Origin of the sequence: Frateuria sp. GZRR35, assembly GCF_051900415.1 — a bacterium.
In the GTDB taxonomy this organism is placed as follows: Bacteria; Pseudomonadota; Gammaproteobacteria; order Xanthomonadales; family Rhodanobacteraceae; genus Frateuria_A.
In genome coordinates, this window is the sequence record NZ_JBHZGL010000006.1 from 169,550 (window position 1) to 226,026 (window position 56,477).

Genomic DNA, 56,477 nt, shown 5'->3' on the forward strand with positions numbered 1-56,477 from the left:
CCGCTGCGCTGGCCGAAAGCGGCTGGCGCCCGCCCCTGCCCGCCCGCGCGATTCCGGTCGCCGGCGACACCGGCACGGCCACCTTCAAGGCCTCGCTGGTCAACCTGCAGGCTGGCTACTTCGCTTCCGAGCACGACGTGGCGATCGCCAGCCGCATTGCCGACACGCTTTGCGGCGGCGGCATCGAGCGCGGTTCGCTGGTCGACGAGGCATGGCTGCTCAAGCTCGAGCGCAAGCACTTCGTGGAACTGGCGAAGACTGAAAAGACCCTGGCCCGCATCGCCCACACCATGACCACCGGCAAGCCGCTGCGCAACTGATCCGCGCGACAAGCCCACGAACGCAAACCACAACGCGTCGCCGCTTGAGACAAGCGCGACGCGACGGAGCAAAACGATGACCAAGCAAATCCAGGACGCCTACATCGTCGCCGCCACCCGCACGCCGGTGGGCAAGGCGCCGCGCGGCGTATTCAGGAACACCCGCCCGGACGACATGCTCGCCCACGTGATCCGCGCCGTCATGGCGCAGGCGCCGGGCATCGACCCGCACCGCATTGGCGACGCAGTGATCGGCTGCGCCATGCCCGAGGCCGAGCAAGGCATGAACGTGGCCCGCATCGGCGTGCTGCTGGCCGGCCTGCCGCACACCGTGCCGGGCGTGACCATCAACCGCTTCTGCTCCTCGGGGCTGCAGGCCGTGGCCTACGCCGCCGATGCCATTCGCCTCGGCGAAGCCGACCTGATGCTCGCCGGTGGCACCGAGAGCATGAGCATGGTGCCGATGATGGGCCACAAGGTCGCCATGAACCCGGCAATCTTCGACAACGAGCACATCGGCATTGCCTACGGCATGGGCATCACCGCCGAAAACGTCGCCAAGCAGTGGAAGGTCAGCCGCGAGGAGCAGGACGCCTTCGCCGCGCGCAGCCACGAGCGCGCGCTGGCCGCCCAGGCCGCCGGCGAGTTCAAGGACGAGATCACCCCGTTCCAGCTCGACGACCACTACCCGGACCTGGCCAACGACACGATCAGGACCGACAACCGCGTGATCAGCCAGGACGAAGGCCCGCGCGCCGGCAGCACGCCCGACGTACTTGGCAAGCTGAAGCCCGTTTTCCGCAACGGCCAGTTCGGCGGCACCGTCACCGCGGGCAACTCCAGCCAGATGTCCGATGGCGCCGGCGCCGTGCTCATCGCCAGCGAAAAGGCGATCAAGGAATACAACCTGCAGCCGCTGGCCCGCTTCGTCGGCTTCGCGGTCGCCGGCGTTCCGCCGGAGGTGATGGGCATCGGCCCCAAGGAAGCCATTCCGCTGGCGCTCAAGCGCACCGGCATCAGCCGCGACCAACTGGACTGGATCGAACTCAACGAGGCCTTCGCCGCCCAAGCGCTGGCGGTGATGAAGGATCTCGAACTCGACCCGTCCAAGGTCAATCCGCTGGGCGGCGCCATCGCGCTGGGCCATCCGCTCGGCGCCACCGGCGCCGTCCGCGTAGCCACGCTGGTGCACGGCCTGCGTCGCCACAAGCAGAAGTACGGCATGGTGACCATGTGCATCGGCACCGGCATGGGCGCGGCGGGTATCTTCGAGGCGCTCTGACGGCATCGCTCCTCCCGTGAAACGGAGGAGTACGCATCGTTTGCAGGCACGCTCTCGGCGCGGCCGCCAGCGGGCGATCATCCGATCAGACGGCCAGGTCGCGCCCAAGGGCGCTCCTACAAAAAAGCCAGCGCCTTCCGGCGCTGGCTTTTTGTTTCGCCGGACGCTTCAGCGCCCGACTTGGGGCCTTACTGCTGGCCCGCGGCGGTCGCCTGGCCGTCGAAGTCCACCTTGATGCCGCGGCCCACGACCACCGGCACGTTCAGGTGCTTGGCGACCGGCTGGCCGTTCTCCGACAGCGTCACCGTGTAGACGCCCACCGGCAGCTCGCGGATCGCGTAACGGCCCTTTTCGTCGACTTTCACTTCGCGCTGGGTGCCGTTGGTGGTGCTCTTGGCCAGCACGCTGCTGCCGGCCGGCGCGTTGCCGAACACCTTGCCCGCAGTGGCCTGCGCGTAGACCGCAGCGGAACCTGCCATGCCGAAGGCCGCGACGGCTGCCGCCATCACGAAAGCCCGCACGGACTGGCCACGACGCGTCGAACCCGTTTTGATCGAGTGGAGGTTCTTCATGGTTTTTCCTTGTTTTCGTCTTCGATGTGGGGAAACCCGTGTGCCGCCAGGGGTTTGGCGTTGCGCCCACGGATCATGCCGATGGCTTAACGCCAACGGCCGTCGCGCACGGGACGTTCAGCCTTCGTGCGGACGCGCGCAGCGTACCTGATGCCGGGACGACGACGAAGGGTCAAAAGTCATTTGCGCTACCGATTCGACAAAGCGCCATCGGCCTGGCCGTGGCGCGCGCTACGGAAACCGCGAATGAAGAGATCTGTCGCCGCGACATCGCGTCAAAAACGAAGCGCCCGGCGCCTGCCGGCACCGGGCGCTTGCCGATGGAACTCACGATGGCGGGCCGTACCGCTCGCCCTCTATCGCACTAGTTGGCGGCCAGCTCCGAGCACCGTCCATAGGCACACTCCATATCCACCCGCGAACCGCGGTCCACGTACACCTGCACGCTGGGATGCTGGGCGCGCGGCTGGCCGTGATCGAGCACGGTGACGGTGTAGATGCCTATCGGCAGCCAGCCGACCTGGTAGCGGCCCTTGGCGTTGACGGGAATCGTGCGGCTGATGCCGAACTCGGCACTGGCCACCTGGACGGTCGAACCGACCGGCGCGTGACCGAAGACCCTGCCTGTGGTCACCGCGGCCTGCGCGGCACCGGCGCCCGCGGCGCAGATACCAACGACAGCGACCAGTGCCAACTTCCGTGCCAGCGAGTGGCGGGATGCGTCCGGATGAATCGAGAAGGATGCGTTCATGGGGATACCTGCTCTCATCGACGTGGAGGACCCACGAGCAGCCAGGGGTTTGGCAAGCTCATGAGGGTTCGGACGGACCGCCTGCCACACGCACGGCTGATCGCCTGCAGCAGGCACCGCCCATGGCCTTCCGATCGATGACGACGCCATCCATCAGACGGCGCGAGCAGCCTATTCCGACCATGGACCTCGTCGAGGGCCAAAGGTCATGTTTCAGCCGAAAATGGTGTCGAGGTTTCATCGACGCGTGCGCTATCGTCCGCCCCGTCCACGAAGAAAAAAAGGCCCCGCGTCGCGGGGCCTTTTTCACTTTGCAGGCTTCGAAGCGAATCAGCCGGCGTGCTTGTCCAGCCACGCATCGATTTCGGGCAGGCGGTCCTCGCGGATCATCATGCGGTACTTGATGTTCGCCACCACCTGTTCGGCCACGCGGCGGGAGGTCGGCGCGATGTACTTCTGCGCGTAGTCCTGGATCTTCTGGATCATCTCCGGCTTGGTCGAGCTCGCGCCCAGCACCGGGTAGTAGCGGCTGCTGGAGGTCGAATCGACCAGCTTGTTGACCTGTTCGCGATGCGCCACGGCAAAGTCGAACGCCATCTCCGGATGCTGGTAGCCAACGGCGCGGATCATGCCCGCGCTGTTGGTGGCGCCCGGCTCGTCGGTAAGCGCCAGGTTCAGCGCACGCTGCGCCAGCGCATCGTTCTCGGGAATCGAGAGCATACTGTAGAGCTGGTCCTTGATCAGCGGCGTGGTTTCAGCCTTGGCTTTCGCGTGCAGCTGATCCCAGGTCGCCGGATCGGCCTTCTGCGCAACGATCGCGGTGATGGTCTTGCGCAGCGCCACCGGCACCGCATCCGGATTGGTCTTCTGTGCGGCGAAGCGGCGACGGGCCTCGTTGATGACCTGCTCATCGCCCAGGTCCGCCATCACCGCGATCAGCGACTGGCGCAGATTGGCGGTCGGCGCGCTCTCGCCGGCCTTGGCCTCCCAGCCGATCTTTGCGAACACCGGCTGCAACTGGCCCAGCGCGAACGTGCGCAGGCGCTGCTGGCGAGCCTGGTCGCCGCGGTAGTAGTTGTCCAGCGCCGACAGGTAGCCGGCCACCTCCGACCACACCTGCGGATCGGCATCGGCCGGGGTCGCGGTAATCAGCGCCAGCACGTTGGAGACCGGCTCGTTGCCGGCCATGCCCAGCGCCCAGGTGTCGCCCAGCAGGCCAAGCTGGTCGATCGGCGCCAGCTTGGCGAACTGACCCTTCAGGGCATCGAAATTATTCTGCGCGTAGAGCGTGCGGTAGTAGCCGGTCTGGCCGGCGTTGACGAGCACCGGCCCGCAGCCGGGCACGGTCAGCGTGGCCTTGCCGTCGACCACGGTGCGCACCGTCTCGCCGCCGACCGTCTTGGCGATCACCGGCACGTGCCAGCGCAACGGCTGCTTGTTCGGCCGGTCGCGGGTGAACTCGCCCTGGCGCAGCGCGATGGTGGTCTTGCCGTTGGAGCACGCCGCCGCGCGCACCTCGATCATCGGAATGCCCGGCTGCAGCGTGAAGTCATGCGCGATCTGCGTGATCGGCTTGCCGGCCGCGGCCTGCACGGACTTCCACAGGTCATCGGACACCGTGTTGCCGTACGCGTGCGCCTTGATGTAGTTGCGCACGCCGGTGCGCCAGGCGTCCTCGCCCACGTAGCCTTCCAGCATGTGGATCACTGCCTCGCCCTTGGAGTAGGTGATCGCATCGAACGCCTGGCTGGCCTGCTCCACCGTCTCCACGTGTTGCACCACCGGGTGCGTGGTGACGACCGAGTCCTGCCCCATCGCGCCTTCGCGCACGCCGACCGCATCGAGGTCGGTGTGCCATTCCGGGTGCAACTTGTGCGTGGTGCGCGCGGCCATCCACGAGGCAAAACCCTCGTTGAGCCACAGGTCGTCCCACCAGTTCATCGTCACCAGGTCACCGAACCACTGGTGCGCCATCTCGTGGGCGGCCACATTGAACACACGCTCTTTGTCCCGCTGCGTGGAGATGTGCGGGTTCATCAGCAGCGAATATTCGAACGTGAAGATCGCGCCCCAGTTCTCCATCGCCGAGAAGAACTGGCTCTTGCCCGGCGCCGCGATGTTGTCCAGCTTCGGCAGCGGGTACGGCACGCCGAAGTAGTCGTTGTATTCCTTCAGCACGAGCTTGGACGAATCCAGCGCGAACTGCGCCTGGTCGATCATGCCTTTCTGCGTGATCACGCCAATCTCGGTGCCCTCGGCGTTCAGCGTGGCACGCTCGAAGTCGCCCAGGCCGAAGAACAGCAGGTAGGTCGACATCTTCGGCGACTGTCCGAAGTGCACCTCGGTCATCCCGTTGCCGAGATCCTTCTTCGAAGCGATCGGCATGTTGCTCACCGCCATCTCGCCGTTGGGCACGTTGGCGGTGAGGGTGAAGGTCGCCTTGTAGTTCGGCTCGTCCCACGAGGGGATGAAGCGGCGCGCGTCCGAGTTCTCGAACTGCGTGTACAGCGCGCGCTTCTTGCCGGCCTTGGTGTCGTAGTCCAGCGCGAAGATGCCGTTGGCCTGCGTGCCGATCTTGCCGGCGTAGGTCATCGCCAGGCGGTAGGTGCCGGCCGGGATCGGATGATCGAAGGTGAAGGTGGCGGTCTGCGCCTTCTCATCCACCGCAATCTTCGGCGCAGCGAACGCCATCTTGCCCTTCTCCGCCGTCAGCGACGCCTTGGAGAAGGTCAGGTCCGCGGCATTGAGCACGATCGAGCTGGTCGGCTTGTTCACCGTCAGCGTGATCGTCACCTGGCCATCGAAGGAAAGCTTGTCCGCATGCGGCGTCACCGCCACGTCATAGTGCGAAGGCACCACGCCACGCGGCAACTGCGTCGTCGCCTCCCGCACCTCGGCCGCCGAAGCGGCACCCAGCGGAGCCATGGTGAACCCGGCCAGGGCCAGGCAGATTGCGGTGGAGAGATGACGGCGCATAGGGGTCCTTGTGGGCAGAACTGACGCACGGGCGGCACGAAGGCGGCCCTGCAGACAGGGGTTGGATAGCCCCGCGAGTTTTGCCCGGGCGACCGCCGTTGGACACCGCCGGAAGTCATGGATCGCGACTGTTGCGCTGGCATGGGCACCAGGACCCGAACAAGCGCTGTCCGCGGGCGAAACTCGCCTAAAGGTCGCCCAGAAGTTGCGGCCGATGCTCGCGAAGCCATGCCTCGGTGTGCTGCAGCAGGTTCGTGGATTCGTCCATGCAGGAAGCAAGCGTCGCCTCCGTCACGGGGTCGCCTTCGTAGTCGTTGATGTTTCGGCGCTTTCGCAGCGCGTCGAGCACGATGACGGTCTGCCTGGGAGCCGCCATGGTCAGCGTGAGGCACTGGATCGAGGTCTGGTGATGCCCGGGCTGGCTGGTCGGCGTGCGGTATCCGTTGGCCCACAGACCCAGAATCGCGCACTGCATGATGCATTTGTACGCGGCATCGGAACGGTTGTCCGGGCTCACCGCCTCAACCCCGGCATCGGCAAGGTCGCGCCGCGCCGCAGCCAGCAGCTTACGCACGTCAATGGCGTCAGGCGTAAAGGTCTGCAGGCGACGGATCGCCAGCAAGTTTTGCAAGGTCATCCTTTCCCCCGATCAAAAAAACATGCGGCTGCGCCAGCACGCGGCCCAGGAAGGGATCGGCGCGCCGGCTGCGCTCGCGGAACTCCTCCGGCGAGTAGAGCACGGGACTTATCTCTCGCTGCAGGGTTTCGTGGATCGGGTACAGGCCGCGCACGAGTTCGGAAAAACCCACGGCGCCGACCACCAGCACGTCGATGTCGCTGCCTTCGTTCTGCGTGCCGCGCGCGACCGATCCAAACAGGATCGCAAGCTCGACACGATTGCCCAACGCCGCGAGCGCCCCCTGCAGGGCCGGCACCGTTCCATGCGTCTTGCGGAACAGCGACGCCAGATCCTCGAACACCGGGCAGCCTGGGTTCGCCTGGTAACGGACCTGGTTGCCCTGTTGGCTACGCGTCAACAGTCCCGCTTGGGAAAGCCGGTCCAATTCGCGCCCGAGCGTTCCGGCATGCGTATTCGTCAGGCGCGCCAGTTCGCGCAGATGGAACGTCTGCCCCGGCTTCAGCAGCAGCTGCGCCAGGGCCCGTTGCCTTGTGGCGGGGAATAGCAGGTCCATCAGACCAAAATTGTTGCTCATATGGCAACGATTGTTGCTTTTTTGGCAACAGACCGCAAACCCAACCTCCCGCCGTCGCAGCGTTCTGGTAGCCCGGGCGGGATTCGAACCTGCGTCACAGGTGCCCCAACCCGCCAGAACCAGGGACGCTCAGCGCCCCGCCGCCTGCTGCGCCCGGAATACCCGCCGCAACGCCGGATCCACCACATCCATCCGCCGCTTCGTTTGCATGAACGCCTGTTGGCCCTCAGGCAGCTGGCAGTTGCGTGAAAGGGTGTCTGCGCCTTCCGGCGTGGTTGCAGTGACGTCCTGCAGGTTCACCACCACGGCAAGAGTATCGCCGAGCGGTTCGAGGGCCAGGCAGATGCGGTCGATGGTCGCCATGCTGCGGTACCGGCTGCCGCCGATCAGCACCAGCAGGTTGGTCCGGTCGACCCAGGCACTGGAACGCACGCCCTCCAGATCACGGATCGCCGCGCGCGCCGCCTCATGGTCGATCGGCCGCGATGCGTCCGGCACGCGCATGGAGCGCAGCATGTCATGCTGCATCGCTTGCAGATGGGCCTGCACCGCCTGCTGGTCACCGGCAAGCGCGGCGGCATCCGCCGCGATGGCGTGACCCGCCGTCACCAGCGGATGGGTCGGTTGCCCGGCCTGCTGCGGTCGGCGCCCGTTTTCGATATTGCCGTCGCCCGATGCGGTGCAGCCAGCCATGGCTACACAGGCGACAACGGCGGCGATCAGCCAACGCTGCATGGTCATCCTTTCCCCCGAAAGTGTGGCGAAGGATAGCGCAAGGCCCGGGTGGTCCATCGCCTCATGCACGCGTGCGCGACTGCGACAGAGGACCGGATTACGCCCTGCAGCCACCAATCCGTTAGCCTTGCCGAAGGGGAAATCCAGGAACGAACATGACGTTGATCAACGTGGACGAGAGCGACGCCTTCATCGCCAAATGGAACGGCGTCAACGCATCGGAACTGTCCACCTCGCAAAGCTTCCTGCTCGACCTGTGCCGCCTGCTGGGCGTGGAAGCGCCGCATCCGGACGCCGAACAGCGGTACATGTTCGAGCGCCCGATCACCTTCAGCCACGGCGACGGCAGCAGCTCGGCCGGGCGCATCGACCTCTACAAGCGCGGTTGCTTCGTGCTGGAGGCCAAGAAGCTCAAGGCGCCCACGCACACCCGGGGTTTCGACGACGCCCTGCTGCGCGCCCGCAGCCAGGCCGAGCAGTACGCCCGCGCGCTGCCTGCCGCCGAAGGCCGACCGCCGTTCGTGATCGTGGTGGACGTAGGCAACCGCATCGAGCTTTATGCGGAATTCTCCCGCTCCGGTGGCACCTACACGCCCTTCCCCGACCCGCGCAGCCATCGCATCGCGCTCACCGACCTGGCCGACGCGAAGCTGCGCGAGCGCCTGCGCACGATCTGGACCGATCCGCTCGCGCTCGATCCGAGCCGCGAGGCCGCCCGCGTCACCCGCGACATCGCGCGCAAGCTCGCCGAACTGGCACGCAGCCTTGAAGCGGACGGCCACGCCGCCGACGCGGTGGCCCAGTTCCTGATGCGCTGCCTGTTCACCATGTTCGCCGAGGACGTGAAGCTGTTGCCGCCCGACAGCTTCCGCGACCTGCTGCAACAGCATGTCGATCGTCCCGACGTGGCCATGCGCATGCTCGCCCAGCTGTGGCGCGACATGGACGGCGGCGGTTTCTGCGCCGCCATCGCCAGCGACGTGCTGCGCTTCAACGGCAAGCTGTTCAAGCAGCCTGACACCCTGCCGCTCACCCGCGACCAGGTGGAACTGCTGATCGAGGCGGCCAAGGCCAAGTGGGAGCACGTGGAGCCGGCCATCTTCGGCACCCTGCTCGAACGCGCGCTCGACCCGGGCGAACGCCACAAGCTGGGCGCGCATTACACCCCGCGCGCCTACGTCGAACGGCTGGTGCTGCCGACCGTGATCGAGCCGCTGCGCAACGAATGGAGCGACGCCCACGCCGCCGCCCTCACCCTCGCCGCCGAAGGCAAAGCGGACGAGGCGGTCAAGGTGCTGCGCGACTTCCACCACCGCCTCTGCACCGTACGCGTGCTCGACCCCGCCTGCGGCAGCGGCAACTTCCTCTACGTCACGCTGGAACACTTGAAGCGCCTGGAAGGCGAAGTCTTCAACGCGCTGGACGAGCTCGGCTTCCGCCAGACCGGCCTGGCGCTCGGCGGCGAACGCGCGGATGCCATGGGCGGCGAAACCGTCGATCCGCACCAGTTGCTGGGCATCGAGTTGAACCCGCGCGCCGCCGCCATCGCCGAAGTGGTGCTGTGGATCGGCTACCTGCAGTGGCACTACCGCACGCGTGGTGACGTGAACCCGCCGCAGCCGGTGATCCGCGACTTCCGCAACATCGAGAACCGCGACGCCGTGCTGGCCTGCGACGCGGTGGAGTACGTCACCGACGAGCGCGGCGTGCCGGTCAGCCGCTGGGACGGCGTGAGCATGAAGAAGTCACCTGTCACCGGCGAGGACGTGCCCGACGACAGCAAGCGCGTGCCGCTGGAGCGGTACGTGAACCCGCGCAAGGCGGCGTGGCCGACGGCGGATTTCGTGGTGGGGAATCCGCCGTTTATTGGGAACAAGCGGATGCGGATAGCCTTGGGCGATGGTTACGTCGAAGCGTTGCGTGCCGCATGGTCAGATGTCCCGGACACCTCCGACTTCGTCATGTACTGGTGGCACCATGCCGCGCTTCGGACACAGCACGGCTCTCTGCAGCGCTTCGGATTCATCACAACCAATTCGATTCGCATGGTGTTCAACCGTCGCGTCATCGAAGCCGCGCTACTTCCCTCTCGCTCCCGGAAAAAGACCGAAGGTGGAAATTCGGCCAGCGGGAATCAATCGGCCTTGCCCTCCTCACTGGGAAAAGGCGTACCGCTCGCGTTGGTGTATGCCGTGCCCGACCATCCGTGGGTGGACGCCTCTGATGGCGCGGACGTGCGGATCAGCATGACGGTCGCTACGCCAACGACCGGAACGACGGTGGTACCGGGCAGCCGCGTATTGGTAGTGGCGGGCGAACGCGCCACCGAAGATGGCGAAGTCGACGTGGCTTTCGTTGAACGGCACGGCACCATTCACGCGGACTTGCGCACCGGCGCCAATGTGAGCGCCGCGATCAAGTTGCGATCCAACGCGAACCTGTGCTTCCAAGGTATGAACCTCGTAGGCAAGGGTTTTCGGCTAAGCCCGCAAGAGGTACGTGATGTGGGTTACGACCTATCCGCCTTGCCCGAAGTCATTAAGCCGCACTGCAACGCGCGCGATCTAATGCAGGGCGGCGAACACTGCTTTGTCATCGACCTATTCGGTCTTACCGCGGAACAGGCGCGCGAGCAGCATCCCTCGCTGTACCAGTGGTTGCTGGATCGCGTGAAGCCAGAGCGCGATCAAAACGCGGATCCACAACGGCGCCGGGAGTGGTGGCTTTTCGGAAGAGCTAACACGGCCCTAAGAAAGTCGTGGAAGGGGGTTGTCCGATTTATCGTTACGCCTGAGACCGCGAAGCATCGCATCTTCGTGTTCGAAGAACGACCGTTTTGCCCGGACCACAAGTTGTATGCGATCTGCCTTGATCGCCCGGAATGGCTGGGTCTGCTTTCTAGCGAGGTTCATAAGCGCTGGGCGTTGGCGGCTGGCGGAACGCTAGAAGATCGCCCTACGTGGACGAATACAACCTGCTTTTCTACCTTTCCCTTTCCGCCAATCGACAATATTGGTGCCTCCCTCGGCCCGCTCGCCGAACAACTCGACGCCCACCGCAAGCGCCAGCAAGCCGCCCATCCAGACCTAACCCTCACCGGCATGTACAACGTGCTGGACAAGCTGCGCAGCGGCGAGCCGTTGACCGCCAAGGAGCGCGTGATCCACGAACACGGCCTGGTCTCGGTGCTGCGCCAGCTGCACGACGAGATCGACGCCGCCGTGCTCGACGCCTACGGCTGGACCGACCTGGCTGCGCTGCTGCGCGTGGCCCACGGCAACGACACGCCCGCCGAAGGAACAACCCGCGACGAAGCCAAACGCGCCTTCGACGAAGCCATCCTCGAACGCCTGGTCGCCCTCAACGCCGAACGCGCCGCCGAAGAAGCCCGCGGTCTGGTCCGCTGGCTGCGCCCGGAATTCCAGCACCCCACCGCACAAGCCACGCCCGACCAGGCCACGTTGGCCACCGAGGGGGCGGAGGCCGAGTCGCCGGCATCGGCCGCACCGACCAAGCCGCAACCCTGGCCCAAGGACACCGTCGCCCAGGTCCGCGCCGTCGCCGACACCCTCGCCGCCAGCCCGGCCCCGCTCAGCGTCGACGACATCGCCGCCCGCTTCAGCGCCCGCGGCCCTTGGAAAAGGCGTCTTCCCCAACTGCTCGACATGCTCGTCGCACTGGGCCGTGCGCGGGAGCAGGGGGGAACGTACACGTCCGCCTGAGCGTGTCGTCCGTTTTCAGCAACACCTGCAACAACCAAGGGGAAGAAAGTGAAATATCTCGTTCGTGGTTTGTCCATCGCCTTCGCGCTTGCCGTCTTGTCCGGCTGCGCCACCTCACGCTCGCGCCTTCCGCTGGACGTCCCTGTCCCAGGCTCGGCCGTGGTCAGCGGTGGCAAACCGATCGTTATCGATGTGGTCCACGACGCGCGTACGTTCGAAGCCGATCCCGACGATCCCAGCACGCCCTCGCTGAAGAAAGGCGCCAGCTACCGGTTGGACGCAGACCAGCGCAAACAGGCCATTGCCCGCAAGCGTGGCGGCTTCGGCCACGCCTTTGGCGACATCCTGCTGCAGTCGGGCAACGTGGAGTCGCTCACCCGCGAGCTCGTCACCAACGCCCTGGCCTCGCGCGGCTACAGCGTGCTGCCGGCGGACGCCGCCCCCGCGGACGCACCGCACCTTACCGTGGACATCCGTCAATTCTGGGCCTGGTTCACGCCCGGCATGTGGAGCGCAAGCATCGAGGCGCGTGTCGAGACGCTGCTCAACATCGCCAGCGCCCAGGGCAATCGCACACTCGACGTCAAAGGCTACGGCTACAACGCCATCCAGGTCGCCCGCGACGCCAACTGGCAGTTGGCTTACGAACGAGCGTTCAAGGATTACCTGAAGCAGTTCGACCAGGCCGCGGCCAACAACGGGTTGTAGCGCACATTCATCACGTCACTGGACCGGGACGGCGGCCCTTGCCCGGCCACCGTCGCGGGTATGCAGCAGATCCAAACAGGGGGAGGCACGAATGGATAGCAAGGAACAGGCGGATTCGCCGATCGATGGGAAGAAGAACGTACCGCTGTGGAAACAAACCTGGGCGCGGATTTCCGGTGTCCTGTTGACGGTCCTGCTCACGATCGCCGGGTTTGCCTCGAAAGAATTCCGGCAAGTGTCCTGTCTTGACCTGCCCGAAGCGGCGGATCTTCGTTATCCGGGAGAGCCTGCTGGCGCCATTCCGTTCGACCGCGTCGCAAGCGACGCTACTCAGTCCACGCTCAACGGCAAGACGTTGACTTTCCGGGCCCGCTACTACGGGGAAACCCTTCGCACGGCCTTTTTGTTTGGCATCCCGGAAGACAAGCTGAAGCACTTCATGTTGCTCAATCTCAGAGCCATCGATTTTGTCGCCACCGATACGCCATTGGGCTCGACCGCGCAGGCGCTGCCGCCGCTGCTTGTGATGGTGCCGTTGGCCAACGCCGACGCCCTGGTGGGGTTACCGATGGGCACGGTTCTGGAGATCACTGGCAAGGCCACTTTTCTCGAACACCCGGAGCCGGGAAGTCTCGGGGGAAAGGTGGCCGGTTCTGTACTGCCTGATTACGCGGACTTCTATGTGACGGCATCGAATGTAGGGAAGGTGGAGGCGGTCAACCGTCCCGAAGAACGGCTGCTTTGCCGGGCATTCCACGACCTCAAGTAAGGCATGTTCCCTGCGAGGCCGGCAAACCCGCGAACCCGAATATTGCGCCTGATGGCAAGCTGAAGTAGCCGCCGCGTCATTCAATCGGAAAAGGATGCACCGTGAACATGCTTCGATGTTGGATGGCAGCTCTTGTGGTGGCTTCCCTGCCGGTATCGTCCTCGGCGCAGTTCTGGCACGACCCTTCCGGCAAACCGATTCCGGAAACGGAGGCGATGAAGTCGCGCGACGGCTTGGGCGCGGCTTTGCTGATTACGCCCGACAAGGACTGGCAGGCCAAATGGCAGACAGCCCCGGACACCACGCCGCGCTTCGACCAGACGCGGCGAGTGGGGCCTGGCGGCGTGCTGTTCATCCTCACTTTCGTGTCAAACCTGAAAGTGGATCCGGTCTCGGGGATGACCGACATCACCTGCGACTTCGCCGTCGTCCGGCCGGACGGAACGGATTCGGTCCGGGAGCGGGATCTGCCGTGCTTGAAGATCCGGCCGGGCGATCCGGGAGACGTCTATCTGTCGAACGCCGCGATAACGTACACGGCCGACCCGGGCGATCCGCGCGGCGTGTGGCAGGTTGCCGTCACGGTGAAAGACCGCGTCCGAAACGTGTCCGTTCCGCTGCACAGCTCTTTCGTCGTGCACTAGTCACGCTGTGGGACGGATACGCCCCCGCCTTTCATGCGCAAGCGAGCGCACGCCAGATCACCCGTCGGTGGCCACAGCCGCCAGCACGGTCGCGGCAGGCTTGATCGGCAGCAGCACTTTGACGCCATGCCCGCGCTCGCGGGGCGTGCCGTGGACCGTGCCGCCCAAGTGCGAGGCGAGCAGTTGCACGAGCCGGGTGCCCAAGCCGTCTTTTTTCGACGGCGCGACGCCAATGCCATCGTCTTCCACGCTCAATGCGACGCCATCGCCGGTCGATTCCAGCGTGATCTGCACGGTGCCGCCCTGCCCGTCCGGGAAGGCGTACTTGAACGCGTTGGTGACCAGCTCGTTGGCGATCAGGCCGATCGAAACGGCGACCGGAGCGTCGACGTACATCGGGGTGGCGAGGACGCGGACGCGGATCGGGCGCACGTCGCGCAGGAGTTCGGCCAGGCCGTGGCCGAGGGCACGCAGGTACGAGGCTACTTCCACCTCGCCGTGCTTGCCGGATTTGCGCAGGCGTTCCTGGGCTTCGGCGATCACCCGGACGCGGGCCACGGCCGATTCGAGCGCTTCGCGTGCGTGCGGGTCGCTCTGGCGCATGGCCTGCAGGCCCAGCACCGAGGCGATCATCATCAGATCATTGCGCGTGCGGTGGGCCAGTTCATCCAGGAGCAACGAGGTTTCCGCCTCCGCGGCCAGCAGCTTGCAAACGGCGGAACGCAGTGCCTCGATCACTACGGCGATCGCTGCGCCGACGACTACGAACAGCACCAGGAACAACAGCTCATCCGCGGCAGGCGAACGGCGATGGAACACCAACCCGATGACCCCGTCGCCGAAAGTAGCGCTGAGCAAGGTGGCGAACAGGCCAACCGGCCTGCCGAAGAATATCGATGTGAAGAACACCACCGGCAGGAACGGCAGGTAGCGGTGCAACGCCGGCGGGAACAAATGCTCCAACCCCAGCACCGCCAGGACCAGCCCGCAGCACACGATATAGCCCGCCACCGCGGGAGGCCGCTTCTTGGACAGCACTGCGACGATCAGGTTTTCCATGCGCCCGCACCCCGCCCGGGATGCAAGACTTGTGACTTCGAAGTTAAGCGGACGCCAAGAAAGCGTGATGCCCTGCCGAACTCAGGTAGCCCGGCCAGCCTGCGCCGTCCGGGTCTCCTTCGGATGCACGAGCTCTTCGATGGCCATGGCGATATCCGCCTGGCGGAATGGCTTGCCCAGGCGCGCCAGGCCGCGGGTTCCCTCGGCGTGTCCGCTGTAGCCGGTGATCAGCAGCACGGGCAGCTCGGGCCGGGAAATACGCAGATGGCGCGCCAGTTCGGCGCCGTCCATGCGCGGCATTTTGTAGTCGGTCACGACCAGATCTACGTTCAGACCTTCGCGCAGCTTTTCCAGCGCCTCGCCGGCCCCACTGGCCTCGACGACGCCATGGCCCAACTCTCGCAGCATGGCGGCGGTGCCGTCGCGCACCAGTTGCTCGTCATCGACCAGCAGCACGTCGAGCGGCCGTCTGGGGGCGGGCACGCGGCCGTCGTCGGCATCGCGTCGCTGCGCTAGCGGAGTGGAGGCGGTGACCGGCAGCCACAGCTCCACCCGTGTGCCCACGCCAGGCGCGCTGTCGATCGCGAAGTGCCCACCGAGCTGGCCGGCGAGGCCGTGCACCATCGACAGGCCCAGGCCGGTCCCGCGGCCGGTTTCCTTGGTGGAAAAAAACGGCTCGACGGCGCGCGCGAGGGTGTCCCGGTCCATGCCCATGCCGGTGTCGGCCACGGCGATGCGGACGTAGCCCGTGCCCGGCAGGTCGGGTGATGGCGCTGATGCCATGCGCGCCAGCTCGATCACCAGCGTGCCGCCCTTGGGCATGGCATCGCGCGCGTTGACACAAAGGTTGAGGATGGCCAGTTCCAGTTGGTGCGGATCGGTCAGCACCTGCGGCAGGTCGGCAGGAAACTCCGTGCGCAGGATGATGGTCGGGCCGATCGAGCTCTTGATCAGATCGCGCATGCCATCGAGCAGTCCGGCCAGCTCCACGGCTTGGGTTTCCAGGCTCTGTCGACGAGCGAAGCCGAGCAGACGCTGCACCAGGATCTTGGCGCGTTCGGCCGACTGCAGCGCGTTGGTGATGAGCCGGGCGGCCCGCTCGTCGCTCTCGCCGAACCGGCGCTGCAGCATGTCGAGCGCGCCGGTGATCGGCATCAACAAGTTGTTGAAGTCATGTGCGACGCCACCGGTCAGCTGTCCGATGGTTTCAAGCTTCTGAGCCTCGTGCAGTTTGGCCGTCGCATCCTCGCGGGCGGCGGATTCCTCGATCACGCGTTGCTCCAGCGTGGCCGTCAGGTCGCGCAGCGATTGTTCCGTGGCGCGCTGGTCGGTGACATCGGTATGGACGCCCACCCATTCACGGATCCGGCCGCTGCGGTCGAACGTGGGGATCGCCCGCACGCTGAAGGTGCGCCATGCGCCTTCACGCGTGCGCAGGCGGTGCTCGAACTTGAACATGCGGTGCTCGGCGCGTGCTTTCTCCCACGCCGCGAGCGTCGGTTGCACATCGTCCGGGTTCAGGGCCCTGACCCAGCCGAAGCCGGCCGAATCGGCTGTTTCCTGTCCGGTCAGACTGGCCCAGTCGGCTTGCTCGCCTTCCATCTCGCCTTGCGCGTTGTTGGTCCACAACACACCTTGCACGGCCTGCACCGCGGCACGGAAGCGCTGTTCGCTGTCATGCAGCGCGGCGAGCCGGGCACGCGCCTCGTACTGGCGCCGGCGTCCGCGCAGCGCCGACTGCGCCAGACTCACCAGCGTGGTCGGGTGGAATGGCCGTTCAAGGAAGGTAACGTTACCCAGCACCGCGAGCAGGCGCGCCGAGGCGGGGTTGCGCTCGATGCCGCCGCGGCGCGTGACCAGGATGAACGGAAAGTCGGACCACTCGGGCTGGGCCTCCAGCCAGTCGGAGAGCGGACGCAGGTCCGCCTCCAGCAGGCTCTCCTCGGTCACCAGCGCAAAGCCGGCGCCGGCTACCATGCCCGCGACCAGCGTGTCGAGCGAGAGCGAGGCAAAGCAGCGGATGCTCGCCTCGGCGAGGATCGCGGATGCCACCTGGGCATCGCGACCATGGGGTGCCAGGACGAGAGCGCGCTCGGAAAGGTGTGGGATCACGGTCGGTCCGGCAGCAGGCGGTCTTCCGCATCGCCCGGTGAGATGCTGGGGACGCCGCGAAGCACGCCCTGGAAGTGGATCAACGGTTCGCCCAACTGGAAGCCTTCGCGACCGATGCGGTACTCGCGAATGGTGTCCTCATGTGCGCTGGCGCGTTTTTTCACCACGGAAATCGCACGCCGCACCCGCCCCAAAGCTTCGAAGTAACGCAGCAGGATAACCGTATCGGCCAGGTAGGTGACGTCGACCGGCGTCTTCATGTCGCCGACCAGGCCGTGCTGGGCCACGGTGAGGTAAGTCGTGACGCCGCGCCGGTTGAGGAACTGCAACAACTCGTGGATATGCAGTACCAGCGCCTTCTCCTCGGGCATCGCCGCCTGGTAGCCGTTGAGGCTGTCGATCGCCACCGAGCGCACGCCCTCGTCCACCAGGCAGCGGACGCGGGAGGAGAATTCCCCGGGCGTCATCTCTGCCGCATCGACTTGTTCGATCACCAGCTTTCCGCTGTCGACCATGCTCTGCACGTCCAGGCCTATGCCCAGCGCTCGCTCGAAGAAAAGCGGTCGTTCCTCGTCGAAGATGAAGATGGCGGCGCGCTCGCCGCGCGCGACCGCGGTGGCGACAAACGCCAGCACCAACAAGGATTTGCCAGTGCCGGCCGGCCCCAGCACGAGCACTCCGGAGCCGCGCTCGACGCCGCCGCCGAGCAAGGCGGCGAACTGGGGCGACGGACAAGGGAGCCGGTCGCGCACGAAGTCCTCGCCGTGCTCGCCGGACACCAGTCGTGGAAAGACCTGCACCCCGCCCTTGCGGATCACGAAGTCGTGGTAGCCGCCGCGGAACTGCCGTCCCCGGTACTTGAGCACCCGCAGGCGCCGGCGCTCGGCGCCGTAGTCGGGCGAAAGCTCCTCCAGCCGCAGCACGCCGTGCGCGACGGAGTGCACGGTCTTGTCGGTGGTGTCGCTGGTCAGGTCGTCGAGCATCAACACCGTGGCCTCGGACCGCGCGAAGTAGTGCTTGAGGGAAAGCACCTGGCGGCGATAGCGGAGCGAGCCCTGCGCGAGCAGGCGGATTTCGGCCAGGCTGTCGAGCACGACGCGGTCGGGCCTGATCCGCTCGAACGCCTGGAAAATGCGATTGGTCGTCTCGCCCAGTTCCAGGTCCGAGGAATACAGCAGGCTCTGCTGCTGGGCTTCGTCGAGCAGGTTCTCAGGCGGCACCAGTTCGAAAATCTCGACCCCGTCCAGGGACCAGCCATGCGAGGCTGCGGTGTTGCGCAGTTCGCCCTCGGTTTCGGACATGGTCACGTAGAGCGCACGCTCCCCCGCTTCCCGTCCGGCCAGCAGGAACTGCAGGCCCAGGGTGGTTTTACCCGTGCCGGGGGTTCCCTCCAGTAAAAACAGGCAGCCCTTGGTCAGGCCACCGTTCAATATATCGTCCAATCCGGCCACGCCCAGGGAGGCCTGCTCGGTCAGTCGGTCGTTCAAGTCGTCACCTGTTGCTTAAATGAAGTGAAAGACGAGGTTTGTTATCACACGCACCCTTAGCATGAAGCGACGAGCTGAATGCGCGCGCATCCCCGGTTCATCTGCACAGGGCCACCCGTGCCCCCGGCTGCGCCGCACCCAGCAGGCGATTATCGCGCCGAGCGGGGCTTCTGCCCGGCGCAGGCGACCGGGCGAACACGTCCCACTGCATCCCGGGGCGGTCGCTTCTGCCGGAGCCAGACGGTCCGGCACTGGCGGCGCTATTGGGCAGTCGGGCTGAAGCCACCGTACGCGGGCCTGCATGGGATGGCGGGCTCGGGTATCGGACAGGACTGACGCAGGTCAGCGCGCGGGCCGAGGCTGCGGGCTAGCCTTGCGGCATGAGCTGGATTTCTCGCATCGGCCTGCGTATCGCGGCGGGCACGGCGGTGGCATCGCCGTCGTGGGGTGCCGCGATGCGGCCAACCGTCGAACCGCTGTGTGAGCCATCGCTCTTGCTGGCCTACGCCACGCAAACCGGCGTGGCTGAACACCACGCGCGCGATACAGCGGCACGCCTGCGGCGTGCGGGCATGATCGTCCGGCTGATGGAGTTCGACGCATTGACGCCGGAACTGCTGGCCGCGAGCCCGCACGCCCTGCTGGTGGTCAGCACCACCTACGACGGCGACCCGCCGGACATGGCCCAGGCATTCTGCGAATGCATGGGCGCGCCGGCGGCGCTGGACGGGCTGCATTACGGCCTGTTGTCGCTGGGCGATCGCTGCTACCGCGAGTTCTGCGGTTTCGGGCGTCGCCTGCATGCGTGGCTGCAGATCAGCGGAGCCCACGCCGGGTTTCCGCCCGTGGAAGTGGATGACGAAGACGCTGCCGCGCTGGCTGATTGGCATCGGCAAGTGGATGCGTGGCTGGTCGGGGGTGCGTTCGGTCTGGCACACACGGAGAAGGTGCCTCTGTAGGAGAGCACCCTGTGCGCGACCGGGTGGATCGCGGTCGCGCACGGGTGCGCTCCTACAGGACATCGACGCTGGCCGGGCGGATTCTTCGACGAGGTACGCACGCGCGCCGTCTGGCACGCAGCGGGACGTTTCTTTTGCAGGAGCGTGCCTTGTGCGCGACCGGGTGGGTGGCGGTCGCGCACGGGTGCGCTCCGCCAGCTCGATTGCACGCCAAAGCTACGGCGGATGTACGAAGGTATGCGATCCCAGGCTACGCACGGGTCCGCCATGACCTCCCCTGCTTCCGTCAACCGCCAGATCACCCTGGCCTCCCGTCCAGTCGGTGCGCCGACGGCTGCCGATTTCGCGCTGGCCGAGCGGCAGGTCCCCGTAGCCGGCGAGGGTGAGGTGTTGCTGCGCAATCTGTACCTCTCGCTCGATCCCTACATGCGCGGGCGCATGAGCGATGCGGAGTCCTACGCCGAGCCCATGGCGGTGGGCGATGTGATGGTTGGCGGCACCGTCGCGCGGGTGATCGCTTCGAACCATCCGCAATGGCAGGCCGGCGACCTGGTGCTGGCCTACGGCGGCTGGCAGGACTACGCGTTGTCCGACGGTCAAGGCTTGAGCCGGCTGGACCCCGGCATGGCGCATCCCTCGCTGGCGTTGGGCGTGCTGGGCATGCCCGGTTTCACCGCCTACATGGGGCTGCTCGACATCGGCCAACCCCAGCCAGGTGAGACCGTGGTCGTGGCGGCGGCCAGCGGCGCGGTGGGTTCGGTCGTCGGCCAGATCGCCCGGCTCAAGGGGTGCCACGTGGTGGGCATCGCCGGCGGCGGCGAGAAGTGCGGTTACGTAGTGGACGAGCTGGGTTTCGACGCCTGCGCCGATCACCGTGCCGAGGATTTCCCGCAGCAGCTGGAGGCCGCCTGCCGGCAAGGCATCGACGTGTACTTCGAGAACGTCGGCGGCGCGGTGTTCGACGCGGTGCTGCCGCTGCTCAACACCAAGGCGCGCGTGCCGCTGTGTGGACTGATCGCGCAGTACAACGACACCGACCTGCCGCCCGGCCCCGATCGCCTGGGCCTGCTCATGCGTACGCTGCTCACCAAGCGGATCAGGATGCAGGGCTTCATCATTTTCGACGACTACGGCCCGCGCTTCGGCGAGTTCCTGGCCGCCATGGGCGAGTGGGTCCGGCAGGGCAAGATCAGGTATCGGGAGGACGTCGTCGAGGGGCTCGAAAACGCGCCGCAGGCGTTCATCGGCATGCTGGAGGGGCAGAACTTCGGCAAGCTGGTGGTGCGCATCGCGGACGACTAGCCTTTCGCGAGCCCGCCACTCAGCTGACCTCTTCTCTGAAGCGGTTGGGCACCCACCGCGCGGCGAGCACCACCAGCGGGAACATCAGCGCGGTCACCACCAGGGCGGCGTAATCGAAGCGCGCGCCATCGATGACGTGCTCCAGGCGCGGCACGCCCTGGCCGTCGAAACCGGACACGAGCCGGTAGCAGACATTGCCACCCCAGTGGATGCCGATGCTCATCCACAACGTGCCGGTCTTGATCACGCTCCAGGCTAGCGAAAGGCCGAGGATGGCGGAGAACAGCAGGTTGCCCGGGTCGATGCCTTCGTTCCAGGAATCGTCCAGCGCGTAGACCAGCACTGTCAGCAGCAGATACCAGCGCATCAGCCCGAAACGCCGGCAGAACGCCAGGCCGTAGCCGCGAATCATCAGGTCGTTGATCGCCGAGGCCAGGAGCATGGCGAACAAGGCCATGCCCAGCAGGGGGAGCGCGAACGAAACGTCGCGCCAGCCGACGAGCTCGAACTTGCCCATCGCAAGGAGCACGACGTTCTTCAGCGCCCAGATGCCAAAGCCGATGGCGAAGCCGGTCCACAGGCAGCGCAACCAGCCGCGGGGCCGATCCACGCCGAGCGATGCGAGGCGGTCGATGCCCAGGCCGAAGCGGCACACCACGAACAGCAGCACGAAGAACCCGACGACGTAGGTCAACCACACGGGCACCGCCACGCCGACCAGCCGGGGCACGCCGTTGACATACAGGTCGAGCACGGCGAAGCCGAGCAACCACGCGAGGATGGCGATGGGCCGTTTCATGGACTCCCCCAATGCCGCCTGCACGGCGACGCTGCATGGTAATACGGCCACACCCGAATCAGGCGCGAGCGACGGTCGCATCACGAGCGCGACCCCAAGCTCGGGTCGGCTCTTCGACATCCTTGCCAGGACACTTCCATGACCCACCTACCCGCCATCGACGACTACGACGCACGACCGCTCCAGGATCGCGTGGTGCTGGTCACCGGCGGCGCGCAAGGAATCGGACGTGGTATCGCGCAGGCGGTGCTGGCTGCGGGCGGCCGGGTACTGGTCGGCGACCTGGACAGGGAGGCCGGCCGCGCCTGCCTGGCCGAATGGGACGCGGGTGAGCGGGCGGCGTTCGCATGGCTGGACGTATCACGCGAAGCCAGCGTCCAACGCTGGGTGCAGACGGCGCTCGCGCGCTTCGGGCGCATCGACGGGCTGGTCAACAACGCTGGCATCGCCGACCCACACCGCGCGCCGCTGGCCTCGCTGTCGCTGGCCGACTGGAACCGCTACCTCGCCACCAACCTCACCGGCACCTTCCTGTGCAGCAAGCGCGCCCTGCCCGCGCTGGCCGAGGCTGGCGGAGCGATCGTCAACATTGCTTCCACCCGCGCACTGCAGTCCGAGCCGGACACCGAAGCCTACGCCGCAAGCAAGGGCGGCATGCTGGCCTTTACCCACGCGCTGGCGGTCAGCGCGGGGCCATCGGTGCGGGTGAACGCGATCCTGCCGGGCTGGATTGCCACCGCCGCCTGGCAGAAGCCTGCCGAGCGCCACGCACCGAAACTCAGCCGCAAGGACCATACGCAGCATCCGGCCGGGCGCGTAGGCACACCCCGGGACATCGGTGCGCTGGCGGTGTACCTGCTGTCCGCGCAGTCGGCGTTTGTCACGGGCCAGCACTTCGTGATCGATGGCGGCATGACGGTGAAAATGCAGTACGCCTGACGTGCGCGAAGGGCGCCGGCCTGGCGGCACCCGCAGCATTACCGAGACAGCGTTGCGCGCGCCGGCTCGCCCGGCGCGCTGCGCCGTCACATCGACGGATCGGCCTCCACGCGGAACGCGTCGACCTTCATCACCACGCCCTTCGTCGGTTGCTTGCGGCCATCGACCCGCACGAAGGAGACGCTGAGCTTGTCCAGGTTGTCCGGCCAGATCCGTTGCAATACCTCGGTGGCCGGAAACACCAACCGCGTGCCGTGCCCCTGCGATGCGGGCGTGGCAGCCATGTCCGGCATGCCGTGCATGCCCTTCATGCTCGCCTTCATCTGCGCCACGCTGATCTCGAAGGCACCCACCGAACCCAGCAGATAGGCCCCTGCGGCCTTGCCCGTGCCGGGCTGCGCGGGCAGGTTGAGGTAGACGTTGTAGAAATACCCGCCCTTGTGGCCAAGCCCGGTCAGGTGCACGCCATCGAGGACGACGCGCACCGGGCCGTCCTGTGTCGCATCGGCCGCGGCCGGCTGCAGCATGAGCGAGCGCACGCGCGCCGTGTCGGTCGCGCTGAGCGCCACGTCGACATTCATGGACTGCTCGTCGAGCGACAGCGCCCGCGACTTGCCGAACGGCACGCTCACGCGAGTGGCTGGCCGCAGCGGCGTCCTGCTCGTGGCCAAGGCGCTGGCCGCCATCGCGGCGCTGGTGGACGGGCTGGGCATGGTTTCGTCGTCGTAGCGGTAGCCGAGGTACGTCGTGGTATCGGTGGTCCACACACGCGGCATGCCGCTCACGGCCGGCCCGTAATAAAGGTCGCCCGACCAGTAGGTATTGGTTGGCAGCGGTTCCTTGCGCCCGCCGCCGGCCTTGAGCCAGGCGACCCAGAGCCGGTCGATGTTGGCGTGGTGTACCCAGAACAACGGGTCCCTGGGCGAGATCCGGATCGAGGACATCGCACCGCCGATCAGGTTGTGCACCAGGTTGTGCGGGCGCGACTCCGTGATGGTTTCGAACGCGTGCGACTTGCCCCGCTGGAAGCGGATGACGGTGTCGGCGAAGGCGTCGTAGCTGAGTGCGCCGGTGACGTCGGTGCCGGTACGGTCGCCGCGGTATAGCGGCGATGTGGAATCGAGGAACTCCGGAGGGATGGCCGGCGTGTCGTAATAGTTCCAGTAAGGCAGCACCAGGCTGGCGTCACCGGAAAGCTCCCGCAACTTCGCTTCAAAGCGATGGATGAAGCCGCGGTGCCATGCCATGAAGTAGGACACACCATGGGGGCAATTGGCGCGGTGTGTTTCAACCCAGTATGCCCAGCTGTCGGGGTTGGTCGGGTCCTTGACGGCCTTCATCTTGGCGACCGCGTCGTAGAAGGACTGCAACTGGGGAGTGAGGCAGAACACCTGCCAGCTGGGACGCACGGTCAGCGAGGTGGACAAGGCCACCCTCGGCAACAGCGGAACCAACGCCAGCGAAATCGAAGACTGAAGAAAACGCCTTCTGGAAATCATGATCTTCTCCGTGAGACCCGGGGCCTCGCGTCCGGACGGCACGACATCCGGTCGGCCGAACGGTCGTGGGACGGGGCCCCATGACACGCAATCAATGGTTGTGCTTCGGGCATGGGGCACGCAAAAACGGCAGCCGGGCATCTGCGCCGCACACTGCCGTTTCCTCCCGCCCGGGCTCCTGCCTTTGGGGGCCGGAGAAGTGAATAGCTGGACGCGTCAATGGGCGGTCAAGGGCACCGCCGAACCCGCCAGAACGCACAGCACCGATTCCCCCGGATACCGCCGCGCCGCTCGGCGGACGGCCCACCACTGTGCAATTTTTTCCATAAGCCACCGCGTGCCGCTACCATGCACAGTTCGCCTACATCGGAACGCGCATGTGGTGTCCGGGCAGGCCCAGCGTGGAGGACAACGTGATCGAAAAATTCTCGACTGGCATCGAGGGGCTTGACCAGTTGACCGATGGCGGCTTTCTCCGCGGCTCGGCCTACATCATCCAGGGGCCGCCCGGCGCAGGCAAAACGATCCTCGCGAACCAGTTCTGCTACGCGCACGTTCGTGCGGGCGGCCGTGCGCTCTACATGACGCTGCTGGCCGAGTCGAGTTCGCGGATGCTCGCCTACGTCAGCCAGATGGGGTTTTTCGAGGGCAGCGCGCTGCCCGACGCGATGCAGTACATCAGCGGCTATGGCGTGCTGGAGCGCGAAGGCCTGCCGGGCCTGCTCAAGCTGGTCCAGCACGAGCTCAAGCGGCACCGCGCCAGCGCGATGGTGCTCGACGGCACGTTCGTGGCGCAGTCGGTGGCGTCGGAACAGGAGTTCCGCGCCTTCATCCACGCGCTGCAGGGCGTGGCAGGCATGGCCGATGCCGTGCTGGTGATGCTTACCCACCAGAACCGCGACTCCAGCTGCCCCGAACACACGATGGTCGACGGCTGGATCGAGCTGAGCGACGAAACCTGCGGTTTTCGCGCCTACCGCACGATCCAGGTCCGCAAGCATCGCGGCGCGGCGATCCTGCCGGGCAAGCATCGCGTGCGCATCACCGAGGAAGGCATCGCGGTGTTTCCTCGTGCAGAGACCACGCTGGAAGCGATACCTGCCGCCCAGGCCCCGGCCCATCGCGTGGCGAGCGGGCACCACGGGCTGGATACCCTCCTGCAGGGCGGTCTGCCGGCCGGATCGGCCACGTTGCTGGTCGGCCCTACCGGCGCGGGCAAGACCACGCTGGGACTGCACTTCCTCTCGCTGTCCAGCGAGCAGGAGCCGGGCCTGATGCTCGGCTTCTACGAAACGCCTGCGCGGCTGGTGCAGAAGGCGCGCAGCATCGCCATCGACCTGGACACCCCGATCAAGCAAGGCGCGCTGGAGATCGCCTGGCTACCGCCGGCGGAGAACATCGTCGACGAACTGGTGCGCGACATCGTCAGACGCGCCCGTGCGCGCAAGGTCAAGCGCGTGTTCGTCGATGGTCTGGTGGCGATCCGCGACAGCCTGGTGATACGCGACCGCATGGCCTACGTGATCAATGCGCTGAGCATGCAGCTGAGCGCGATCGGCGCGACCGTGGTCTACACCTCGGAAATCCCCGAGATGCGGCTGGACGATACGCTGATGCCCAGCGACGAGCTTTCGGCGATGGTCGACAACGTGCTGCTGCTCAACACCGGGCGGCGCGCGCACGCGTTCCGGCGCTACCTCTCGGTCATCAAGCTGCGCGACAGCGACTTCGATCCCCGCACGCACGAGTTCCACGTCGACGGCCGCGGCATCGCATTCGGGCCCGATCCCCGAGTTGCCTCGTCCGGGGAAGCAGGCTGACATGCTGCGGGTACTTCTGGTCGAGGACGAACCCGACGTCTCCCTGGTGGCCGCCACCGTACTGGAGGAGGCGGGCTACCATGTGACCGTCGCCTCCGACGGCTGTGAAGGCCTGGAGATCGCGCTGCAGGAAATGCCCGAGCTGGTCGTCACCGACTTCATGATGCCGTGCCTGAGCGGCCTGGAGATGATCGAACGCCTGCGCGTGGCCGGCTACGACCGCCCCATCATCCTCACCACCGCCATTCCCGAGGAACACCTGCCCCGCCAGCCGGGCTACGACGCCTACCTGGCCAAGCCCTACGGTACGCGCGCGCTGCTGACGCTGGTCGAGGCGTTTCGCATGCAGCTGGGCCGCTAGGGCGTCCTCAGTCGCCATTGATCATCCAGGCGATGCCGTAGCGATCGGTGACCATGCCGAGGGCCGCGGAAAAGGTCGGCCCGATCGTCATCCGGATACGGCGCCTTCGGCCAGTCCGGAGAAAACGCGCTCGGCCTCCTCCACCGTCGGTGCGGCGAAGGCAAGCGAGAAGCCGCGTGGCGTTTCGCCGTGCTTGTCGGGCATGCCGTCGGAGGCCAACGCACACGTGCGCTCCTACACGACGGCGAGGGGCGCGGGCGTCATCGCCTGCGCATGGACTCCCTGCACGGCCCGCCCGGAGGGATCGGCACGACTGGCGAAGGACGGGTCCCATGCCAGTGCCGCGGGCGAGGAGCAGGCGATCGACTTGCCGCCAGGCACCGTGGCCGCGCAGGCCTCGCCGGGGAAGCACTTCTCGAACAGCGCGCGGTAGAGGTAGGCCTCCTTGGTCGCCGGCGTGTTGTGCGGCCAGCGCGCCGCGGCAGCGGCGAATTCGCGGTCGCTCACCGCCTGCCCGGCATGCGCCTTGAGGCCGTCGATCCAGCCGTAGCCGACGCCGTCGCTGAACTGCTCCTTCTGGCGCCAGAGGATGGCATCCGGCAGCGCGCCGGCGAAGGCTTCGCGCAGCACCGCCTTTTCGATGCGACCGGGGCCGGCCATCTTGTAGCGCGCGTCGAATCCCATCGCCGCCTCGACGAACGCCATGTCCAGGAACGGCACGCGCGCTTCCACGCCCCAGGCCATCATCGCCTTGTTCGCACGCAGGCAGTCGTAGCGGTGCAGCGCGTCGAGCTTGCGCACGGTTTCCTCGTGGAAGGCTTCAGCCGAAGGCGCCTTGTGAAAATACAGGTAGCCGCCGAACAGCTCGTCGGAACCTTCGCCCGAGAGCACCATTTTCACGCCCATCGCCTTGATGCGCCGAGCCAGCAGGAACATGGGTGTGGAGGCGCGCACGGTGGTGACGTCGTAGCTTTCGATGTGGCGGATCACTTCCGGCAACACGTCCAGCCCTTCCCAGAAGGTGTAGACGAAGCCGTGGTGCACGGTACCCAGCGCCTCGGCGGCCAGTTGCGCGGCGGCCAGGTCCGGCGAGCCTTCCAGCCCGATGGCGAAGGAATGCAGGCGCGGCCACCAGGCTTCGCTCTGGCCGCCGTCCTCGACGCGTTCGCGGGCGAAGCGCGCGGCACAGGCGGCGACCAGCGAGGAGTCCAGCCCGCCCGAGAGCAGCACGCCGTACGGGACGTCGGTCATCAGCTGGCGCTGGACCGCCTCTTCCAGTGCTGCGCGCAAGTCGCCCGGCGCCCTGCCCTGCGTTGTCGCGTAGGCGCGCCAGGGACGCTCGTAATAGCGACGCAACTGGCCGGTGGCGCTGTCATAGACATGGCCCGGGGGGAACACCGCGACGTCCGCGCATACGCCGGCCAGTGCCTTCATCTCGGAGGCTGCGCACAGGCGGCCGGCCGTGTCATGGCCCCAATACAGCGGGCAGACGCCGAGCGGGTCGCGGGCGAGGAGGTAGCGCTGCGCGGCGCCATCCCACAGCGCGAAGGCGAAGATGCCGTTGAGGCGGGCGATCCACTCGACCGGGTCGCTGCCTTCGCGGTAAAGCGCGTTGATCACCTCGCAGTCGGAGCCGGTGGTGAAGTCGTAGCCGCTGCCCAGGCGCAGCTCGCCGTGGTTGTAGATCTCGCCGTTGACCGCCAGCGCCAGTGCGCCATCACGCGAGCGCAGCGGCTGCGCGCCGCTGGCCGGATCGACGATGGCCAGGCGCTCGTGCACCAGGATCGCGCCAGCGTCGATGAACACGCCGGACCAGTCCGGCCCGCGGTGGCGCTGGCGCTGCGAAAGCTCCAGCGCCTGCCGGCGCAATGCAGCCAGGTCGTCGCCCGGCGCCAGATCGAACATTCCGAAAATGCCGCACATGATGTTCTCCTTTGCGATCGTCCACGATCGCGAAAGCCAAAGCAGGCATCCATGCCCGCACTCCTGACAAGAGCGCGCAACCTTTCGATCACGTGGCCCGAAAACGACGAAGGCCCGCACGGGGCGGGCCTTCGTCGCGTAGTTTTTGCTCGAACTTACGGCTACGCGCCGGCCCCCTTGTGCAGGCGACGATTATTGTTCGAGCGATTGTTCAGGGCCGGCCGCACGCGTGCCGCGCAGGGCGCGGTGGCGATGACGGAGCGGGCGGTCGGCGTGGACATGGACGCGAGTGGAGCAGCTTTTCGGCGGGCACGCAAGCGGTCAGGCGTGGTGCTCGCGGAACGATTCGCTGATCCACGCCTTGGCCTCGGCCAGTTGCTCGTTGCGATACAGACGGAACTCGCCGGGCACGGTGAAGCCCATGGTGCGTGCCACCAGCCTCAGCCAGTTGACGTCGGTGACCAGCGCGATACGTTCCCAACCGCTCCAGTGGCGGAAGCCCAGTTTGGTGTCATCCCACATCGCCCCCGGCTCGAAACCGGTGAACTCGTGGCCGACGTGATAGAGCAGGCGCAACTTGCGGTTGAGCGCGAAGGCGGCCTCCACGTCAGGCACGAACACGTTCTCGTAGTCGGCCGCGGTCACCTTGCCGCGCGCGGTGAAACCCAGCGCGCCGGCGGGGAGGTCGGTCATCTGCTCGATCATGGGGTGTCTCCGCGTGGTCGGAACCCCATCCAAGCGCGGCAGGCGCGGCTATGCAAGCTTGGGTGCGTGAAAGCCCCGCCGGTGCCCTTGTAGGAGCGATGCCTTCCGACCGGGGCGAGAGCATCGCCCGCAAGCGGGCTCCTACAGGGAGAGGGCAGCTTCAGGCCGGTTCGACGTGGCGCACCAGCAAGCGCGCACTCTCGCGGCCCTGCCATTCGTTGATCGTCAGCTCGTACACCGCGCGCAGCCGCGGCGGCGGCGCGGACGCGCGCACGTTGAACATCACCGCTTCATGCACGGCGCCATCGCGCGGGTCGCGCAGGCTCAGGCGCCAATGTCGCTCGCCCATCAGGCGCCATTGCGCGCACTCGAACAGATTGTCGAACAGCGGTTCGGGAAAGCCCTGCCCCCACGGCCCGCCATCGCGCAACTGGCGCGCGAGGTCCAGCGTGAAGGTGCCCGGCGGCAACTCGCCGTCGGTATAGAGCACGGCCTGCAGGCGCTCCTCATCCAGCCACTCGCGCGCGATGGCGTCGAAGGCTTCAGCGAAACGCGGATAGTCGGCGGCCTTGAGGCTCAGCCCTGCGGCCATGGCATGGCCACCGAAGCGCTCGATCAATCCGGGCAGCCGGGCGTCGATAGCGGCCAGCGCGTCGCGCACGTGGAAGCCAGCGATGGAGCGCGCAGAGCCGCGCAGTTCGTCGGGACGGTCTTCGTCGGCAGGCGCGAAGGCGATCACCGGGCGATGCAGGCGCTCCTTGAGCTTGGACGCCACCAGACCGACCACGCCCGCGTGCCAGGTCGGCTCGTACAGGCTCACGCCGGTGCGCTCGCCCATACCTTCAAGGCCCAGCGCGCCGATCATCGCCTCGGCCTCGGCGACCATCGCTTCCTGCAGGTCGCGCCGCTCCTGGTTGATGGCGCTCAAGCGGTCGGCCAGCGCACGCGCCTGCACCGGGTCGTCGGTCAGCAGGCATTCGACCCCGAGGCGCATGTCCTCCAGCCGCCCCGCGGCGTTGAGGCGCGGGCCCACGGCATAGCCCAGGTCACTGGCGCAGATGCCGGCCAGGCTGCGCTTGCCCGCTTCCACCAGCGCGGTGATACCCGGGCAGGCGCGGCCGTTACGGATGCGGTGGATGCCGGCTTCGACCAGCACGCGGTTGTTGAAATCCAGCGGCACCAGGTCGGCCACGGTACCGAGCGCGACCAGGTCGAGCAGGCTGCCGAGATCCGGCTCTCCACCGGCGGCAAACGCCCCGCGCTCGCGCAGTGCCGCCCGCACGGCCAGCAACAGGTAGAACACCACGCCGACGCCCGCGAGCGCCCGACTGGGAAACCCTTGGTTCATGCGCGCATCGCCGGCGCAGGTCTCGCATGCCGGTTCGCCATGTCCGCACGCGCGCACCTCCAACACGTTGGGATTGACCAGCGCATCGGCCGCCGGCAACTGCTCGCCGGGGAGATGATGGTCGGTGACGATCACACGGATGCCGCGTGCCTTGGCCGCGGCCACGCCGGCTACGCTGGCCACGCCGTTGTCGACGGTGACGATCAATTGCGGCGCAGGCGCGAGCGAGGCGACCAGCGCGGGGCTCAGGCCGTAGCCGTGCACGAAGCGGTTGGGAATCACGTAATCCACCCGCCGCGCCCCGAGCAGGCGCAGCCCGCGTACGGCGACCGCGGTGCCTGTCGCGCCATCGCAGTCGTAGTCGCCGGCGATGACGATCGACCAGTCCGCGGCGATCGCCTCGATCAGCAGAGCCACGGCGCGATCCAGCCCGCCCAGCGTCTGCGGTGCCAGCAGGTGGCGCAGGCGGTGCTCGGCCTGCCCGGGGCGCAACACGCCGCGCGCGGCGTAGACCTGCCGCAACACCGGATGCACGGCCTCGCTCCAGCCTTCGGATGCACCGGTCGGCACGCGGCGACGCAAGGTCGGCGTGCTCATGCACCGGTCCCGCGCCAGAAGCGCCAGCGATGCCACGGACGCAGCTCCCAGCATTCACCGCTGGCAAAACTCAGACGTAACCGGCGTTGACGCGCAAGCGTCTGGATCATGGACCACCAGGTCCCGGCAATTGCTGGCACGGGCAGATCCTGCAGGTCGATCAGCCAGTAGGACGCGGCAGCCGGTGGGGCGACGCGGGTCGCTGCCGTTTCCTGCGCCGCGGACGCGGGCGTACGTAGACGGTGCGTGATCCCCGCCCGGGCCGCGAGCGCCCGCAGCAACGGATCGTCGCTGACCACGCCCCGGAGCGGGGTCGCCACCGTCGCGGGCAATGCTCCCGCCCCCCACAACCACAGGCTGTTGACGGGTGGCCGTCCGGCGGCGCGACGCTGCGCGTTCAGCGGATGCTGGTGCAGCAGCACCTGGATGTCGTTCTGCAGGATCCGCCAGCGGCGACCTTCCGTCCCCTGAGGCAGGTGCAGCAGCAGGTTTTCGCCCAGCGCCTGCTCGGGTGCGGGAAATTCGGGTACCGCCGTGCCCTGCGGCAGTCGCAGGTGCCAGCGATCGGGGGAGGTCAGCTCCAGCCCCATGCCCTGTTCCTCGAACAGCGGCGCGAGCGGTTCGGCGAGCTCGGCGGCCTCCGCGGCCGTGAGCTGCATCTGCCCGCAGGCGAGCAGGCGGGCACCGTTCATGTCCGGCTCGACCCAGGCCGGATCGGCGCACATCCACAGGACGCTGCCGGCATCGCCGGCCGCCAGTTGCCGGGTGAGCGCACCGGCGGGCAGCGGTTGCGGGACGTCGAACCAGGCGGTCAGCCCGGCGAGGTAACCCCGTGGGCCGTCGTCGAGGCGATCGGCGCGGGCCAGCAGACGGCACAGCGGATGCGCGGGCTCGAAGCGCGCGAGCGCAGGCAGCCACAGTTCCACGCTCATGCGCTGGCCGCCTCCAGTTGCTCATAAAGCTCCAGCCATTCGGCTTCGAGCGCTTCCTTTTCGCGACGCAAGTCGGCTTGGCGCTGGCCGAGCTTCATCAGCTCGGCGGTCGGGCCGTTGTAGGTGGCCGGGTCGGCAAGCTTCGCTTCCAGCGCGGCCAGGTCCGTATCGATCGCCGCGACGCGCGCTTCGATCTTCCTGACGCGCGCCTTGGCGGCCTTGTCCTGTTCGCGCTGGGCAGCGGAGGCGCGGCGGCGGTCGGCAGCGGACTCGGTGGGCGCGGCGGGCTCGTTGGCCTTCTTTACGGCCGCACCGCGCGAACGCAGCCAGCGGGCGTAGTCGTCCAGGTCGCCGTCAAAGGGTTCCACGGCACCGTCGGCCACGCGCCAGAAGTTGTCGCAGACCAGGCCAAGCAGGTGGCGGTCGTGCGAGACCAGTACCAGCGCGCCGTCGAAATCGGCCAGCGCATCGGCCAGCGCCTCGCGCATGTCCAGGTCCAGATGGTTGGTCGGCTCGTCGAGCAGCAGCAGGTTGGGCTTGTCCCAGGCGATCAGCGCCAGCGCCAGGCGCGCGCGCTCGCCGCCGGAGAACCCGTCGACCGATTCGAAGGCGCGGTCGCCGGCGAAATTCCAGCCGCCGAGGAAGTCGCGCAACACTTGCGCGGCCACGCCCGGCGCCTTGTCCTGCAGGTGGTCGAACGGGCTGGCACCTTCGCGCAGGCTTTCGACCGTGTGCTGTGCGAAGTAGCCGATCTTCAGGTCCTTGTGTGCCTTGCGCTCGCCGGCCAGCGGCGGCAGCTCGCCGACCAGTGTCTTGACCAGGGTGGACTTGCCGGCGCCGTTGGGGCCGAGCAGGCCGATGCGTTCGCCGGCTTCAAGACGAAAACGAACATCCGAGAGGACCGTCTTTTGAAGATGATGCCCGTCCGCCAGGACGACGTCCGCCCCCTCTCCCCCCTGGGGAGAGGGTCGGGGTGAGGGGTCAAGGCTTGCCTCGATCACCATCGAAGCATGCTCTGAGCCAACATCCCCGCGAGCCCCGCCCCTCACCCCAGTCCTCTCCCCGGAGGGGAGAGGGAGCAGAGCGAGGTAGCCCGCGGCTACTTCCTCCAACTGCAACATCGAATCGGGCAACCGCTCCGGCACCGCGAACTGGAACCGGAACGGCCGCTCCGCGCGCACCGCTTCGGTGCCAGCCAGCTTCTCCAGCCGCTTCATCCGCGATTGCGCCTGCTTGGCCTTGCTCGCCTTCGCCTTGAAGCGGTCGACGAACGACTGCAGGTGCGCGCGCTCGGCCTGTTCGCGCTCGTGCGCGATCTGCTGCTGGCGCAGCTGCTCGGCTCGCAGGCGCTCGAAGGCGCTGTAGTTGCCGGTGTACAGCCGCGCCCTGCCCTCGTGCAGGTGCAGCGTGTGCGAAGTCACCGCGTCGAGGAACTCGCGGTCGTGCGAGATCACCAGCAGCGTGCCCTGGTAGCGGCGCAGCCATTCCTCCAGCCAAAGCACTGCGTCCAGGTCCAGATGGTTGGTCGGCTCGTCGAGCAGCAAAAGATCGGACGGCGCCATCAGCGCCCGCGCCAGGTTCAGGCGCACGCGCCAGCCGCCGGAGAACTCCTTCACCGCCCGCTCGTGGGTCTCCGGCGCGAACCCGAGGCCATGCAGCAGGCGGCCGGCGCGGGCGCGGGCGTCGTAGCCGTGCAGCTCCTCGATGCGATGGTGGGCGCGGGCCATGGCCTCGGCATCGCCACGGTCCTGCGCCACGGCCTCCTCGCGCAGGGCCGCCGCGACTTCTTCGTCGCCGCCAAGCACGTAGTCCAGCGCGGCGTCCGGCAGCGCGGGCGTTTCCTGTGCGACCGAGGCCAGGCGCAGCTTCGCCGGCATATCCAGCTCGCCCGCATCGGACTCCAGCCGTCCCTGCAGAACCGCGAAAAGGCTGGACTTGCCGCAGCCGTTGCGGCCGATCACGCCCAGGCGCCAACCGCTCTGGATGGTGAGATCGATGTCGGAGAGCAGCAGGCGGCTGCCGCGGCGGAGGGCGAAATGGCGGAACGCAATCATCGGAAAGGGAACGTGCACGGGCGACCCGCCATGATAGCCGGGCTTCGAATGCCTAGCCCATCGCAGAGGCCAGCGCTCGCCGTGGCGCGGTTGTCGCACATCTGCTACAACGGCGCCGCACAGGACCTTTGTGGAGAGGGGAATCATGGTCAAGCTCACTGGCGGTCTGGCGATGCTCGCCGCGATCGCGTTTGGCGCGCCGATGGCCGCGCAGGCGGGCGACAGCCTGCTGATCAATCGCGTGCAGCAGGAACAGGGCATGAACCTGCCCACCCGCGGCATGACCATGGCGCAGGTCGAGAAGCGCTACGGCGCGCCCCAGCGCAAGCTGCAGCCGCGCGGTGGCGACAGCCAGAAGCACCCGGTCATCAACCGCTGGGACTACAAGACGTTCATCGTGTACTTCGAGCACGACCACGTGATCCATTCGGTGCTCAACACCCCGGCCGGAAACAACCACACTCCCGCGACGGCGCAGTAAACCGCCCACGCCGGGAGCAAGGACAACGGATCCCCGCGAAGGCGGGGGTCCGTTTTTGTTCGTGCCTCATCGCTCCGTGTCAGTAGGTCAACTACACTTCGCCGTTTCCGAAACTTCAAGCGAGCGCGCGATGACCTCCTCCCCCAACCTGCGCCTGCCGGCCGAATGGGAACCGCAGGACGCGGTACTGATCGCCTGGCCGCATGAAGGCACCGACTGGGCCGAGCGCCTGGCCGAGGTGGAGACCACCTATACCGCGCTGGCCGCCGCGGTTACCCGCTTTCAGCCGCTGGTCGTGATCGTCGCGAACGAGGCTGTACGCGCGGCGGCCAAAGGCGCGCTGCGTGGCTCGGGCGTGGACCTCGAACGCATCCGCTTCGTCGAGCTTCCGTACGACGACACCTGGCTGCGCGACTCCGGTCCGATCACGTTGGTTTCCGCGCAGGGCTTCCAGCTCACGGATTTCCGCTTCACCGGCTGGGGCGGCAAGTTTGGCGCCGAGCAGGACGATGCACTGGTCGCCGGCCTGGTCGCTGCCGGGGTATTCGGCCCGGCAGCGCACGAACGCGTGGACTGGGCGTTGGAAGGCGGCGGCATCGAGAGCGACGGCGGCAGCACCGTGCTGACCACCTGGCGCTGCCTGCATCAGCGCCACCCGGAGCAGTCGCGCGAAGCGATGGATGCCATCCTGCGCGAAAGCCTGCATGCCCCGCGCGTGCTGTGGCTGGACCACGGCTACCTCGAGGGCGACGACACCGACGCCCATATCGACACCCTCGCCCGCTTTGCGCCGGGCGAGCGCATCGTGTTCCAGGCTTGCGATGACCCGGCCGACCCGCATCACCAGGAGCTGGAACGCATGGCTGCCGAGCTGGCCGCGCTGCGCACGCCCGAGGGCAAGCCGTACCGCCTATCCCCGCTACCCTGGGCACAGCCGATCCTGGACGAAGGCCGCCGGCTGGCCGCCTCCTATGCCAACTACCTGGTGATCAACGGCGCCGTGCTCGTGCCTGCCTACGGCGACGCGTCCGATGACGAGGCCGCCCGCATCATCGGTGCCGCCTACCCTGGACGCGAAGTGGTGCAGGTGCCGTGCCGTCCGCTGATCTGGCAGAACGGCAGCCTGCACTGCATCACCATGCAGTTGCCGGCCGGTTTGCTGGGCTGAACGCGTCCCGCCGCAGCAACACTTTGGCGACAACCGCGTCGCCCCGCTCCGCTAAACTGCCTGTCTCGACTTGAAGGCAAGAGACAGGCATGACCGGCAAGACACTCAAGGTGGCGCTGCTGCAGGAAACCAACCGCGGCAGCCGCGACGCGAACCTCGATGCGATCGAGGCTGGACTGCGCGAAGCCGCCGCAGCCGGCGCGCAGCTCGTGCTGCTGCAGGAGCTGCACAACGGGCCTTATTTCTGCCAGCGCGAGTGCGTCGACGAGTTCGAGCTCGGCGAGACCATCCCGGGCCCGGGCACCGAGCGCATCGGCAAGCTCGCGCAGGAACTCAAGCTCGTCGTGGTCGCTTCGATCTTCGAGAAGCGCGCCACGGGGCTGTACCACAACACCGCGGTGGTGTTCGATCGCTCCGCGGCGATCGCCGGCAAGTACCGCAAGATGCACATCCCGGACGATCCGGCGTTCTACGAGAAGTTCTACTTCACGCCGGGCGACCTGGGCTTCGAGCCGATCGACACTTCGGTCGGCCGGCTGGGCGTCCTTGTGTGCTGGGACCAGTGGTATCCGGAAGCCGCACGGCTGATGGCGCTGGCCGGGGCTCAGCTACTGCTCTACCCGACGGCGATCGGCTGGGACCCGAGCGACGAGCAGGCGGAGAAGGACCGCCAGCGCGAGGCGTGGGTGACCGTGCAGCGCGGCCACGCCGTGGCCAACGGGCTGCCGTTGCTCGCCTGCAACCGCACCGGTTACGAGGCCGATCCGTCCGGCGTGGGCGCTGGCATCCAGTTCTGGGGCACCAGTTTCGTGGCCGGGCCGCAGGGCGAATTTCTCGCCAGGGCCGGCACGGATGGACGCGAGCTGCTGGTGGTCGACGTGGACCTCGAGCGCAGCGAGCACGTGCGTCGGATCTGGCCGTTCCTGCGCGACCGACGCATCGATGCGTACGGCGATCTGCTCAAGCGCTATCGGGATTGAAAATGGTGGGCTGAAGCCCACCCTACGAACACCCCTGTAGGGTGGGCTTGCGCCCACCACCCGCATCCCGGACAACGCATGACCTTTTCCGATTCCGACGTCGCCCTGCCCGCCCCCTTGCTCGACCAGCCCCTGGAGCGCGTCACCCGCGACGGCGTGGAATACGTGGTGCTGGGCACGGCGCACGTCTCGCGCGCCAGCGTGGCGGCGGTCGAGGCGCTGGTGGCCAACGAGGCGTTCGACGCGGTCGCGGTGGAGCTCTGCCCCAGCCGCGCCGAAGGCATGCGCAATCCCGATGCCTTCAAGCAGATGGACCTGTTCCAGGTGATCCGCCAGGGCAAGGTCGGCATGGTGGCGGCAAGCCTGGTGCTGTCGTCCTTCCAGCAGCGGCTGGCCGCGCAGTACGGCATCCAGCCCGGCGCCGAGATGAAGGCCGCGATGGACGGTGCCGAGCGCACCAACCTGCCGGTCTGGCTGATCGATCGCGAGGTCGGCACCACGCTCAAGCGCGCCTGGCGCAGCGTAGGCACGTGGGCGCGCTTTGGCTTGCTGGGTGGCCTGATTGCCAGCGTGTTCGAGCGCGAGCAGGTCGACGAAAAGGAAATCGAGAAGCTCAAGGAAGGCGACCTGCTGGAAAGCGCCTTCGGCGAGTTCGCGCAGAACTCCGCACCGCTCTACAACAGCCTGATCGGCGAGCGCGACGAATACATGGCCGCTCGCCTGCGCGAGCAGGCGCAGGGCGCGCCGGCCGTGCGCCGCGTGCTGGTGGTGATCGGCGCCGGCCACCTCAAGGGCCTGTGCGGACACCTGCGCGAACAGCAGGTGCCGCCGGCCATGCGCATCGCCGAACTGGCGCAACTGCCGCCCAAGGCGCGCTGGCCCAAGTGGCTGGCACTCGGCCTGGTGCTGCTGGTGTTCGCGGCGATCGCCTATGCCTTCCATCGCAACCCTTCGCTGGGCGCGCTGGCGCTGCGCAACTGGGTCCTGTTCACCGGCGGCTGCGCCGCGCTGGGCGCCCTGGCGGCAGGCGGGCACCCGCTGAGCATCGTGGCCGCCTTCATCGCCGCTCCGATCAAGCCGTTCCGGCCAGGCATCCCCGCCGGTGGCATCAGCGCCATGGCCGAAGCGTGGATCCGCCGCCCGCGCGTGGCCGACTTCGAGACACTGCGCGACGACATCGCCGAGTGGACCGGCTGGTGGAAGAACCGCGTGGCGCGGACCCTGCTCAACTTCATCCTGGTCAGCGCGGGCACCGTGATCGGCGAATACGCCGCCGGCATCCAGATCTTCAAGAGCCTGTTCTGAGGTCTGCTCCGGGCGCCTGACGGGAGCCTCGCCATGCGCCTGATTTGCATCAGGGCACTGCGTCAAGTTGTCCGTCGCGTGAAGCAGACACTATACTTCCGCGACTTTGTACCCCAAGCGTGGGAATGACTCGATGATTCGACTGCAACTGCTCGGCCTGACCGTGGCCGCAGCCCTCCTCGCCGCTGGCAACGCCCACGCCGCGGGCGACAAGGCCAACGGCCGCAAGCTGGTCTACACCTGCAACGGTTGCCACGGTATCGACGGCTACACCAATGCGTACCCGGACTATCCGGTGCCGAAGATCGCCGGGCAGAACGAGCAGTACATCATCAACGCGCTGCACGGCTACAAGACCGGCGATCGCACGCATCCGACCATGATGGCGCAAGCGCAGAGTCTGTCCGACCAGGACATCGACGACATCGCTGCCTATCTCTCCAGCCTCGCCAAGTAAGCCTCGAAGGAATCCCGCATGAAGCGTGCGCTCACCCTGCTCTTCTTCGGCGCCGTGCTGGCGTTGTCCTCCACCGCGCTGCTGGCCGAAGGCAACGTCGACAACGGCAAGACCAAGGCCGCGGCCTGCTTCGCCTGCCACGGTGCCGACGGCAACGCGGTCGACCCGCAGTACCCGCGCCTGGCCGGCCAGTACAACCTGTACCTGCAGCAGGCGCTGCACGAGTACAAGGATGGCCGCCGCAACAACCCGATCATGAAGGGCTTCGTCGCCACCCTGTCCGACCAGGACATCGAAGACGTCGCCGCCTACTTCTCCGGCCTGCCGACCAAGCTGCACACGCTGGACGGACATATCCAGGGCGACAAGTAAGCCAGCTTCAATCAAGTAAAAATAAAAGGCCCGCTTCCAGCGGGCCTTTTTCGTTCGCCCCTCTCCCCGCCGGGGAGAGGGTTGGGGTGAGGGACCAAGGCTGGCCGGAAACCCTGTAGGAGCGCACCTGTGCGCGACCGCCATGCACGGATTCAAACGCTAGCCTGCCGGTCCGGGAAAGAACCCCCGCTGACGTTTCTGATAGAGATCATCGCGAGCCCCGGCCCCTCACCCCAGCCCTCTCCCCGGAGGGGAGAGGGAGCAAAAGCACCTCTTCGCCGACCAGGTCTCACCCCATCGCCGAGCTGCCGGCCTGTTCCTTGTAATAGGGATTGCGCCCACCGCTGTGGTCGGTCGCATCGCGCACCGCCGTGATTTCCGGCACCCGCTCGCGCAGCGTCTTCTCCACGCCGTTCTTGAGCGTGACGTCCACCATGCTGCAGCCGTGGCAGCCGCCGCCGAACTGAAGCAGGACGGCGCCGTCCGAAGTGACCTCCAGCAGGCTCACGCGCCCGCCATGCGAGGCAATCCGTGGATTGATCTCGGCCTCGAGCACATAGCGCACCCGCTCGATCAAGCCCGCATCCGCACCAGGAATCTCCCCCTTGATGCGCGGCGCGCGGATGTTGAGCTGGCCACCGGTCGGATTGGGTTCGTAGTCGATGCTGGCGCCGTCCAGCCAGCGCGCGCTGTCGCCTTCCAGGTAAAAGTTGAACCCCTCGCACTCGACCAGCCACTCGTTGCCGCCGAGATCACGCGGCTCGCAGAACTCCAGCTCGCAGTTGGCGGCCGGCGTGCCCGGCGCGGTCACGCGCAGCAGGATGCCGAGCTCATCGCCCTGCTGGGCCAGCAGGCGGCGGAAATGCTGCTGCGCGCGGTCGGAAATATCGATCATCGAACGGACTCTCCAGCGCCGGTGGGGACGGCCGGCGAAAACAGCACCATTTTAGTCCTGTTTCACCCAAAAGTCCGGATGCCCCGCTTTTTGTAGGAGCCCGCTTGCGGGCGATGCCTGGCGTTCAGACCGGAGAGCATCGCCCGCAAGCGGGCTCCTGCAATGTGCGTTTTGACTTTTTCCCGCGCAACTCGGACCCTTCGTCTTTTTCCATGGCCGGAGCCCGCAATGAACCGCAACGACCTCGCCAACCAGCATTGCCAGCCGCGCAAGGGCAAGGAACACGCGATCACGCCAGACCAGGCGCAGGAATTGCTGGCGCAGCTACCTGGCTGGCAGCTCGCGAACGATGGCAAGGCCATCGTCAAGGACTTCCGCTTCGACGATTTTCACCGCACGCTGGGTTTCATCAACGCGGTCGGTTTCATGGCCAACCGAGAGGATCATCATCCCGACCTCGAGGCCGGTTACGGCCATTGCCAAGTGCTGTGGTCCACCCACGACGTGGGCGGTCTTTCGCTCAACGATTTTGTTTGCGCGGCCCGGGTCGAGGCGCTGCTGGCCTGAGCCAGCGGTTACTTTTCCCTTTGTCGCCAAGGGCATCGAGGAAATTCTTCAAGTCCTCCGGCAGCGGCGCGGAGAAGCCATAGGCACGCCCCTCCAGTTCGAATCCCATGTGCGCGGCGTGCAGGAACAGCCGTTGCAGGCCCTTCTCGCGGAAGCGCTTGTTGGCCTCGCGATCGCCGTATTTGGTGTCCCCGGCCAGCGGATGGCCGATGTGGGCGGCGTGCACGCGGATCTGGTGGGTGCGCCCGGTGCCCAGCGTCGCCTGCATCAGGCGAGCGCCGGTGAGCTGCTCCATCTCGCGAAAAAAAGTCAACGACGGCTTGCCGTTATCGGACACTTTTACCATCCGTTCTCCGCCTTGCAGCACCGATTTCAGCAGCGGCGCGTTGACGTCGAAACGCGCCTTGGGCGGGTGGCCGACCATCAGACATAGGTACTGCTTGGTCACCTGACCGGCACGGATCGCCGCTTGCAGGCCGGTCAGCCCGGCGCGGGTCTTGGCGAACACCAGCACGCCGCTGGTATCCCTGTCGAGCCGGTGGACCAGCTCCAGGTGCTGCTCCGGGCGGGCGGCACGCAGCAGTTCGATGGCGCCGTGGCTTACCCCGGACCCGCCGTGGCTGGCGATGCCCGAGGGCTTGTCGATCGCCAGGAAATGCTTGTCCTCGAAGATCACCGCCTCGGCGACCGCGGCCACCATGTCGGCGGACGGCCCCCGCTCGGGCGCCTTCTCGGCCGTGCGTACCGGTGGGATGCGCAGAATATCGCCGGCACTGAGACGCGTATCCGGCTTGGCCCGCTTGCCGTTCACGCGCACCTGGCCGGTGCGCAGCAGGCGGTAGATCATGCTCTTGGGCACGCCCTTGAGCAGGGTCATCAAGGCGTTGTCGATCCGTTGGCCGTCGCGTTCGGGGCCGATATCGACTTGACGCACACCTTGAGGTGCGTCATGGGAAGTTACCGTCTGCATTGAAAAAAACCTGGGGTAATAGGATACTCGGCGGGCGCTTTATGTCCCCCTTCGAGTTCGTTCGTGGCGGGGACGCCCGTCCGCGACCAAAGGCGAGGATTGCGCCGGTGGCCACCCCGGCAGCCGGCCGTAAACTCCCGAATATCGTAACGGTTCGGGATGCCGTTGTCCGCCGCCAGGGGGTGGCGAGACGGCTAAGCGCGTGCCACGAATCACCCCGGTGTCGGACGATGCCGGTTTTATTTGCCGCCACCCGCAGCGGCGCGATCCCGGCAGGCAGCCTGAGTTAGGCGCCACCGTGGCACGCGACGCGCGGCCAGGCCGAAGGAAGAAAACTACAATGAAGCGCATGTTGATCAACGCAACTCAGCGTGAAGAGTTGCGCGTGGCCATTGTCGATGGCCAGACGCTGTACGACCTCGATATCGAGATTCCCTCCCGCGAGCAGAAAAAGGCCAATATCTACAAGGGCCGCATCACCCGCGTCGAGCAATCCCTGGAAGCCTGCTTCGTCGATTACGGCGCCGAGCGCCACGGTTTCCTGCCGCTGAAGGAAATCGCCGACCAGTACTTCACCCCGGGCTTGAACCCGAACAAGTCCAGCATCCGCGAGCTGCTGAAGGAAGGCCAGGAACTGGTCGTCCAGGTCGAGAAGGAAGAGCGCGGCAACAAGGGCGCGGCGCTGACCACCTTCATCAGCCTGGCCGGCCGCTACATGGTGCTGATGCCGAACAACCCGAAGGCCGGCGGCGTCTCTCGCCGGATCGAAGGCGAGGATCGGCAGGCACTGAAGGAAGCGCTCGACCATCTCACCGTTCCGGAAGACGTCGGCTTGATCGTGCGCACCGCCGGCATGGGCCGCGACGCCGAAGAGCTGCAGTGGGACCTGGACTACCTGCTGACCCTGTGGCGCTCGATTTCCGAGGCCGCGGCCAAGCAGAAGGCGCCGTTCCTGATCTACCAGGAATCGAAGCTCTTCATCCGCGCCCTGCGCGACTACCTGCGCAACGACATCGGCGAGATCCTCATCGACGAGGAATCGCTCTACAACGACGCGCGCGAGTTCATGCAGCAGGTGATGCCCAACGCCTTGCGCAAGCTCAAGCTCTACAAGGATGACACCCCGCTCTTCTCGCGCTACCAGATCGAGACCCAGATCGAGAGCGCGTTCGACCGCCAGGTGCGCCTGCCCTCGGGCGGCTCGATCGTGATCGACCAGACCGAAGCGCTGACCGCGATCGACATCAACTCCTCCAAGGCCACCAAGGGCTCGGACATCGAGGAGACCGCGTTCAACACCAACTGCGAGGCGGCCGTCGAGATCGCCCGCCAGTTGCGCATTCGCGACGCCGGCGGCCTGATCGTCATCGACTTCATCGACATGGACAGCCCGCGCCACCAGCGCGAAGTCGAAGAGAAGTTGAAGGACGCGCTCAAGCTCGATCGCGCCCGCGTGCAGATCGGCCGCATCAGCCGCTTCGGCCTGCTGGAGATGTCGCGTCAGCGCCTGCGTCCGAGCCTGGGCGAAGCCACCCAGGTCGTCTGCCCGCGCTGCGAGGGTCACGGCCACATCCGCGGTATCGAATCGCTGGCGCTCTCGACCCTTCGTCTGATCGAAGAGCACGCCATGAAAGACAACACCGGCCAGGTGCTGGTGCAGGCCCCGCCGACGGTGGCCAACTTCATGCTCAACGAGAAGCGCGCCAGCGTGGTCGAGATCGAACTGCGCAACAAGGTGCACGTGGTCATCGTCGCCGACGAAAAGCTCGAGACGCCGCACATCCAGATCCAGCGGATCAAGGAAGCGGACATGGGCGAGCACAGCAAGCCCAGCTACGAGCGGCTTACCACGGTCGAGGCCGCGCCGATCCCGAAGATGGGCCAGGCCCTGGGCAGCTCCGAGCAGCCCGCCGTCAGCGGCATCGTGCCGGCGACGCCGGCACCGGTGCGCGAAGAAGCGCCGGCCGCTGCGCCCGCCCCCGCCGCGCCGCACCAGCGTCCGCGTCCGGCCAGTGCGCCCGCACCGCAAGGCGGCGTGATTTCGCGCCTGCTCGGCTGGTTCCGCAGTGCCGCCGCGCCGGCCCCCGAAGCGCCCCGCGAGCGCGCCCAGTCCGCACAGCCGGCCGGCCGCCAGGGTCGCCGCGACGAGCGCAACCGTCCGCAGCAGCAGGGCCAGAACGGCCAGCGTGCCGGACGTCGCGAACAGGCTCAGTCGCAGCAACAGCCCAAGGCCGCTTCCGGCAGGAACAACAACCCGCGTCAGCGCGGCAACGCCGAGGCCGGCACGCGCCAGCCGCAGCAGCAGGCCCGTGAGCAGCAGCCGCGCCAGCCCAAGCCAGCCGCCACCTCGTCGGCCGGCAACGAGAACCAGGAGCCGCGCAAGCAGCCGCAGGCTCGCCCGGAACGCGCTCCGCGTCCGCCGCAGGCGGAACAGCCGGCAGCCACCGCCGCACCGACGCCGGCCAGCGAGCCGGTGAAGGAGATCGAGGCGCCCGTTGCCGCCCAGATCGAGGCCGGTACCGTCGCGCCCGAGGCCAAGCCCGAAACCGAAGGCAGCCAGCCCCGCCGTCGTCGTGGCCGTCGTGGCGGTCGCCGCCGTCGCCGCCATGAGGACGGTACGGTCGCCCAGGATGGAACGCCGAATCAGCTCGACGAGCTGGACGACGAGGATCGCGAGGGTGACGAGTCCGACGCGCCGACGCGCGAGGCGGATCGCGCCCCGTCGAATGCTGCGGTCGCCCCCGCCGTCCTGGCGGCCACGGCAACCATGCCCGCCGGCGCGGCGCAGGAGCCGATCCAGACCGAGGCTGAGGTCGTGCCGACAGCGGCGCCGCGGGCCGAGCCCCCGGCCGGCAAACCGCAGGCTCCGGAGGCCTTGAGCCCCGCACCCGCGGCGACGGCGTTCAATCTGCCGCCGCTCCCGCCGATTCCGGCTGCGACCGAGGCCGAGGAACCCGCACCCGTGGCTATGACGCCCGAGGCCGTGACGCCCGTCGCTGCTGCGCCGATGGAGGAGCCCGTGTCCGAAGTTCCGCTGGCCGCCTCCACGCCGGAGCCGGCACAGGAATCGCCGATCATCCCGGTCGCGCCAGCCGAGCCCGCCGCGGAGCCGCAGACCCCGGTCGACACGGAAATCGAGCAAGCGCCGGCGGCGTCCGAATCGCCGGTTCCGCTGCCCAAGCAGGGCGACCTGCTTGCCCATGCGCCGCCCCGCTCGGTGGCCGCCGCCTCCTCTGCAGAAACGACGCAGGAACCGGCGCCGTCCGACGACGACGACGACGGGCGTCCGCCCCGGGATGCGGCCCAGGGTTGAGATCCCGCGAACCGAAGCACGAAAAAAGCCGGACGGACGTCCGGCTTTTTTTTGGTTCAACCCTGCGAGTTCCGCTGCTGGGACACATCCTTGCGCGACCGCGCATGGTGGTCGCGCGCAGGTGCGCTCCTACACGCGGGGGATGGCCGTGCCCGGCTGCAGGGCCGGCCGTTGCGCGTGAGCCTCAGCCGACCTGGTTGGGTGCGTCCAGCAGCCCGTGTACCGTCATCAGGTGTGCCAGGCCAATCACGTGCTCGACCTGCAGCTTCTCCATCAGGCGCTGCTTGTAGGTGGACACGGTCTTGGGACTCAGGTTGAGCTGGTCGCCGATCACCGTCAGCGGCTTGCCGCGAACCAGCATCATGGCGACCTCCAACTCGCGGCTGGACAGCGCGTCGAACGGCGAGCCGCTGTTGCCGTCGAGCGTGGCCAGGGCGAGCTGTTGTGCCACTGCCGGCGCCAGGTAACGACGCCCGCTGGCCACCTGGCGTACCGCCACCAGCAGTTCGTCCGCCGAGCAACCCTTGGTGAGGTAGCCGAGTGCACCTGCGTCGAGCAGGCGCTTGGGAAAGCGTGCGTCGTCGACCACGGTGATGATGATGATGTGCGTGTTGAGCTTGGCACGGATCACCCGCTCGGTCAGCTCGATGCCGCTCATGCCGGGCATGTGTACGTCGACCAGCGCCACGTCCGGCGCCAGCGAGCGGATCAGCCGCAACCCTTCTTCCGCCGTCCCTGCCTCGCCCTTGATGCGTACGTCCGGCTGCTGCTGCAGGATCATGCGAAAGCCGGTGCGTACCAGTTCGTGATCGTCCACGAGCACGATGTTGATCACTTCAAGCCCTCCTTGGGAATAGTCAACGAAAAGTAGGTGGCCGCTCCCCGCAATGCAAGCGTTCGCGCACCACGCCAACAAAAAACCCGCCTTACGGCGGGTTTTCGGGAGCGGAAATGACTGCCGCTTCGTATTGGTGCCCAAGGGGGGACTCCAAGGTCGGTCTCCTCCGCAAATCCCGCAAACAGCCCTCTGGGGTTACTCCCAGAGCTACTCACACTTGGAGCGTCATGCGAGCACGTTTGAGGCTCCGTTCACGCGCTCCAGGCGCGCACAGGAGCCTCTCCTACCGGTACAACCGATCGACCTCTTCGATGGCTGCATCAACAGCAGCTAGGCACGTACGCGCCATGAGAAGGCTCGCCTGATTCATCTCCTCATCGTCGTAGTGGCACTCGCCAATCTCTTCGATGTAGTGCTTGCCAAAAGCGTTCCGCAAATCCTCCATACGCCTGTAGGCTTCTTGGACAGCCTTGGCCGCCGAACCAAGCTCCGCGACAGCCGGCAGGCTGTCGGTCAACTTGGAAGGGGGCGTCCATATTCCTGCGAACCCATAGCCTTGACCGTCATCGTCCATCGGACCAACGGATTCCAGGCTTTGTCCGCCGTCGACCTGTTCCAAGGCCTCCGCGAGCTCCTTGCGAAAGCCCACGAGAATTGGTTTCAGAAAAATGCCGGCATTGCGGGCTCGGGCATCCCGATCGATACGACGCTCAAACGCATCCACTCGATTCAGCCAAATGGTGGTAGCAAGAGCGAGGATCGCGCCGACCGCCTGCACCCAAGCGGCATACGCCTGACTGTTCGCCGCGACCTGTACTGGATCAGCAACCATGCATGAGCGTTCCACCTTGTCAGTACGCTCATGGTCTGTGCTCGCCCCGAACACCGCAAGCGATGGTTTTGCCATCTGACGTACTTTAGGGGTTGAGCTCTTGCCGCACCGTCTGCGGCTTGGCTTCCTCGCTCTTCTTGGCGGCGCCGCAAGGGCTGCAGCTCTAGCGCAGCCGAGCCTCCACACGATCGAACTTTGCCAAATGTAAAACTATATCGAAGAGATTTCTTGACATTGTAAAACACAGGTGGTCAAATTTTGATCACCTGATGCGAGCGCTTAGCGATGGCAGAGAACGAGATCCTTGATGTAGGTAGCCGCCAGAACTACCCACGGTGGCTCGCTGTAGTGGCTGACCCAAAGGTAAGCTCTACCGAGGCCGCAGGCCGCTTGGCGGAAGATTGTCTTGAGGTACTGACCCGGAAGCTCCGGAAGCAACCCCTCTATCTAGTGCTTAAAGCTTGTGGCGAAGACTTGTATGCATTGCAAGCCGCTGTAGCTTCCCTAAAAGATGCGTCGCTTGGCAGATGGGTGGAGACGGCGTACCGGATCAGTCCCTCGCTAGAACCAAGCGTCATCGCTCACAAGATTACAGAGCTCCTCATCGATGCGGTGAGAGATCAGGCGAGCCGCTTCGCTATGCGGCGGGATCTGGGTATTTCGGAAGAGCGCCAACGCCAACTCGATATCGCCACGCGGGCTGCCCTCGAGAGCTCGAAAGAACAAATTGCTAGCACGCTTGAACACTCGCTGCGGAGCGAAGCGCCGCCGCGGATCATCAAGAGAGCCTCGCGGCCAATACAGCACGCCAAGTCGCTGTTGAAGCGATCGCTTCTCCCTGCCCCTCGTTCGCACCAGAAGCCTTCCGATCATGTATGACCACTACGTTGTGACGGGAAGCCACAGCCGAGTTCTCGTGAAGGGCGAAGTGCATGAGCAAGCACTAAATCTCAATGCGGATGGCTTTTTCAAAGCCTTGCTAGTTCTCCCGCACCCCCGCTCTCTCGACCTCCTTCGCATTGCCGCCGGCATCTATACGATCGATCGCATCACTAAGCGGAAGAAGCGATCTGGTAACGAGCACGGGATGCGCCGTATAAGTGCTCAATTTGAGGTCGATGACCTTCCCTTCTGGAGCTCTAGTAGCGTCGGGACTCTTCTTTGGCAAACGATCAAGTTGCTTACCGAGGACGCTTGGGAGCTTTCTTTTGTATCCAGGCGCCGTCCAACCGACGACCTTGGATATCAAAGCTATCTTCCTATCGTTCCTGCACCTGAACAGCTCGCCCTGTACAGCGGTGGGCTTGACTCAGCCGCAGGGCTGGCGAGTCAGCTCCTCCAAGGTGCAGACAATCTCATGCTCATCACGGTTGCTCACCACACGGGCATCCCCCAAGTTGTACAGCGCCAGTTGGCAGAGCTAAAAGACCTGCTCGATCAACAACTTCGACTTGTACCGCAGGTGCACCACTCTACCCTTTCTACGTTTCTAAGCGGCGGAAAAGCGGTGCGGCTTCGGACTCAGGAGAAAACTCAAAGAAGTCGCGCGTTCTTTTTTTGTGCGGCGGCTGTGCTCGCCGCGGAAGCCTACGGACTTGATGAAATTCAAATGTTTGAGAACGGCGTGGGGTCTATCAACCTGCCCCCTATGGGAGGAATGCTCGGGACGTCGCTCGCGACCCGCGGAGCCCACCCAGCTTTTTTGCGGCTGATGTCTGAGCTCGCGTCAGAAGTAGTTGGCGAAGCGATCAATATCCGCCTGCCTAACGCTCAGCGAACCAAGGGCGAGATGCTCAAAGAGATCGCAGCCGAAGGACTTGGTGGATGGGTACAAGCTTCTAGATCATGCGTGCATAGCTCACTGCGTATCTCTGGCGTTACCCACTGCGGTGAGTGCCCTGCCTGCGTGGAAAGAAGGCAAGCGTTCGCTGTCGCGGGTGTACCCGACGACGGCTCCCATTACGCGCTCGACATATTCAATGAGTCCCCGGTATCTCAGGACAACTCAGACTATCTCCACCTCTACAAGAAGAACGCCCTCGGTTGGTTGAACTCCGATCCAGCCGTGCTTAGACGCATGGAAAACCACTTGCGGTCAACGCAAGTCCCAGCGGATGTAGACGAATGGCTCGGGATGCTACACCAGAGGCATGCCCAAGAGGTGCTTGCCGTGTACGGACCACGTGAGTTTCTCTCAAACGGATCCGAGGCAGCAGTTGTATGACTTATCGCGACGTCAAAACTGATTCTCTTGCGGAGCGGCTGTTGGCTGCACGCAAGGCAGCAAAGATCACTCAAGAGACTGCGGCACAAGATTTAGGTATGAGCCGGCCAACCTTCATTGCCATCGAAAAGGGGGTTCGGCGACCAAAGCCCGAAGAACTGGTCCGCCTGGCGACTCTTTATGGCACTCCCGTCAGCCAGTTACTACGGAAGCAGGACTCCCAAAAGTTAACTCCTCACCTACGCTCAGCGCTGGACGCTACGCACCAAGGACAAGAGGGGTTGCAGGCAGCTGTTAACAAGCTTGCGGCCTTTGTAGAGGATTACCAGCTCCTAGAAGCACAAGCAGGCGTGAGGCTTTCGAGCGATTTCCCACCAGCGGTGCGGGTACCAGCGGGACCAGTGGAACGGTTCGCGGAGGTGTGCGCCAAGGAGGAGCGTGAGCGGCTTAACTTAGGATCTCACCTTCCCGTCAGCGCACCCCGCAAGTTATTGGAAAAAGTCGGGATACACGTATTCGTTGACAGCTTGGATTCAAAGCTGGCTGGTATGTATGCCTTTGCACACGATTTCGGATATTGCATTCTAATCAACCGCGTACATCCGCTCGAGCGCCGCCGATGGACCGTAGCCCATGAGTACGCGCACTTTCTGATAGACCGCGATGAACCGGGCGTCGACTATGTAGCTCACAGTGACCGCAAGCCTCGCAACGAGCGATTTGCAGATTCGTTTGCCGCCGCGTTCTTGATGCCCGAAGCTGGAATCCAAAAACGGTTTTATGAGGATCTCGAAAAGTCCGGCGACTTCAATGTAGGGGACCTTTGCAGAATGGCAGACTACTTCGTGGTCTCCGTCATGGCTGCCTGCCTGAGGCTCGAGCAACTGAAACTCATTCCGCGTGGCAGCTGGGATCAGCTAAGTGAGGAGCGTGTGCCTGTGAGGTCTCTTCGCGAGGAAGCTGGTTTGGGGCGGTCAAGCGACGGAGATCTAACTGAGTCCTACCCAGAAAGATACAGGCTACTCGCCGTCCAGCAGTACCTAGCCGGAAGGTTCTCCGAAGGGCAGCTAGCCAAGCTCTTGCGTTGCGATCGGCTCAAGGCGCGAGAAATTGTCGAGTTGTGCTCACAAGCGTCGGATGATATGGATGGAACCATGTCCATGGTTCCACTGTCACTGAGCCATTCGCTCATCTCAGGTTCCGCCGGCAGCAGCAAATGAGCGGGCGCGTCTTAGACTGCTGTGCGTTGCTCAATCTTTATTCTGGCTGGGGCGGCCTAACGGAGCTTGAGAGGTTACCTGGGACGTGGTGGTTATGTTCGGCAGTCCTAAGTGAGGCGATATACACGAGAGACTATGGAACAGACGGGCTTGTAGCCGTGGCTTCCATAGCTCGTGAGAATCTTTTGGGCGAAAAGATACTGGAGATGGCGCCCGAGTCACCTTACGAAATGGAGCTTTACGTTGACTTCGCCACCGAACTAGACGATGGAGAAGCCCAAGCACTCGCGATAGCCAAAGCTCGAAATCTTGAATTAGTAACTGATGACAAGAAAGCTACTCTCGTCGCAGCCTCACCCACTGTTGGTGTGAGGACAGTTACAACCGCCAACGTCCTCAGAGAATGGGCCGATCTACCCGGGACCAGGTCTCGAGTCCGCGATGTTTTGCTTAGAATCCAAACACTTGCACGTTTTACCCCGCAGAGAAGCACGCCCGGTGCAGACTGGTGGCTCGCGACAGTCGAGAAAAGCCTGAATTAGATACGAAAGGCGCTCGCCAACGTCCCATTACTACTCAAATGCATCAGGAGGCTTTTAGCCACCGACATGGATCCCGTTGAGACTCTTTGACACCACGTCGCTGATATCGCTACCCGCAATTTCTTTGAATCGCTCTTCCGAACAAGGCGAAAAACCTTCCGGCCAAGGCGCACGAAGCCGACAGAGTAGACGGTATTGAAGAGGAGCTGAGGGACTTACCTTCTCAACCGTGACAACTGCCGAGTTAGGGCCCTGTCGCCTCAAAAGCTCGGAGAAATCCCTTGCAAAATACGCAGGTGCATAGCCCACCAAGGAGACCGGATCATCGGTTCTCAAAGCCAGAGCATCGGAATCCCAGCCGTTCTGGATGTCACGCAAGATATAAAGTCGCTCGCCACGGACTAGCTCATTTGCCCTTGATTGAGTAGCCGCAGGAAGGTGGCTGAGGCCACGGCAGAAGAAGAACTCCTCGTAGAACCCGTCCGGACTAGGCGCCGGACAGGGGATCAACTCAAGGCTATCTGTCGCGCGGAGACCACCGGTGCGCGAGAGCTCCTCTAGCTCATCGTGTTTCGTGGCCGACAATCCGAGCCAACCGAGGTACTCGCTGTGCTCTGGACGATTCTTCGCCAGAATTCGGTTCGCGAACAACGGAAACAGTTCCTTTGACAAGTAAGGAACGGTGACGTCGCTCATCCGGCCGAACGGCGTGAAGTTTGGGAAATCCAGAATGCCTTTGGTGTAGGCAAAGCGGTATCCATCGCTTGTGCGCGTGAGCTTTCCTACCGGAGTCCATGCTCTGGTATCGGGATTTTGCGAAGCGACGAAGAGAGCTTTCATTTCTTATCCAGCAATCTAGATTTGTTGAGCCTAAGCATCTGAAAAGCAAAGTCTTTTGAGGCAGCACCCATCCGCGAGTCAGGCACTTGGTCGATGATGTTCGTCATCACATCGTCTTCTAACGAGGCGAGCCTTTCGAGCCAATACGTGGCCGCTTTTGGGTTGCGACGAGCGGCCGCCTCGAAGGCGTCCAGCGTGAGCATAGTTTTCGTACCGCTTGGAGGGTAGAGAGCAGAACGAGCTCTAGTTACATAGTGCGCCACAGACTGGTTGGCATCCTTGGAGGCCAAACGAAGAGCGCATGCCTCGTCGGATAGCAGACGCCCAAGACTGGATGCATGATCGTAGGTGGGCTGAAGGTGAACCCCTCCATCTAACAACAGGACGCCCCAATTTTGATCGTGGCGGTCTTGGTTGCCGATCAGCGTGTCGAGCATCAAGTAGCCAACAAACACGGACTCACCAGATACCAGCCCGGAGGCAACGTCCCAGCCAAGCGGCGGCCCGACGTTCCCAGCCTCCAACATGGCCAGGACACGCCCTAGCGTATGGTGAACACGACGATGCCGAGGTGCTGTTTCATATTCTGCGACGACGAAGGAAAGAAGTTCATTTCCGAAGACAAGCCTCCCTCCTTCCGGGTGAAATCTTGGTGTCAGGACCCCTCGCCGGCCCTCGTGCTCGGCTAGCTCATAGTCGGCGTGCGGGAGCCCTAGCGCTTCGCAGAGCTCCGCCGAGATCTTTTCTGCCCAGTCCTCTCCGGTGTTGTCACGGGCTACCTTAAAAAGATGTAGCTGCCTGTGCTCGTCCTCAAACCAGAATTTTTCCTTTGTGCCGAGCTGCTCCAGCTGCCGGGCAGTGTCAGGGACCTGGATGACTTTATAGGTCAATCGGCGCACCTCGCGCTTGCCGCCAACCGTACATCATACCCACTGTTCCCGAAGGTCGCCCGAAATGTATACCTTTTGATTTCACCCGAGGGTCTATCAAAACACCTATCACAATGCTATTATCTATTCTCCTAAGGAGATACGATAATGAGCGAAGTGGTGGGGTACGCCCGTGTGTCCTCCGTAGGGCAGTCCTTGGAGGTGCAGCTGGACAAGTTAGCCGCGGCGGGGTGCACGCGGATCTTTTCGGAAAAACGCTCCGGGCGGCAGGTAGACAACAGGCCTGAGCTCAAAAGTTGCCTTGAGTTCCTACGTGATGGAGACACGCTTGTGATCTGCCGCCTCGATCGAATGGCGAGGTCGTTGCTGGATCTGGCCAAGATCGCCGAGCTGATCAAGCGCAAAGGGGTCACCCTCCGCGTGACCGATCAAGCTATCGATACCTCTTCCCCTGAGGGAAGGCTCATGTTCTCGCTACTGTCGAGCTTCGCTGAGTTCGAGTGCGATATCCGCGCCGAGCGCCAACGCGATGGAATTCTAAAAGCCAAGGAAAAAGGCGTGTTGCTGGGCCGCAAGCGGGCGTTGACGGACGAACAATGTGAGCGCATTCGCTACTTGCGAGAACACGAGCAGATGTCCGTCCCGGAGATCGCTAAGAGGTTCAACGTCGGCGTTGCGACGGCATACCGTGCGCTTGGTCCAGCAGGCAATCGAGCATAGATGGGCCAGCCTCGCGTCGAGCGTTCGCTTTTTGCCACAAGGGAATTCCGGCTAGTGAGCTAGCCTCCATAGACCTTCACCTCAAGCCCAAGACACCGTAGAGCTTTAGAGGAGCGAGAATTTCGGGGTGGGAACTCGTCTGGGCGAGCCCAGCCAACGACTTCGCCATAGAAGTTCCTGCCAAGGTGGCGCACCTTGAAGTCCTTATTTGTGCTATCCGCCTTCCATATCCGGTCAGCAACATCACCCGGCCCCCAGATAACATAGTCCAGCACTTCTAGGGCGCTCATCTTATTGCTGATAGTGCGCTGAGCATAGAGAAGCTCGGCCAAGCGCAAAATCTTGGCCCTGCTCCCCGGGTCCACGCCTAGCCCTAGATCACTATTGCTGTTCTTGACGGCGTGGTCACCAAAAGCATAGACGCTGGAAATAGCCTCAACCCATTCATCTTGTGAAAGAGAAAGTATGCGGCCTTTTGCAACTAGCTCTCGCAGGCGCTTGGAGGTCCCTTCGACTGTCTCCTTTTCGTGCTCGTAGTCGTAGTCAGCCGTTTTCCACCAAGACAGAGCGAAAGCTAGTGCTGCTTCTGGATCGCGCTTGTGTTTTTCATACTCCCGTAGATAGGCGTTCTTCTCTGTGCGGGGATTTACATACTTGTAGTAGTAGGCGTGCAGGAACTGGTCGGCTTGCACACCGGCTGGCACGTTCGCACCTATCCAATGGGGCCTGTTCTCTGGAAGGGCTACACGACGAGCGATGGAGCGGATCTTCTGCAGCGTTTCGCTCCATTCCCTACGGAACTTCGCGTTGTGGCGCTCCTCGGACTTACGGGTATCGATACCGATTGCGGAGTTCTTATTTTTGAGTGCGGGGTGGTTTTGTTCGGCCTCTGCTTCGAGCTGACGAAGCTGAGCCATGAGTTTCGCCCGCTTCGTCTCAAGCTCCAGGTGGAACCTCAGGTCTTCGTCGCTGAGGTCTTGCGACCTCTCTTCAAGCGTGTTGAAGAAGGCTTCTAGCTCTGGGGTGAGGCCCGCTTGTTCAATTTCGGCGTGCGATAGGAAAAGCCCCACTTCGTAGTTCTTATACCAAGCTCTATCCGTAAGATTGGCTGAGCCGATATAGACACCACTATCCACCCACCAAATGACTTTGGCATGCAACCAATGCGGCACGAGGCGGCAGGAGAGGTTCGGACTCTTGTGATCTAGAAACCATTTCAACACCTTCGTCGCGATCGGGGTCGAGGCATCATCGCGTCCGTAGAAGCTGAGCTTTTTCCCTGAACGCCTGCAGTCATCGAGCAGCAGAATCTCGTTTGTCCCATGCTCTGCATAGGGAATGGCCACGCGAACTTCAGTGCAATCATCGAGTGCAGCGTTTGCAACATTGATGAGCATTGAGCCGGTGAGTGGGTTGCCGACAAACTCCATGAAGATGACTGCCCCTTTGCTTACGCGCCGTCGAGAGCATAGCAATCAACAACGCCGAAGAGCCTAGTGCTGTCCCTTCTAGGGGAGCGGCATGAGCTGACCCGTTGGCCAGATGCAAGCCAGTGCTAGACGCTGCCTGTCAGCAAACCTTTCGCCTGCTCCGGCGCTGTGAAGAAAAGTGGTCGAGTTCCTTGGACACCGAGCGCCTTGCACTTTGGCGCTCCGCGCTGGGGTCAAGGCCACGCGTGAGTAGCGCTCGTGCGTTGTTCAACCTCTCCCTAGCCATGGCCAGGGACACCGCCGGATACAACCCGAGGCTGATCATCTTCGCCCGATTTTGGTAGCGGTAGCGGAAGCGCCAGCAAAGGGAGCCCTCAGGCGGAATTTCGACGCACAACCCGTCCCTATCAGCCACCCTATACAAGGTGCCTTGGCGTTTCAGGCTTCGCAGCTTGGCATCAGTCAGCACGTGAGTAACTTACCGAGGAGCGACTGGTGTCACCCGAAGTTACTCGCAACCCTACTCACGGAACTGGTGAGCTGCAAGAGGACGTCGGGAGACCTCTGTAGACACTAGGCCAAAAAAAAACCCGCAAGAATGCGAGTTTTTAAGGAACTTCGAGACATCCGTGGATGCCCAAAGAACTAGTGTTGGTGCCCAAGGGGGGACTCGAACCCCCACGCCTCTCGGCGCTACCACCTCAAGGTAGTGCGTCTACCAATTCCGCCACCTGGGCAGGTGTGTTGCCTTTACTTCGTCGAACCCGCCGGGGCGGGAACGTCCGACTTCGCGGGAGCGCCGGCAGTCGGCACATCGCTGTTGCTCTTGGTCGGAGCCTGCGGCACGTCGCCGTTGCTCTTGGCCGGAGCCGCGGGCTGCGCATTCTGGGCGGGCGCGGGCTTCTTGGCAAGCCCGGACATCACGCCAAGGTCGGCCTGCTCCACCTGCGGCGCGCCATTGCGGCTCAGGTAGATGCCCATGCCCAGGCTCAGCAGGAAGAACAGCGTCGCCAGCACCGCGGTGGCGCGGGTGAGGAAGCTGGCCGAGCCGCGCGCGCCGAACACCGTGGCCGATGCACCGCCGCCGAAACCGGAGCCTGCGTCGGCGCCGGCGCCGCGCTGCATCAGGATCAGCACGATCATCGCCGCGGCGATCAGGATGTAAAACACGCTGAAGATGACGAACATGTTCGATTGGGATCCGTAGGCTTCAATGCGCTGCGGCGCAGATGCCGAGGAAATCGGTTGCGGTGAGCGATGCACCGCCGATCAGGCCCCCATCCACGTCCGGCTGCGCGAACAATGCCGCGGCATTCGCCGCCTTGACGCTGCCGCCGTAAAGCAGCCGGGTCAGACGGGCAATCATACCATCCTCACGTTCCAGTTGGCTACGAATGAACGCATGCGCTTGTTGCGCCTGTTCCGGCGAGGCGGTCTGGCCGGTGCCGATGGCCCATACCGGCTCGTAGGCGATCACGGCGGTGTAAAACGGCGCGATGCCGCAGTGCGCGAAAACGGCGCCGAGCTGGCGCGCAAGCACCGCCTCGGTCTGGCCGGCCTGGCGCTCGTCCAGCGTTTCGCCGATGCACAGGATCGGGGTCAGCCCAGCGGCGCAGGCCGCAGCAAACTTGCGCGCCACCAGTTCGTCGCTTTCGCGATGATACTGGCGCCGTTCGGAATGGCCCACAAGCACCCATTGCGCGCCGACATCGGCCAGCATTGCCGCGGATACCTCACCGGTATAGGCGCCCTGCCCTTCGTGCTCGCTGACATCCTGGCCACCGAAACCGATACCGCTGGCGGCGTGGCGCGAGGCCAGTTCGGCCAGGTACGGGAAGGGCGGAAATACCAGGACATCGGCGTGTTCGGGACGCTGCGCGGCGATTTCCGCCAACAGGGCTTCGGCCATCGAGCGGCTGCCGTGCATCTTCCAGTTACCCGCGACGAGTTTCCTGCGCATGCGATGTCATCCGACGAAAAACGGCAAGCATAGCGACCGCCCTGCAGACCGGCAAACGGGTGCTGGCCGCCAGGTTCGCGCTCGGCGATCATGGCCGGACCTGCCCCTCGGAAACGCAGATGCCTGCCTCTCGTCCCTTGAGCCTGATCACTGGCGCGTCGGCCGGCATCGGCGCCGCATTTGCCCGGGAACTGGCCGCGCGCGGGCATGACCTCGTGCTGGTGGCACGCCGGACCGAACGCCTGCAGGCCCTTGCGCAAGACCTGCACGAGCGCCATGGCGCGCAGGCACACGTCCTGCCCGCGGACCTGGCCGATCCGACCGCACCGCGCCAGTTGGTCGACGCCCTGCAGGAGCAGGGCCTGGCGGTCGACTGGCTGATCAACAATGCCGGCTACGGCGTGCCGGGCACGTTCGATGCCAGCGACTGGCCCGTGCACGCGGACTTCCTGCAGGTGCTGCTCAGCGCCCCGACCGAGCTGGCTTGGCGCCTGCTGCCGGGAATGCACGAGCGCGGTTACGGCCGCATCGTCAACGTGGCTTCGCTGGCCGGACACGTGCCGGGATCGGCCGGCCATACGTTGTATGCGGCCAGCAAGGCGTACCTGATCAAGTTCTCGCAATCCCTGGCGCTGGAGAACCGGCACAACGGCGTGCACGTCTGTGCGCTGTGTCCTGGCTTCACCTGGTCGGAGTTCCACGACGTGACGGGCACCCGCGCGCTGGTCGGCAAGCTGCCGCGTTTCATGTGGCAGGACGCCGATACCGTGGTACGCGAGGGCATCGAAGCGGTAGAACGGGGCGAGGCCGTGCATGTCACCGGGCGCGTGAACCGGGTGATCAAGGCATTGGCCAAGCTGACGCCCGACCGCCTCGCGCTGTGG

50 protein-coding genes and 1 tRNA gene (2 of these 51 running past the window's edge) are annotated in these 56,477 nt (G+C 65.3%); 24 read left to right on the top strand and 27 right to left on the bottom strand.

Going from position 1 to position 56,477, the window contains the following annotated elements; translation table 11 throughout:
- On the top strand, window positions 1–320 hold the 3' end of the coding sequence (locus ACFWZ3_RS09435) for a 3-hydroxyacyl-CoA dehydrogenase/enoyl-CoA hydratase family protein (RefSeq protein ID WP_439707480.1). Its footprint begins 2,050 nt before the window's first position; only the last 320 of its 2,370 coding nucleotides appear in the window; its start codon lies beyond the left edge, outside the window; it ends in the stop codon at window positions 318–320.
- A gap of 76 nt (window positions 321–396) precedes the next feature.
- Window positions 397–1,602 carry an acetyl-CoA C-acyltransferase gene (locus tag ACFWZ3_RS09440; RefSeq protein ID WP_439707481.1) on the top strand — a complete coding sequence of 402 codons (1,206 nt, stop codon included), beginning with the start codon at window positions 397–399 and terminating at the stop codon, window positions 1,600–1,602.
- A 188-nt stretch (window positions 1,603–1,790) separates the two neighbouring features.
- Here ACFWZ3_RS09440 and ACFWZ3_RS09445 read toward each other — a convergent pair whose 3' ends face one another.
- The 6 genes from ACFWZ3_RS09445 to ACFWZ3_RS09470 form a co-directional block, all read right to left on the bottom strand.
- Entirely contained in the window at window positions 1,791–2,174 is a 384-nt protein-coding gene (locus ACFWZ3_RS09445; RefSeq protein WP_439707482.1) for a carboxypeptidase-like regulatory domain-containing protein, read from the bottom strand.
- 364 nt (window positions 2,175–2,538) lie between these two features.
- Window positions 2,539–2,925 (bottom strand): carboxypeptidase-like regulatory domain-containing protein, encoded by a 387-nt coding sequence (locus ACFWZ3_RS09450; RefSeq protein WP_439707483.1) that lies wholly within the window; start codon window positions 2,923–2,925, stop codon window positions 2,539–2,541.
- A 330-nt stretch (window positions 2,926–3,255) separates the two neighbouring features.
- A complete protein-coding gene (locus tag ACFWZ3_RS09455) occupies window positions 3,256–5,901 on the bottom strand; it encodes a M1 family metallopeptidase (protein ID WP_439707484.1) in 2,646 nt (881 codons plus the stop codon).
- A 187-nt stretch (window positions 5,902–6,088) separates the two neighbouring features.
- A complete protein-coding gene (locus tag ACFWZ3_RS09460) occupies window positions 6,089–6,532 on the bottom strand; it encodes a DNA-binding protein (RefSeq protein ID WP_439707485.1) in 444 nt (147 codons plus the stop codon).
- Window positions 6,486–7,115: a nucleotidyltransferase domain-containing protein gene (locus ACFWZ3_RS09465; protein ID WP_439707486.1), complete on the bottom strand. Its 630-nt coding sequence runs from the start codon at window positions 7,113–7,115 to the stop codon at window positions 6,486–6,488. Before ACFWZ3_RS09465 ends, ACFWZ3_RS09460 begins: the two co-directional genes overlap by 47 nt.
- A 129-nt stretch (window positions 7,116–7,244) precedes the next feature.
- Window positions 7,245–7,850: a hypothetical protein gene (locus ACFWZ3_RS09470; protein WP_439707487.1), complete on the bottom strand. Its 606-nt coding sequence runs from the start codon at window positions 7,848–7,850 to the stop codon at window positions 7,245–7,247.
- A 155-nt stretch (window positions 7,851–8,005) separates the two neighbouring features.
- Here ACFWZ3_RS09470 and ACFWZ3_RS09475 point away from each other — a divergent pair, with 155 nt between their 5' ends.
- From ACFWZ3_RS09475 to ACFWZ3_RS09490, 4 genes are all read left to right on the top strand, one after another.
- Complete coding sequence (locus ACFWZ3_RS09475) at window positions 8,006–11,572, top strand: class I SAM-dependent DNA methyltransferase (RefSeq protein WP_439707488.1); 3,567 nt, start codon at window positions 8,006–8,008, stop codon at window positions 11,570–11,572.
- Between the two features lie 48 nt (window positions 11,573–11,620).
- Window positions 11,621–12,280, top strand: coding sequence for a YajG family lipoprotein (locus ACFWZ3_RS09480; protein ID WP_439707489.1), 660 nt, complete (start codon window positions 11,621–11,623; stop codon window positions 12,278–12,280).
- Window positions 12,281–12,371: 91 nt separating this feature from the next.
- Entirely contained in the window at window positions 12,372–13,049 is a 678-nt protein-coding gene (locus ACFWZ3_RS09485) for a hypothetical protein (RefSeq protein WP_439707490.1), read from the top strand.
- Between the two features lie 101 nt (window positions 13,050–13,150).
- Window positions 13,151–13,693: a hypothetical protein gene (locus ACFWZ3_RS09490; protein ID WP_439707491.1), complete on the top strand. Its 543-nt coding sequence runs from the start codon at window positions 13,151–13,153 to the stop codon at window positions 13,691–13,693.
- Window positions 13,694–13,750: 57 nt separating this feature from the next.
- On the opposite strand, the gene ACFWZ3_RS09495 is transcribed toward ACFWZ3_RS09490, so the two are convergent.
- From ACFWZ3_RS09495 to ACFWZ3_RS09505, 3 genes are all read right to left on the bottom strand, one after another.
- The gene (locus ACFWZ3_RS09495; protein WP_439707492.1) at window positions 13,751–14,752 is read right to left on the bottom strand and encodes a sensor histidine kinase; all 1,002 of its coding nucleotides are present in this window, start codon (window positions 14,750–14,752) and stop codon (window positions 13,751–13,753) included.
- Window positions 14,753–14,833: 81 nt separating this feature from the next.
- Window positions 14,834–16,804 carry an ATP-binding protein gene (locus ACFWZ3_RS09500; RefSeq protein ID WP_439707493.1) on the bottom strand — a complete coding sequence of 657 codons (1,971 nt, stop codon included), beginning with the start codon at window positions 16,802–16,804 and terminating at the stop codon, window positions 14,834–14,836.
- A gap of 56 nt (window positions 16,805–16,860) precedes the next feature.
- A complete protein-coding gene (locus ACFWZ3_RS09505) occupies window positions 16,861–18,351 on the bottom strand; it encodes an ATPase domain-containing protein (protein WP_439707494.1) in 1,491 nt (496 codons plus the stop codon).
- 380 nt (window positions 18,352–18,731) lie between these two features.
- Here ACFWZ3_RS09505 and ACFWZ3_RS09510 point away from each other — a divergent pair, with 380 nt between their 5' ends.
- Window positions 18,732–19,310: a flavodoxin domain-containing protein gene (locus ACFWZ3_RS09510; protein WP_439707495.1), complete on the top strand. Its 579-nt coding sequence runs from the start codon at window positions 18,732–18,734 to the stop codon at window positions 19,308–19,310.
- 267 nt (window positions 19,311–19,577) lie between these two features.
- Entirely contained in the window at window positions 19,578–20,612 is a 1,035-nt protein-coding gene (locus ACFWZ3_RS09515) for an NADP-dependent oxidoreductase (protein ID WP_439707496.1), read from the top strand.
- A gap of 19 nt (window positions 20,613–20,631) precedes the next feature.
- On the opposite strand, the gene ACFWZ3_RS09520 is transcribed toward ACFWZ3_RS09515, so the two are convergent.
- Window positions 20,632–21,411: a CPBP family intramembrane glutamic endopeptidase gene (locus tag ACFWZ3_RS09520; protein ID WP_439707497.1), complete on the bottom strand. Its 780-nt coding sequence runs from the start codon at window positions 21,409–21,411 to the stop codon at window positions 20,632–20,634.
- A 138-nt stretch (window positions 21,412–21,549) separates the two neighbouring features.
- On the opposite strand from ACFWZ3_RS09520, the gene ACFWZ3_RS09525 reads away from it, so the two are divergent.
- On the top strand, window positions 21,550–22,350 hold the full coding sequence (locus ACFWZ3_RS09525) for a glucose 1-dehydrogenase (RefSeq protein ID WP_439707498.1): 801 nt from the start codon (window positions 21,550–21,552) through the stop codon (window positions 22,348–22,350).
- Between the two features lie 86 nt (window positions 22,351–22,436).
- On the opposite strand, the gene ACFWZ3_RS09530 is transcribed toward ACFWZ3_RS09525, so the two are convergent.
- Window positions 22,437–23,777, bottom strand: a complete 1,341-nt coding sequence (locus tag ACFWZ3_RS09530; RefSeq protein WP_439707499.1) for a tyrosinase family protein — start codon at window positions 23,775–23,777, stop codon at window positions 22,437–22,439.
- A gap of 485 nt (window positions 23,778–24,262) precedes the next feature.
- On the opposite strand from ACFWZ3_RS09530, the gene ACFWZ3_RS09535 reads away from it, so the two are divergent.
- Window positions 24,263–25,669, top strand: a complete 1,407-nt coding sequence (locus tag ACFWZ3_RS09535; RefSeq protein WP_439707500.1) for an RAD55 family ATPase — start codon at window positions 24,263–24,265, stop codon at window positions 25,667–25,669.
- A 1-nt stretch (window position 25,670) separates the two neighbouring features.
- Entirely contained in the window at window positions 25,671–26,030 is a 360-nt protein-coding gene (locus ACFWZ3_RS09540; protein WP_439707501.1) for a response regulator, read from the top strand.
- A 234-nt stretch (window positions 26,031–26,264) separates the two neighbouring features.
- Here ACFWZ3_RS09540 and asnB read toward each other — a convergent pair whose 3' ends face one another.
- From asnB to ACFWZ3_RS09565, 5 genes are all read right to left on the bottom strand, one after another.
- Window positions 26,265–27,953 carry an asparagine synthase B gene (gene asnB, locus ACFWZ3_RS09545; protein WP_439707502.1) on the bottom strand — a complete coding sequence of 563 codons (1,689 nt, stop codon included), beginning with the start codon at window positions 27,951–27,953 and terminating at the stop codon, window positions 26,265–26,267.
- Window positions 27,954–28,274: 321 nt separating this feature from the next.
- A complete protein-coding gene (locus ACFWZ3_RS09550; protein ID WP_209618228.1) occupies window positions 28,275–28,658 on the bottom strand; it encodes an STAS/SEC14 domain-containing protein in 384 nt (127 codons plus the stop codon).
- Window positions 28,659–28,818: 160 nt separating this feature from the next.
- Window positions 28,819–30,603, bottom strand: coding sequence for a single-stranded-DNA-specific exonuclease RecJ (gene recJ, locus ACFWZ3_RS09555; protein ID WP_439707503.1), 1,785 nt, complete (start codon window positions 30,601–30,603; stop codon window positions 28,819–28,821).
- Window positions 30,600–31,535, bottom strand: a complete 936-nt coding sequence (locus ACFWZ3_RS09560; protein ID WP_439707504.1) for a phosphoglycerate mutase — start codon at window positions 31,533–31,535, stop codon at window positions 30,600–30,602. Before ACFWZ3_RS09560 ends, recJ begins: the two co-directional genes overlap by 4 nt.
- Window positions 31,532–33,589 carry an ABC-F family ATP-binding cassette domain-containing protein gene (locus ACFWZ3_RS09565; RefSeq protein ID WP_439707555.1) on the bottom strand — a complete coding sequence of 686 codons (2,058 nt, stop codon included), beginning with the start codon at window positions 33,587–33,589 and terminating at the stop codon, window positions 31,532–31,534. The genes ACFWZ3_RS09560 and ACFWZ3_RS09565 overlap by 4 nt, the downstream gene beginning before the upstream one ends.
- A gap of 145 nt (window positions 33,590–33,734) precedes the next feature.
- On the opposite strand from ACFWZ3_RS09565, the gene ACFWZ3_RS09570 reads away from it, so the two are divergent.
- The 6 genes from ACFWZ3_RS09570 (at window position 33,735) to ACFWZ3_RS09595 (ending at window position 38,352) form a co-directional block, all read left to right on the top strand.
- Window positions 33,735–34,070 (top strand): hypothetical protein, encoded by a 336-nt coding sequence (locus ACFWZ3_RS09570; protein ID WP_439707505.1) that lies wholly within the window; start codon window positions 33,735–33,737, stop codon window positions 34,068–34,070.
- A gap of 130 nt (window positions 34,071–34,200) precedes the next feature.
- Window positions 34,201–35,238 (top strand): agmatine deiminase family protein, encoded by a 1,038-nt coding sequence (locus ACFWZ3_RS09575; protein ID WP_439707506.1) that lies wholly within the window; start codon window positions 34,201–34,203, stop codon window positions 35,236–35,238.
- Between the two features lie 89 nt (window positions 35,239–35,327).
- Window positions 35,328–36,218 (top strand): carbon-nitrogen hydrolase, encoded by an 891-nt coding sequence (locus tag ACFWZ3_RS09580; protein WP_439707507.1) that lies wholly within the window; start codon window positions 35,328–35,330, stop codon window positions 36,216–36,218.
- Between the two features lie 78 nt (window positions 36,219–36,296).
- Complete coding sequence (locus tag ACFWZ3_RS09585; protein ID WP_439707508.1) at window positions 36,297–37,523, top strand: TraB/GumN family protein; 1,227 nt, start codon at window positions 36,297–36,299, stop codon at window positions 37,521–37,523.
- 133 nt (window positions 37,524–37,656) lie between these two features.
- Window positions 37,657–37,980, top strand: a complete 324-nt coding sequence (locus ACFWZ3_RS09590) for a c-type cytochrome (RefSeq protein ID WP_209618251.1) — start codon at window positions 37,657–37,659, stop codon at window positions 37,978–37,980.
- Window positions 37,981–37,998: 18 nt separating this feature from the next.
- On the top strand, window positions 37,999–38,352 hold the full coding sequence (locus ACFWZ3_RS09595; protein WP_439707509.1) for a c-type cytochrome: 354 nt from the start codon (window positions 37,999–38,001) through the stop codon (window positions 38,350–38,352).
- 289 nt (window positions 38,353–38,641) lie between these two features.
- On the opposite strand, the gene ACFWZ3_RS09600 is transcribed toward ACFWZ3_RS09595, so the two are convergent.
- The gene (locus ACFWZ3_RS09600; protein WP_439707510.1) at window positions 38,642–39,247 is read right to left on the bottom strand and encodes an NfuA family Fe-S biogenesis protein; all 606 of its coding nucleotides are present in this window, start codon (window positions 39,245–39,247) and stop codon (window positions 38,642–38,644) included.
- Between the two features lie 228 nt (window positions 39,248–39,475).
- On the opposite strand from ACFWZ3_RS09600, the gene ACFWZ3_RS09605 reads away from it, so the two are divergent.
- The gene (locus ACFWZ3_RS09605; protein ID WP_439702067.1) at window positions 39,476–39,814 is read left to right on the top strand and encodes a 4a-hydroxytetrahydrobiopterin dehydratase; all 339 of its coding nucleotides are present in this window, start codon (window positions 39,476–39,478) and stop codon (window positions 39,812–39,814) included.
- On the opposite strand, the gene ACFWZ3_RS09610 is transcribed toward ACFWZ3_RS09605, so the two are convergent.
- Window positions 39,768–40,784 (bottom strand): RluA family pseudouridine synthase, encoded by a 1,017-nt coding sequence (locus ACFWZ3_RS09610; RefSeq protein WP_439707511.1) that lies wholly within the window; start codon window positions 40,782–40,784, stop codon window positions 39,768–39,770. The genes ACFWZ3_RS09605 and ACFWZ3_RS09610 overlap by 47 nt on opposite strands.
- A gap of 340 nt (window positions 40,785–41,124) precedes the next feature.
- Between ACFWZ3_RS09610 and ACFWZ3_RS09615 the strand changes: the two genes are divergently transcribed.
- Entirely contained in the window at window positions 41,125–44,097 is a 2,973-nt protein-coding gene (locus ACFWZ3_RS09615) for an Rne/Rng family ribonuclease (RefSeq protein WP_439707512.1), read from the top strand.
- 184 nt (window positions 44,098–44,281) lie between these two features.
- On the opposite strand, the gene ACFWZ3_RS09620 is transcribed toward ACFWZ3_RS09615, so the two are convergent.
- Complete coding sequence (locus ACFWZ3_RS09620; protein WP_209615230.1) at window positions 44,282–44,932, bottom strand: response regulator; 651 nt, start codon at window positions 44,930–44,932, stop codon at window positions 44,282–44,284.
- A gap of 286 nt (window positions 44,933–45,218) precedes the next feature.
- Window positions 45,219–45,842 (bottom strand): hypothetical protein, encoded by a 624-nt coding sequence (locus ACFWZ3_RS09625; protein ID WP_439707513.1) that lies wholly within the window; start codon window positions 45,840–45,842, stop codon window positions 45,219–45,221.
- A gap of 796 nt (window positions 45,843–46,638) precedes the next feature.
- On the opposite strand from ACFWZ3_RS09625, the gene ACFWZ3_RS09630 reads away from it, so the two are divergent.
- The 3 genes from ACFWZ3_RS09630 to ACFWZ3_RS09640 are packed head-to-tail and all read left to right on the top strand — an operon-like array spanning window position 46,639 to window position 49,753.
- On the top strand, window positions 46,639–47,991 hold the full coding sequence (locus tag ACFWZ3_RS09630) for a 7-cyano-7-deazaguanine synthase (RefSeq protein ID WP_439707514.1): 1,353 nt from the start codon (window positions 46,639–46,641) through the stop codon (window positions 47,989–47,991).
- Window positions 47,988–49,211, top strand: coding sequence for a helix-turn-helix domain-containing protein (locus ACFWZ3_RS09635; RefSeq protein WP_439707515.1), 1,224 nt, complete (start codon window positions 47,988–47,990; stop codon window positions 49,209–49,211). The genes ACFWZ3_RS09630 and ACFWZ3_RS09635 overlap by 4 nt, the downstream gene beginning before the upstream one ends.
- Window positions 49,208–49,753, top strand: coding sequence for a hypothetical protein (locus tag ACFWZ3_RS09640; protein WP_439707516.1), 546 nt, complete (start codon window positions 49,208–49,210; stop codon window positions 49,751–49,753). Before ACFWZ3_RS09635 ends, ACFWZ3_RS09640 begins: the two co-directional genes overlap by 4 nt.
- Before the next feature lie 54 nt (window positions 49,754–49,807).
- Here the strand turns inward: ACFWZ3_RS09640 and ACFWZ3_RS09645 are convergent, their stop codons facing one another.
- Together ACFWZ3_RS09645 and ACFWZ3_RS09650 are read right to left on the bottom strand one after the other, a co-directional pair.
- On the bottom strand, window positions 49,808–50,593 hold the full coding sequence (locus tag ACFWZ3_RS09645) for an HIRAN domain-containing protein (RefSeq protein ID WP_439707517.1): 786 nt from the start codon (window positions 50,591–50,593) through the stop codon (window positions 49,808–49,810).
- A complete protein-coding gene (locus tag ACFWZ3_RS09650; protein WP_439707518.1) occupies window positions 50,590–51,483 on the bottom strand; it encodes a hypothetical protein in 894 nt (297 codons plus the stop codon). Before ACFWZ3_RS09650 ends, ACFWZ3_RS09645 begins: the two co-directional genes overlap by 4 nt.
- Before the next feature lie 147 nt (window positions 51,484–51,630).
- On the opposite strand from ACFWZ3_RS09650, the gene ACFWZ3_RS09655 reads away from it, so the two are divergent.
- Window positions 51,631–52,203: a recombinase family protein gene (locus tag ACFWZ3_RS09655; protein ID WP_439707519.1), complete on the top strand. Its 573-nt coding sequence runs from the start codon at window positions 51,631–51,633 to the stop codon at window positions 52,201–52,203.
- Between the two features lie 59 nt (window positions 52,204–52,262).
- On the opposite strand, the gene ACFWZ3_RS09660 is transcribed toward ACFWZ3_RS09655, so the two are convergent.
- The 5 genes from ACFWZ3_RS09660 to tpiA form a co-directional block, all read right to left on the bottom strand.
- Window positions 52,263–53,633, bottom strand: coding sequence for a phospholipase D-like domain-containing protein (locus ACFWZ3_RS09660; protein ID WP_439707520.1), 1,371 nt, complete (start codon window positions 53,631–53,633; stop codon window positions 52,263–52,265).
- 139 nt (window positions 53,634–53,772) lie between these two features.
- Complete coding sequence (locus ACFWZ3_RS09665) at window positions 53,773–54,102, bottom strand: Arm DNA-binding domain-containing protein (RefSeq protein ID WP_439707521.1); 330 nt, start codon at window positions 54,100–54,102, stop codon at window positions 53,773–53,775.
- A 183-nt stretch (window positions 54,103–54,285) separates the two neighbouring features.
- Window positions 54,286–54,370: transfer RNA gene (locus ACFWZ3_RS09670), tRNA-Leu, on the bottom strand.
- A 13-nt stretch (window positions 54,371–54,383) separates the two neighbouring features.
- Window positions 54,384–54,821, bottom strand: a complete 438-nt coding sequence (gene secG / locus ACFWZ3_RS09675; protein WP_439707522.1) for a preprotein translocase subunit SecG — start codon at window positions 54,819–54,821, stop codon at window positions 54,384–54,386.
- Between the two features lie 22 nt (window positions 54,822–54,843).
- A complete protein-coding gene (gene tpiA, locus ACFWZ3_RS09680; RefSeq protein ID WP_439707523.1) occupies window positions 54,844–55,593 on the bottom strand; it encodes a triose-phosphate isomerase in 750 nt (249 codons plus the stop codon).
- Window positions 55,594–55,712: 119 nt separating this feature from the next.
- On the opposite strand from tpiA, the gene ACFWZ3_RS09685 reads away from it, so the two are divergent.
- On the top strand, window positions 55,713–56,477 hold the 5' portion of the coding sequence (locus ACFWZ3_RS09685) for an SDR family NAD(P)-dependent oxidoreductase (protein ID WP_439707524.1). 42 nt of this gene lie beyond the right edge of the window; 765 of the gene's 807 nt are visible here — the first part of the coding sequence; the start codon lies at window positions 55,713–55,715; its stop codon lies off the right edge, out of view.

Bases quoted from the DNA above. Each gene is read 5' to 3' on its own strand.
- ACFWZ3_RS09540 (WP_439707501.1), top strand. From the start codon at position 25,671: ATGCTGCGGGTACTTCTGGTCGAGGACGAACCCGACGTCTCCCTGGTG.
- ACFWZ3_RS09485 (WP_439707490.1), top strand. From the start codon at position 12,372: ATGGATAGCAAGGAACAGGCGGATTCGCCGATCGATGGGAAGAAGAAC.
- ACFWZ3_RS09660 (WP_439707520.1), bottom strand. From the start codon at position 53,633: ATGGAGTTTGTCGGCAACCCACTCACCGGCTCAATGCTCATCAATGTT.
- ACFWZ3_RS09600 (WP_439707510.1), bottom strand. From the start codon at position 39,247: ATGATCGATATTTCCGACCGCGCGCAGCAGCATTTCCGCCGCCTGCTG.
- ACFWZ3_RS09640 (WP_439707516.1), top strand. From the start codon at position 49,208: ATGAGCGGGCGCGTCTTAGACTGCTGTGCGTTGCTCAATCTTTATTCT.
- ACFWZ3_RS09515 (WP_439707496.1), top strand. From the start codon at position 19,578: ATGACCTCCCCTGCTTCCGTCAACCGCCAGATCACCCTGGCCTCCCGT.
- ACFWZ3_RS09630 (WP_439707514.1), top strand. From the start codon at position 46,639: ATGTATGACCACTACGTTGTGACGGGAAGCCACAGCCGAGTTCTCGTG.
- ACFWZ3_RS09605 (WP_439702067.1), top strand. From the start codon at position 39,476: ATGAACCGCAACGACCTCGCCAACCAGCATTGCCAGCCGCGCAAGGGC.
- ACFWZ3_RS09595 (WP_439707509.1), top strand. From the start codon at position 37,999: ATGAAGCGTGCGCTCACCCTGCTCTTCTTCGGCGCCGTGCTGGCGTTG.
- ACFWZ3_RS09510 (WP_439707495.1), top strand. From the start codon at position 18,732: ATGAGCTGGATTTCTCGCATCGGCCTGCGTATCGCGGCGGGCACGGCG.
- ACFWZ3_RS09615 (WP_439707512.1), top strand. From the start codon at position 41,125: ATGAAGCGCATGTTGATCAACGCAACTCAGCGTGAAGAGTTGCGCGTG.
- ACFWZ3_RS09445 (WP_439707482.1), bottom strand. From the start codon at position 2,174: ATGAAGAACCTCCACTCGATCAAAACGGGTTCGACGCGTCGTGGCCAG.
- ACFWZ3_RS09450 (WP_439707483.1), bottom strand. From the start codon at position 2,925: ATGAACGCATCCTTCTCGATTCATCCGGACGCATCCCGCCACTCGCTG.
- ACFWZ3_RS09550 (WP_209618228.1), bottom strand. From the start codon at position 28,658: ATGATCGAGCAGATGACCGACCTCCCCGCCGGCGCGCTGGGTTTCACC.
- ACFWZ3_RS09645 (WP_439707517.1), bottom strand. From the start codon at position 50,593: ATGAAAGCTCTCTTCGTCGCTTCGCAAAATCCCGATACCAGAGCATGG.
- recJ (WP_439707503.1), bottom strand. From the start codon at position 30,603: ATGAGCACGCCGACCTTGCGTCGCCGCGTGCCGACCGGTGCATCCGAA.
- ACFWZ3_RS09635 (WP_439707515.1), top strand. From the start codon at position 47,988: ATGACTTATCGCGACGTCAAAACTGATTCTCTTGCGGAGCGGCTGTTG.
- ACFWZ3_RS09470 (WP_439707487.1), bottom strand. From the start codon at position 7,850: ATGCAGCGTTGGCTGATCGCCGCCGTTGTCGCCTGTGTAGCCATGGCT.
- ACFWZ3_RS09610 (WP_439707511.1), bottom strand. From the start codon at position 40,784: ATGCAGACGGTAACTTCCCATGACGCACCTCAAGGTGTGCGTCAAGTC.
- ACFWZ3_RS09580 (WP_439707507.1), top strand. From the start codon at position 35,328: ATGACCGGCAAGACACTCAAGGTGGCGCTGCTGCAGGAAACCAACCGC.
- ACFWZ3_RS09565 (WP_439707555.1), bottom strand. From the start codon at position 33,589: ATGATTGCGTTCCGCCATTTCGCCCTCCGCCGCGGCAGCCGCCTGCTG.
- ACFWZ3_RS09575 (WP_439707506.1), top strand. From the start codon at position 34,201: ATGACCTCCTCCCCCAACCTGCGCCTGCCGGCCGAATGGGAACCGCAG.
- ACFWZ3_RS09465 (WP_439707486.1), bottom strand. From the start codon at position 7,115: ATGAGCAACAATTTTGGTCTGATGGACCTGCTATTCCCCGCCACAAGG.
- ACFWZ3_RS09560 (WP_439707504.1), bottom strand. From the start codon at position 31,535: ATGAGCGTGGAACTGTGGCTGCCTGCGCTCGCGCGCTTCGAGCCCGCG.
- ACFWZ3_RS09590 (WP_209618251.1), top strand. From the start codon at position 37,657: ATGATTCGACTGCAACTGCTCGGCCTGACCGTGGCCGCAGCCCTCCTC.
- ACFWZ3_RS09625 (WP_439707513.1), bottom strand. From the start codon at position 45,842: ATGGCAAAACCATCGCTTGCGGTGTTCGGGGCGAGCACAGACCATGAG.
- ACFWZ3_RS09440 (WP_439707481.1), top strand. From the start codon at position 397: ATGACCAAGCAAATCCAGGACGCCTACATCGTCGCCGCCACCCGCACG.
- ACFWZ3_RS09525 (WP_439707498.1), top strand. From the start codon at position 21,550: ATGACCCACCTACCCGCCATCGACGACTACGACGCACGACCGCTCCAG.
- ACFWZ3_RS09495 (WP_439707492.1), bottom strand. From the start codon at position 14,752: ATGGAAAACCTGATCGTCGCAGTGCTGTCCAAGAAGCGGCCTCCCGCG.
- ACFWZ3_RS09570 (WP_439707505.1), top strand. From the start codon at position 33,735: ATGGTCAAGCTCACTGGCGGTCTGGCGATGCTCGCCGCGATCGCGTTT.
- ACFWZ3_RS09475 (WP_439707488.1), top strand. From the start codon at position 8,006: ATGACGTTGATCAACGTGGACGAGAGCGACGCCTTCATCGCCAAATGG.
- asnB (WP_439707502.1), bottom strand. From the start codon at position 27,953: ATGTGCGGCATTTTCGGAATGTTCGATCTGGCGCCGGGCGACGACCTG.
- ACFWZ3_RS09655 (WP_439707519.1), top strand. From the start codon at position 51,631: ATGAGCGAAGTGGTGGGGTACGCCCGTGTGTCCTCCGTAGGGCAGTCC.
- ACFWZ3_RS09455 (WP_439707484.1), bottom strand. From the start codon at position 5,901: ATGCGCCGTCATCTCTCCACCGCAATCTGCCTGGCCCTGGCCGGGTTC.
- tpiA (WP_439707523.1), bottom strand. From the start codon at position 55,593: ATGCGCAGGAAACTCGTCGCGGGTAACTGGAAGATGCACGGCAGCCGC.
- secG (WP_439707522.1), bottom strand. From the start codon at position 54,821: ATGTTCGTCATCTTCAGCGTGTTTTACATCCTGATCGCCGCGGCGATG.
- ACFWZ3_RS09520 (WP_439707497.1), bottom strand. From the start codon at position 21,411: ATGAAACGGCCCATCGCCATCCTCGCGTGGTTGCTCGGCTTCGCCGTG.
- ACFWZ3_RS09585 (WP_439707508.1), top strand. From the start codon at position 36,297: ATGACCTTTTCCGATTCCGACGTCGCCCTGCCCGCCCCCTTGCTCGAC.